37 protein-coding genes and 1 pseudogene are annotated in these 43,799 nt (G+C 59.9%); 29 read left to right on the top strand and 9 right to left on the bottom strand.

Annotation, left to right across the window (positions count from 1 at the left end; all coding sequences use genetic code 11):
• Nucleotides 1-129: 129 nt before the first annotated feature.
• The 9 genes from QO005_RS17275 to QO005_RS17315 all read left to right on the top strand — a co-directional run bounded on the left by QO005_RS17275 (nt 130) and on the right by QO005_RS17315 (nt 9,170).
• Nucleotides 130-1,248 carry a branched-chain amino acid ABC transporter substrate-binding protein gene (locus QO005_RS17275; RefSeq protein ID WP_307159311.1) on the top strand — a complete coding sequence of 373 codons (1,119 nt, stop codon included), beginning with the start codon at nt 130-132 and terminating at the stop codon, nt 1,246-1,248.
• Nucleotides 1,249-1,605: 357 nt separating this feature from the next.
• On the top strand, nt 1,606-2,352 hold the full coding sequence (gene minC, locus QO005_RS17280; RefSeq protein WP_370878096.1) for a septum site-determining protein MinC: 747 nt from the start codon (nt 1,606-1,608) through the stop codon (nt 2,350-2,352).
• Between the two features lie 182 nt (nt 2,353-2,534).
• Nucleotides 2,535-3,350 carry a septum site-determining protein MinD gene (gene minD / locus QO005_RS17285; protein WP_307159313.1) on the top strand — a complete coding sequence of 272 codons (816 nt, stop codon included), beginning with the start codon at nt 2,535-2,537 and terminating at the stop codon, nt 3,348-3,350.
• Nucleotides 3,347-3,607 (top strand): cell division topological specificity factor MinE, encoded by a 261-nt coding sequence (gene minE, locus QO005_RS17290; RefSeq protein WP_307159314.1) that lies wholly within the window; start codon nt 3,347-3,349, stop codon nt 3,605-3,607. Before minD ends, minE begins: the two co-directional genes overlap by 4 nt.
• Before the next feature lie 273 nt (nt 3,608-3,880).
• Entirely contained in the window at nt 3,881-4,147 is a 267-nt protein-coding gene (locus tag QO005_RS17295; protein WP_307159315.1) for a PepSY domain-containing protein, read from the top strand.
• Between the two features lie 3 nt (nt 4,148-4,150).
• Entirely contained in the window at nt 4,151-4,717 is a 567-nt protein-coding gene (locus tag QO005_RS17300) for a cytochrome b/b6 domain-containing protein (protein ID WP_307159316.1), read from the top strand.
• Nucleotides 4,714-5,391 carry a response regulator gene (locus tag QO005_RS17305; RefSeq protein ID WP_307159317.1) on the top strand — a complete coding sequence of 226 codons (678 nt, stop codon included), beginning with the start codon at nt 4,714-4,716 and terminating at the stop codon, nt 5,389-5,391. Before QO005_RS17300 ends, QO005_RS17305 begins: the two co-directional genes overlap by 4 nt.
• Nucleotides 5,388-6,848, top strand: a complete 1,461-nt coding sequence (locus QO005_RS17310) for an ATP-binding protein (RefSeq protein ID WP_307159318.1) — start codon at nt 5,388-5,390, stop codon at nt 6,846-6,848. Before QO005_RS17305 ends, QO005_RS17310 begins: the two co-directional genes overlap by 4 nt.
• 327 nt (nt 6,849-7,175) lie before the next feature.
• Nucleotides 7,176-9,170: a methyl-accepting chemotaxis protein gene (locus QO005_RS17315; protein ID WP_307159319.1), complete on the top strand. Its 1,995-nt coding sequence runs from the start codon at nt 7,176-7,178 to the stop codon at nt 9,168-9,170.
• A 107-nt stretch (nt 9,171-9,277) separates the two neighbouring features.
• Here the strand turns inward: QO005_RS17315 and QO005_RS17320 are convergent, their stop codons facing one another.
• Nucleotides 9,278-10,201: a response regulator gene (locus tag QO005_RS17320; RefSeq protein WP_307159320.1), complete on the bottom strand. Its 924-nt coding sequence runs from the start codon at nt 10,199-10,201 to the stop codon at nt 9,278-9,280.
• On the bottom strand, nt 10,194-13,583 hold the full coding sequence (locus QO005_RS17325) for a hybrid sensor histidine kinase/response regulator (protein WP_307159321.1): 3,390 nt from the start codon (nt 13,581-13,583) through the stop codon (nt 10,194-10,196). The genes QO005_RS17320 and QO005_RS17325 overlap by 8 nt, the downstream gene beginning before the upstream one ends.
• 332 nt (nt 13,584-13,915) lie before the next feature.
• Between QO005_RS17325 and olsC the strand changes: the two genes are divergently transcribed.
• Complete coding sequence (gene olsC, locus QO005_RS17330; RefSeq protein ID WP_307159322.1) at nt 13,916-14,740, top strand: ornithine lipid ester-linked acyl 2-hydroxylase OlsC; 825 nt, start codon at nt 13,916-13,918, stop codon at nt 14,738-14,740.
• Between the two features lie 167 nt (nt 14,741-14,907).
• On the opposite strand, the gene QO005_RS17335 is transcribed toward olsC, so the two are convergent.
• Together QO005_RS17335 and QO005_RS17340 are read right to left on the bottom strand one after the other, a co-directional pair.
• Nucleotides 14,908-17,466 carry an HWE histidine kinase domain-containing protein gene (locus QO005_RS17335; RefSeq protein WP_307159323.1) on the bottom strand — a complete coding sequence of 853 codons (2,559 nt, stop codon included), beginning with the start codon at nt 17,464-17,466 and terminating at the stop codon, nt 14,908-14,910.
• Entirely contained in the window at nt 17,439-18,014 is a 576-nt protein-coding gene (locus tag QO005_RS17340; RefSeq protein WP_307159324.1) for a biliverdin-producing heme oxygenase, read from the bottom strand. Before QO005_RS17340 ends, QO005_RS17335 begins: the two co-directional genes overlap by 28 nt.
• 195 nt (nt 18,015-18,209) lie before the next feature.
• Between QO005_RS17340 and urtA the strand changes: the two genes are divergently transcribed.
• The 5 genes from urtA (at nt 18,210) to urtE (ending at nt 23,955) form a co-directional block, all read left to right on the top strand.
• On the top strand, nt 18,210-19,499 hold the full coding sequence (gene urtA, locus QO005_RS17345; protein ID WP_307159326.1) for an urea ABC transporter substrate-binding protein: 1,290 nt from the start codon (nt 18,210-18,212) through the stop codon (nt 19,497-19,499).
• A 272-nt stretch (nt 19,500-19,771) separates the two neighbouring features.
• Entirely contained in the window at nt 19,772-21,355 is a 1,584-nt protein-coding gene (gene urtB / locus QO005_RS17350) for an urea ABC transporter permease subunit UrtB (RefSeq protein ID WP_370878097.1), read from the top strand.
• Entirely contained in the window at nt 21,352-22,497 is a 1,146-nt protein-coding gene (gene urtC / locus QO005_RS17355) for an urea ABC transporter permease subunit UrtC (RefSeq protein WP_370878094.1), read from the top strand. Before urtB ends, urtC begins: the two co-directional genes overlap by 4 nt.
• Before the next feature lie 4 nt (nt 22,498-22,501).
• Nucleotides 22,502-23,257, top strand: coding sequence for an urea ABC transporter ATP-binding protein UrtD (gene urtD / locus QO005_RS17360; RefSeq protein WP_307159328.1), 756 nt, complete (start codon nt 22,502-22,504; stop codon nt 23,255-23,257).
• 2 nt (nt 23,258-23,259) lie between these two features.
• Entirely contained in the window at nt 23,260-23,955 is a 696-nt protein-coding gene (gene urtE, locus QO005_RS17365; protein ID WP_307159329.1) for an urea ABC transporter ATP-binding subunit UrtE, read from the top strand.
• An 11-nt stretch (nt 23,956-23,966) separates the two neighbouring features.
• On the opposite strand, the pseudogene QO005_RS24235 reads toward urtE, so the two are convergent.
• Nucleotides 23,967-24,083: pseudogene (locus QO005_RS24235) on the bottom strand (invasion associated locus B family protein); the annotation flags it as partial.
• Between the two features lie 197 nt (nt 24,084-24,280).
• On the opposite strand from QO005_RS24235, the gene QO005_RS17370 reads away from it, so the two are divergent.
• The 9 genes from QO005_RS17370 to QO005_RS17410 all read left to right on the top strand — a co-directional run bounded on the left by QO005_RS17370 (nt 24,281) and on the right by QO005_RS17410 (nt 32,451).
• Complete coding sequence (locus QO005_RS17370; RefSeq protein WP_307159330.1) at nt 24,281-25,453, top strand: CE1 family esterase; 1,173 nt, start codon at nt 24,281-24,283, stop codon at nt 25,451-25,453.
• Between the two features lie 261 nt (nt 25,454-25,714).
• Entirely contained in the window at nt 25,715-26,545 is an 831-nt protein-coding gene (locus QO005_RS17375) for an urease accessory protein UreD (protein ID WP_307159331.1), read from the top strand.
• Nucleotides 26,546-26,727: 182 nt separating this feature from the next.
• Complete coding sequence (locus QO005_RS17380; RefSeq protein WP_027488627.1) at nt 26,728-27,030, top strand: urease subunit gamma; 303 nt, start codon at nt 26,728-26,730, stop codon at nt 27,028-27,030.
• A gap of 11 nt (nt 27,031-27,041) precedes the next feature.
• Nucleotides 27,042-27,536 (top strand): hypothetical protein, encoded by a 495-nt coding sequence (locus QO005_RS17385; protein WP_307159332.1) that lies wholly within the window; start codon nt 27,042-27,044, stop codon nt 27,534-27,536.
• Nucleotides 27,537-27,563: 27 nt separating this feature from the next.
• Entirely contained in the window at nt 27,564-27,869 is a 306-nt protein-coding gene (locus tag QO005_RS17390) for an urease subunit beta (protein ID WP_307159333.1), read from the top strand.
• Nucleotides 27,866-28,288 carry a lysozyme inhibitor LprI family protein gene (locus QO005_RS17395; protein WP_307159334.1) on the top strand — a complete coding sequence of 141 codons (423 nt, stop codon included), beginning with the start codon at nt 27,866-27,868 and terminating at the stop codon, nt 28,286-28,288. Before QO005_RS17390 ends, QO005_RS17395 begins: the two co-directional genes overlap by 4 nt.
• A 22-nt stretch (nt 28,289-28,310) precedes the next feature.
• Nucleotides 28,311-28,940, top strand: coding sequence for a Urease operon accessory protein (locus tag QO005_RS17400; RefSeq protein ID WP_307159348.1), 630 nt, complete (start codon nt 28,311-28,313; stop codon nt 28,938-28,940).
• A 3-nt stretch (nt 28,941-28,943) separates the two neighbouring features.
• Complete coding sequence (ureC, locus tag QO005_RS17405; RefSeq protein WP_307159335.1) at nt 28,944-30,656, top strand: urease subunit alpha; 1,713 nt, start codon at nt 28,944-28,946, stop codon at nt 30,654-30,656.
• 406 nt (nt 30,657-31,062) lie between these two features.
• A complete protein-coding gene (locus QO005_RS17410) occupies nt 31,063-32,451 on the top strand; it encodes a carbohydrate porin (RefSeq protein ID WP_307159336.1) in 1,389 nt (462 codons plus the stop codon).
• A gap of 277 nt (nt 32,452-32,728) precedes the next feature.
• On the opposite strand, the gene QO005_RS17415 is transcribed toward QO005_RS17410, so the two are convergent.
• A complete protein-coding gene (locus QO005_RS17415; RefSeq protein WP_307159337.1) occupies nt 32,729-33,973 on the bottom strand; it encodes a glycosyltransferase family 4 protein in 1,245 nt (414 codons plus the stop codon).
• Nucleotides 33,974-34,607: 634 nt separating this feature from the next.
• Here QO005_RS17415 and QO005_RS17420 point away from each other — a divergent pair.
• The 4 genes from QO005_RS17420 to ureG all read left to right on the top strand — a co-directional run bounded on the left by QO005_RS17420 (nt 34,608) and on the right by ureG (nt 37,319).
• Nucleotides 34,608-35,420: a GGDEF domain-containing protein gene (locus QO005_RS17420; RefSeq protein WP_307159338.1), complete on the top strand. Its 813-nt coding sequence runs from the start codon at nt 34,608-34,610 to the stop codon at nt 35,418-35,420.
• An 87-nt stretch (nt 35,421-35,507) separates the two neighbouring features.
• A complete protein-coding gene (ureE, locus tag QO005_RS17425; RefSeq protein WP_307159339.1) occupies nt 35,508-35,954 on the top strand; it encodes an urease accessory protein UreE in 447 nt (148 codons plus the stop codon).
• Nucleotides 35,955-35,966: 12 nt separating this feature from the next.
• Nucleotides 35,967-36,629, top strand: a complete 663-nt coding sequence (locus QO005_RS17430) for an urease accessory protein UreF (protein WP_307159340.1) — start codon at nt 35,967-35,969, stop codon at nt 36,627-36,629.
• A gap of 78 nt (nt 36,630-36,707) precedes the next feature.
• Nucleotides 36,708-37,319, top strand: a complete 612-nt coding sequence (gene ureG / locus QO005_RS17435) for an urease accessory protein UreG (RefSeq protein ID WP_307159341.1) — start codon at nt 36,708-36,710, stop codon at nt 37,317-37,319.
• Nucleotides 37,320-37,488: 169 nt separating this feature from the next.
• Here ureG and QO005_RS17440 read toward each other — a convergent pair whose 3' ends face one another.
• The 3 genes from QO005_RS17440 to QO005_RS17450 form a co-directional block, all read right to left on the bottom strand.
• Complete coding sequence (locus tag QO005_RS17440; RefSeq protein ID WP_307159342.1) at nt 37,489-38,112, bottom strand: Crp/Fnr family transcriptional regulator; 624 nt, start codon at nt 38,110-38,112, stop codon at nt 37,489-37,491.
• A 374-nt stretch (nt 38,113-38,486) separates the two neighbouring features.
• The gene (locus tag QO005_RS17445; RefSeq protein WP_307159343.1) at nt 38,487-41,774 is read right to left on the bottom strand and encodes an efflux RND transporter permease subunit; all 3,288 of its coding nucleotides are present in this window, start codon (nt 41,772-41,774) and stop codon (nt 38,487-38,489) included.
• A gap of 12 nt (nt 41,775-41,786) precedes the next feature.
• A complete protein-coding gene (locus tag QO005_RS17450) occupies nt 41,787-42,968 on the bottom strand; it encodes an efflux RND transporter periplasmic adaptor subunit (protein WP_307159344.1) in 1,182 nt (393 codons plus the stop codon).
• 244 nt (nt 42,969-43,212) lie between these two features.
• On the opposite strand from QO005_RS17450, the gene QO005_RS17455 reads away from it, so the two are divergent.
• A complete protein-coding gene (locus tag QO005_RS17455) occupies nt 43,213-43,626 on the top strand; it encodes a cupin domain-containing protein (RefSeq protein ID WP_307159345.1) in 414 nt (137 codons plus the stop codon).
• Nucleotides 43,627-43,799: the final 173 nt, after the last annotated feature.

The following is a 43,799-nucleotide window of genomic DNA, read 5'->3' on the forward strand; positions in this document are numbered from 1 at the left end:
ATAGACCTGCCGGTCGCTGATGCGCCGGCAATCTTGACCGCCAAGAGTGGAACAGTTTTCCCGCGCAGTCACGGTGGGTATTGCGCAGGGCCTTCAAACGGACCCGCCTCAACAATTGGGAGTAACAGAATGAAGAAGTCGCTTCTTTCAGCCGTAGCCTTGACGGCCATGGCTGCCTTCAGCGGCACGGCCTGGGCTGACATCCTTGTCGGCGTCGGCGGCCCGCTGACCGGACCGAACGCCGCTTTCGGCGCTCAGCTCCAGAAGGGCGTTGAACAGGCTGCGGCAGACATCAATGCTGCTGGCGGCATCAATGGGGAAAAGATCAAGATCGTTCTCGGCGACGACGTGTCCGATGCCAAGCAGGGCGTATCCGTTGCCAACAAGTTTGCCGCCGATGGCGTCAAGTTCGTTGTCGGTCACTTCAACTCGGGCGTGTCCATTCCGGCCTCCGACGTTTATGCCGAAAACGGTATTCTGCAGATCACGCCGGCTTCCACCAACCCGAAGTTCACCGAGCGTGACAAGTGGAACACCTTCCGTACCTGCGGTCGTGACGACCAGCAGGGTGCCGTGGCCGGCCAGTACATCGCCGACCATCTAAAGGACAAGAAGGTTGCCGTCGTTCACGACAAGACCCCCTATGGTCAGGGCCTTGCCGACGAAACCAAGAAGGCAATGAACAAGCTCGGCGTCAAGGAAGTCCTCTATGAAGGCATCACGCCCGGCGAAAAGGATTACTCCGCCCTCATCGCCAAGATGAAGGAAGCCGGTGTCGGCGTGGTTTACTATGGCGGTCTGCACACTGAAGCCGGTCTGATCATGCGTCAGATGGCCGACCAGGGCCTGAAGGCAACGCTGATGTCCGGCGACGGCATCACCTCCAACGAACTGGCCTCGATTGCCGGCGATGCCGTCAATGGCACGCTGATGACCTTCCCGCCGGATCCGCGTAACAACCCGAACGCCAAGGATGTGGTGAAGAAGTTCCGCGACGCCGGCTTCGAGCCGGAAGCCTACACGCTGTACTCCTACGCTGCTCTCCAGATCATTGCCGACGCCGCCAAGGCTGCCGCCACCAATGATCCGGAAAAGGTTGCCGAAACCATGAAGGCCAAGGGTCCGTTCAAGACCGTGATCGGCGACATCGGCTTCGATTCCAAGGGCGACATCACCCGTCCGGACTACGTCATGTACACCTGGAAGAAGGGTGAAGACGGCAAGTACTCCTACTTCGAAAACAAGTAAGGTTTTTGCCTGAGATTCTGAGAGCCCGGCAGTGATGCCGGGCTTTTTTGTTTTCGGATGCAGCCTGCAAACGTTAACGTCTGCCGATTGTGATGGTCTGTCGGAAAATCCGTAACCGATTGTTATTCAACACTATCATGCAGAATTTATCGATGAACTCTCCTGGTAACAAATTTTAACATTTCCTTAGGAAAGCATCCGGCGTTAACCATTTGTTAACCAAATCAGCCGTAATTCAGCGTAAACGATTTGTTTACCAATGTCGCCGCCCGGTGCCTCCCAAGAGCCGGTCAGGCGGCGCAACGAACAGGGATAAAGGCGTCTTCCCGCATCCTGCGGGCAAGGTGCTTTGAAGAAATCGCAGTGCTGACACCAGACGCTCGTTCCATAAGGATTAAAGGCCGCTCTTTCCTGGCGGTCGTGCTCGCTCCGGACCTGCCGCTCGATGGCTGGCTGGCGCGGCTGGATGATCTTGCCTCCCGCTCGGCCGGATTTTTCCTGGGCCGTCCGGTGGTGCTGGACGTAACCGACCTTGCCGTCAGCAAGGAGGAATTGAAGGGCCTGATCGCTTCCCTTGCCGAGCGCAAGGTATCGATCATGGGTCTCGAAGGCGCCCGTTTTGCCCAGGTGGAAGCGGGCATGCCGCCGGTGCTGAAAGGTGGCCGCCCGGTTTCCGATATCGAGGTTACCAAATCCGAGCCTTCTTTCGAGCAGCCCGCCGACAAGCCTGCCGAGACAACGCCCGTGGCGCTGGAGCAGCCGCGTGCGGCATTGCAATCCCTCATCATCGAGGAGCCGGTGCGTTCCGGCCAGTCGGTGATTTTCACGGAAGGCGATGTCACCGTCATCGGTTCGGTCGCCTCGGGCGCGGAAATCATCGCCGGTGGTTCCATCCATGTCTATGGCAGCCTGCGGGGCCGGGCCATGGCGGGATCGGTCGGCAATGCGCAGGCGCGGATTTTCTGCCGCAAGCTGGAGGCCGAACTGATCGCCATCGACGGCATCTACAAGATGGCCGAGGACCTGCCCGCCGATCTGATCGGTCAGCCCGTACAGCTCTGGCTGGAAGAGGAAACCATTCACGCCCGCAAACTGGGTGGATGAAACTGAGTGTTCCGAGGAAAACTGCGGTGCGGTTTTCTGTTCGGAACACGCAAACAGCTTAACAGCCTGCCCGGAGGCCTTTGGCGGTTTCGGGCAAGCTTGATCTGCGAATTTGATATTTCGATTTCGCCCCATGAGGGGTGTCAAAACAGGTATCGGCAAGCCGAACACAGGAGATGAAGATGGGGAAGGTAATCGTCGTCACGTCAGGCAAGGGCGGTGTGGGCAAGACCACATCGACCGCGGCGTTGGGCGCTGCCCTGGCACAGCGCAACGAGAAGGTCGTCGTTGTCGATTTCGATGTCGGCCTGCGCAATCTCGATCTCGTCATGGGCGCCGAGCGCCGCGTGGTCTATGACCTCATCAACGTCATTCAGGGCGATGCCAAGCTGCCGCAGGCGCTGATCCGCGACAAGCGCATCGATACCCTCTTCCTTCTGCCCGCCTCCCAGACCCGCGATAAGGACAATCTGACGGAAGAGGGCGTGGAATGGGTGATCAACGAGTTGAAGAAGCACTTCGACTGGGTGATCTGCGATAGCCCCGCCGGCATCGAGCGCGGTGCGACGCTAGCCATGCGCCATGCCGATATCGCCGTGGTCGTCACCAATCCGGAAGTATCCTCCGTGCGCGATTCCGATCGCATCATCGGCCTTCTCGATTCCAAGACCCTCAAGGCCGAGCGCGGCGAACGCATCGAAAAGCACCTGCTGCTGACGCGCTACGACGCCATCCGCGCCCAGCGCGGCGACATGCTGAAGGTGGATGACGTTCTGGAAATCCTCTCCATCCCGCTGCTCGGCATTATTCCGGAAAGCATGGATGTGCTCAAGGCTTCGAATGTCGGCGCGCCGGTCACGCTGGCCGAGCCGAAATCCGCTCCCGCCCAGGCCTATTTCGAAGCCGTACGCCGTCTGGCCGGTGAAAACCTGCCGGTCTCCATTCCGGAAGAAAAGCGCGGCCTCCTGGGCAAAATCTTTGCACGGAGGGCCGCATGAGTCTGTTCAACCTCTTTCGCAAGCAGCAGTCCGCGCCGCTGGCGCGGGAGCGGCTGCAGGTGTTGCTCGCCCATGAGCGCGCCTATCTGGGTCATGATCTGGTTGGCGTGCTGCGGGAGGAAATCCTTGCAGTGATTGCCAAGCATGTCGAAATCGACAGCGACAAGGTCCGCATCAAGATCGACCGCGACGAGCATGTGTCGCTTCTCGAAATCGACGTGGAAATTCCCCGGGAAACAGGCCTCAAGGCGGCCTGATACGGAATATCCTTTCAGAAACAACGGGCGCGGAAAGTTTTAGCTTTCCGCGCTTTTCTGTCGTTGCAGCACGATACAGCGCCGTGCGTTTTATCAAACGTACGGCGCTGTAAGACTTTAAATTTGCTGCATAATTTTCACCTTAAATCGATTCCGATTTAAGGAATTATGCAGTAGCCAGCGAAACCATCCTCACCGACAGCAAACCGACAGCTTCGCCGGTCTATCCCTTCTGCGTCGCCCGAAAACGGGCCTCTTAAAAGGGTCAAGTCCATGACGTTCAAACTGATTGCTGCTGCTGCCGTTCTTTCCGCCCTGCCGGTTCTGGCCCATGCCAGCCCGAGCTGCACCACCGAGCCCAAGGCCAAGTGGATGTCTGAGGATGCCATGAAGGCCAAGATCGATGCGGCGGGCTACAAGGTGAAGACGTTCGAAGTCACCGGCAACTGCTACGAGATCTACGGTCACGACAAGGACGGCAAGCGCGTTGAAATCTACTTCAACCCCGTCACCGGCGACATCGTCAAGAAGGGCGATTGAGCCATGACCGAGATCCGGTTTGGCACGGGGGGCAATTTGCCCTCCGACAGCGCCCCGGCCACGGTAAAGGTCTGGGATCCGGTGGTGCGGCTGTTTCACTGGACGGTGGTTACGGCCTGCATTCTCAATCTGTTCATTCTGGAGGAAGGCCGTTACTGGCACCGCGTCACCGGCTATGTCGCGGCGGCTGCGCTTGTCATTCGTATCCTCTGGGGCTTTGTCGGCACGCGTCATGCCCGCTTCCGCGATTTCTTTCCAACGCCTGGACGTCTCAAGCGCCAGATCGGCGGGCTGATCGCGGGTAACGAACCGCGCTATCTCGGGCATAACCCCCTGGCCTCGGTGATGATGCTCTGCCTCATGGCGCTTCTGGCCGCCACTGCCGTTACCGGCTGGATGACGATGCTCGATGCTTTCTGGGGTGAAAAATGGCTGGAGGAATTGCATGGAACCATTGCCAACAGCATTATGGTGCTTGCACTGATCCACGCGGCGGCTGCGGTGATTGAAAGCCTGCGGCACAAGGAAAATCTGATCTGGTCCATGGTTACGGGTCGAAAGAAGGCATGAGACTTCTGTTGATCGAAGACAGCGCCCGGCTTCGCGATCTCCTCAGCGAGGCCGTGCGCGATGCCGGCTGGCGGATCGATGCCGTGGCAACGGCGGAGGAGGGGCGGCTGGCGCTGGCGGCGGCGGCCTATGATCTGTTGATGCTGGATCTCGGTCTTCCCGACGAGGATGGGATCGATCTCCTGAGCGCGCTGCGCACCGGCGGTTTGCAGATCCCGGTGCTGATCCTCACCGCCCGTGGCGCCATTGACGAGCGGATCGCCGGGCTGGATGCCGGTGCCGATGATTATCTTGCCAAACCCTTCCACAATGGCGAACTGATCGCCCGCATTCGCGCCCTGCTGCGCCGCGCCCCGGTCACGGCCATGCCGGTGCTGCAATTCGGTGCGCTGGATTTTCATGTGGCACTCAGCCGTGTGACCTGCGGCGAGGGCGAGATTGCGCTGGCGCCCTCGGAAAAGCGCCTGTTGGAACTCCTGATGCGCAATGGCGACCGGGTGGTGCCGAAGGCGAAGATCGAGCACGCTTTTTCCGAATTTGGCGATGAGCGCAGCAGCAATGCGGTGGAACTGGCCGTGTCGCGGCTGCGCAAGAAGCTGGATGGCCATGCCACCGGCGTGGTTATCGAAACCGTGCGTGGCGTTGGCTATCTGCTCCGGGAGGCGCGGGCATGATCCGCTCTCGTCCCACGCTTGGCGGGCTTTTGGTGCGGCGCATCGCCGTGTTCACCGTGGTCGCCATGGCCTTGCAACTGGCCGTGGTCTGCTCGGATTATTACTGGAATGTCGGCGAACTGTCGCGGCTGTTCGTGGAGCAGGAAACCGAACGGCTGATGGAGGGGCTGAACACCGCCGCCACCCCGGATTTCACCCTGCCGGAGGCGATGCATAGCCGCTATGCCGGGGCGACGACCGGCTATATCGCCCGTATCCGTACGCCCGCTGGGCAGATTCTGTTCGAATCCTGCGATGATGCCTGTGAAAGCCGCTTTCTGCCAGTCGATCTCAATCCGCCGGATTTCTGGCTGCGGTCGCTGAAGCCGGGCAAGCCGCTGTTTCTCACCGGCGGTCGGGCCTTTTTCGTGGGAGACCAGCGCTATCTCGTGGAGGTGGCGACGCTCGGCGATCCGGAGAATGTCGTCAACAGCGTTTTCTGGAACGAGGTGTTGGAACATCTGGTGCAGCCGATGAGCCTGCTTCTGGTGCTGGTGGTCGGCGCCATGCTGATTGCCATGCGAGTGGCGCTGAAGCCGGTGCGGCTTGCGGCGGAAGCGGCGGAGAGGATCGACCCGCTCGATTCCCGCTCGCATCTGCAAGTCCAGGATATGCCCCGCGAGATTGCCCACCTGACCGAGGCGATCAACCGCGCCTTCGAGCGCGTGGGCGAATTGATGAAATCCCAGAAACTGCTAACCACCGGCATTGCCCATGAGGTGCGCACGCCACTGGCCGCCATCAAGCTGGAACTTGGCCGCATCGATCATCCGCGCGCCCGCAAGGCAGAAGCCGATCTCGATGAGCTGGCGCATTTCGTCTCGCAACTCACCGCGCTTGCCCGCCTCGACAGCTTCGATCATGCCATGTTCGAAGCGGTCGATCTGGCCGCCCTTGCCGCGGACGTGGTGGGCCAGCTTGCGCCGCTCGTCTATGAAAATCGCCACACGCTGGAACTGGAGGCCGAGGAGGCCGTGCCCTTCAGCGGCGTTCCGGCTCTGATCAAGGATGCGCTGCGCAACCTCATCGAAAACGCCCTTCGCCATACGCCGGACGGCACTTCGATCATCGTACGCGTGCGGCCGGGCAGGCTGGAGGTCGAGGACCGGGTGATGTCCGCGCATCCGGAAGCCACCTTTGCAAACTCCGACTACGACCATCGGATCATGGGGGAGGGTGCAGGCTGGGATCACGCCGCCTTTTCCGTGAAACCCGGCAACGGCCTCGGCATCGGCCTGAAGATCGTCGAGCGCATCGCCAGCCTGCATGGTGGAAAAGCGCTCTGCCAGCCTACGGCTGGTGGTCACATCTTTTCGCTGGCCTTTGAAGCAACCGAGACCGCATCCTCTGTCATCTGTAAGCGCATTCCAGAAGGCGTTATATCAAGGCTCGAAGATGCTGACGCATCCTCGCCTTGAAGGAATTTCGAATATCTCAAATGCGTTAAGGGCTTGAGATATTCGAAAAGGTAATACGAAGAGTCATTTTCAATGACTCTTCGTATTACCTCAAATCAGGCCTGATCAGCCGGTTGTCTTGCTTTGATTTGCAACGAACATGATCATTTTGTCATGAAACTGTCATAAATAATATAAGTCCGCATTTTTCTTAATGTCTTTTTAAATTTGCGCCCGCACCATCCAGGCAACTCTTCGCCAAAACCGCTCCGATATTTCTATCGGGATCCCGATTGTGCGAGTTTTTTGTTGCAACTCATCTTCATTGATCAAGCAAGGCAAATCCTGATGGCGTTCGGCCCCTCTCGTATCAGCAGCAAGCTTTCCGTCATGTCCGGTCTGGGCATTGCGCTCGTTCTCATCACTTCGGTTGCCGGCTGGCAGTTGAATCAGGCCGTGGACAGGGCGACGACCTATGGACGGGTGCAATCGGATATTGCGCGCAATATGGTGGATATGAAGGCCTCGCTGCGCGGCATGGAAATTGGCGTGGGTGAGCTTCGTCTGGCCACCAGCGAAAAGGAGCGGCAGGCAGCGCGGGATTATTTCCAGCAGAGACGCGCCTCCGCCGAGAAATATCTGAAGCTTGCAAGCGCCGATATGCAATTGCCGGCCAACCAGGAAAGAGCCAGACGCCTCGCCGAACTGGTGACGAATTACGTGGCCCTTACCGCTGCGCTCGATAGCGCCTTGAGCGCGGGGCAGACGGATGTCAGCGCCAGTCTGCCGCCGCTTGCCAAGATCAGCTCCGACCTTGCAGGGCTGGTCGATGAAACCGTGCTGGCCATCAAGCAGCGGGTGGAGCAAGCCAATGCAGACCGGCGGAACTTGCAGGACATGGCTTCGACCATCAGTATCTGTCTTTCCGCCCTGCTGGTGCTGTTGATGATCGGTTCTGCGATTTTCGGGCGCCGCGCCATTGCCACGCCCATCGAACAGATTACCGGCTGCATGGGTGATCTCGCCAAAGGCGACCTCTCCCGCACCATTCCCTATGCGGATAATCGCGATGAAATCGGCGACATGGCCCGGGCCGTGCTGGTGTTCAAGCAGAACGCCGAAAAGGTGCGCGATCTCAATGCCCAGGAAGCGGCGTTGCAGCAGCAGAATGCGGATCTGCAGAGCAATATTTCCACCGTTGTCTCCGCCGCCGTGGCGGGCGACTTTTCTGCCCGTATCAACAAACGCTATGAAAACGAGGATCTGAACCGCTTTGCCGCCAGCGTCAACCAGTTGGTGACCTCCGTGGATGCCGGTGTGGCGGAAACCAACCGCGTCGTGGCGGCCCTGGCGCAAGGTGATCTGACCGAAGCCATGCAGGGCGAATTCAAGGGAGTCTTCCTCAATCTGCAGAAAAACATGAACGCCACGATGGAAAGCCTGCGCCGCGTCATGACAGAGGTGCGCTCGGCCATCGACATGATCAACAGCGGGGCTGGCGAATTGCGCCATGCCTCTTCGGATCTCTCCAAGCGCACGGAGCAGCAGGCGGCCTCGCTGGAAGAAACGGCGGCGGCGCTGGAAGAGATTACCTCCGCCGTCAAAAGCTCCACCGACCGTTCGGCGGAAGCGGCCCATATGGTCTCGGAAGTGCGCAAAAGCACCGAACAGTCCCGTGAGGTTGTCAACAGCACGGTGTCGGCCATGGAACGCATCGAGCAGGCGTCGAACGAAATCGGCAACATCATCAACGTGATCGATGAAATTGCCTTCCAGACCAACCTTCTGGCGCTGAATGCCGGTGTCGAGGCTGCGCGTGCCGGTGAGGCCGGCAAGGGCTTTGCGGTCGTTGCGCAGGAGGTGCGGGAACTGGCGCAGCGTTCTGCAACGGCAGCCAAGGACATCAAGACGCTGATTACCCGCTCGCGCAGCGAAGTGGCAGGCGGCGTGACGCTGGTGACGGAGACGGGGCAGGTGATCAGTACCATTGGCAACCATGTCGTAAAACTCAACGAGCATGTGCAGTCCATCGCCCTTGCCGCCAAGGAGCAGTCCACGGGCCTGAGCGAGGTCAACACCGCCGTCAACGAAATGGACCAGACCACCCAGCAGAACGCGGCCATGGTGGAGCAATCCACCGCTGCCACCAGCAAGCTGGCCGATGAGGCGACCAACCTCGCCAATCTCGTCGCCCGCTTCAAGCTCAAGCCCGAGAACGGCATGGCGGCACCCGCGTCCGCCCGCTCTTCGGCCCCGGCCCCTGTTCGCGAGGCGCGCCGCCCGCAGCCTGCCAGCCGTGGCAATGCCGCGCTTGCCATGCGCAATGAATGGGAAGAGTTTTGAGAGAGCGGCCTGTCTGCATCCAGGGAAGTGATTTCTACTTCTCCTGGAATTGCGTAAAAACAAAAGCTTAGAGTGCGTCCGGTGAACCTGTGTTCACCGGACGCGCTCTAACCGCCATGCATGACCTGCGCTGCCTTGACGGCAGCGGAGGCGCGGTTTTCCACGCCGAGCTTCACATAGATCTGTTCAAGATGCTTGTTGACCGTGCGGGCTGACAGGCCGAGAATCTCGGCTATGTCGCGGTTGGATTTGCCGTGCGCAATCCATAGCAGCACCTCCGCTTCGCGGGAGGTGAGGCCGAAAACATCGCGCAGGGCTTCATCCTGGCGGCGGTTGTCGGCGGCGGTCAGGCGGAAGAGATATTCATCCGGGCCGATGGTGCCGAGAAAGGTCAGCGTCAGGCTGGCCGGGCCGGTTGGCGGATAGGGGAAGGTCGGTTCACGGCTGCTGGCCTGTGCAGAGCGATGGGCCATCCAGGCGGCGATCGTGGCGGTCACGGCGGCAAGCCCGTCTTCCGCGCCGGTGGCGGTGGTAATCAGCCGCGTGGCCTGCGGCGTCGACCAGTGGATCGTGCCATCGCCCTTCACCGCCATCAGGTGGCGGCCTGCGGCATCCAGCGCCACGCGTGCGCTCTGGGCGGAGCGGGCATTGGCAAGATGCACGCGGATACGGGCGCGAAGTTCATCGATATTGATCGGCTTGGTGAGGTAATCGACACCTCCGGCGCCCAGCGCATTCACCACATGTTCGGTTTCCGTCAGCCCGGTCATGAAGATCACCGGCACCTGCGCCACGGCGCTGTTGGCCTTTAGCTTTCGGCAGGTCTCGAAACCATCCATGCCGGGCATGATGGCGTCCAGCAGGATGAGATCCGGGCTGATGCGCTCGGCAATGCCAAGGGCGGCCTGACCGGAGGTGGCGATCAGCACGGAAAAGCCGGATTGCTCCAGCGCATCGGTGAGAAAGCCCAGCGTTTCCGGGCTGTCATCCACCAGCAGCACGATGTCGCGGGGCGAAGGCGTGTCAGCCACGGGCATCCTCTTTCTCTGTTCGGAACCGTTCCAGCGTCTTGATCAGCCCCGCCATATCGAAGGCCTGCAGGAAGGGTTTGAGGTGATCGGCAAAGGGCTGATGCTCCGGCATGCGCGCCAGATCCTGCAATTTGGCGTCAATGCCGCGCACATAGCCGATTTCCGCCAGCCGCAGCAATTCCTCGATATGCTCGGCCCCCGGGCTTTGCACCGGCTCGGAGGGTTTCGGTTTTGGCGCCGGTTGCGCGGTATCGGCATAGACCCATTGCAGTTTCAGGTGCAGCGCCAGCTTGTCACGCAGCTTCTGCACATTCACCGGCTTGGTGATCGCATCATTATGGCCGCTCGATCCGGGCTCCCGCACGCTGCTGTCGCCGATATTGGCAGACAGCATCAGGATCGGCGCGTTCTGGCCGAGATCGCGCAGCTTTTCCACCAACTGCCAGCCATTCATGCCGGGCATGGAGATGTCCACCAGAAACAGATCGGGCTGCACGCCTTCGATGAGCGTCAGGCAATCCGGGCCGCTATTGGCGGTGAGCACGATGAAATCGAGCGGTGAAAGCGCCTCGCGCATCAGGTCGCGGTGATCTTCATTGTCGTCCACCACCACGATGGTCCGGCGCGGGCCGGTATAAGAGACAATCTTGCGCTCCGGCTGCGGCGCGGTCGATGGCCGCTCGACGGCGGAGAGCAGCAGCCGCACCCGGAAGGTCGTGCCCTTGTCCTTTTCGCTGTCCACGGCAATCTCGCCGCCCAGCGTATTGGTGAGCAGGCGGGTAATGGTCAGCCCCAGCCCCAGCCCCGGCATGGGGCGGATATTGTCGGCCTCGCCGCGTTGGAAGGGCTCGAAAATCCGCGACAGATCCTTTTCGGCAATGCCGCGTCCGGTATCGGCAATGGTGAAGGTGGCTACCTGGCTGCGATAGGCGATATCGAAGCGCACATGGCCGCTATCGGTAAACTTGATGGCGTTGGAGAGCAGGTTGACGAGAATTTGCCTGAGCCGCTTCTCATCCGCCCGCACATAGCGCGGCAGGTTGCGGGCGCGCTCATGGGTGAAGATCAGCCCTTTGGCCTCTGCCTGCGGCGCGATCATGTCGACGATCTGGTCGAGGAAATCGCTGAGGTTCAACTCGTTGGAAAAGACCTGCAACTTTCCCGCCTCGATCTTCGAAATATCGAGCAACCCGTCGATCAGGCCGGAGAGGTGATCCGCCGAACGGCGAATGACCTTGATGGCCGATTGCCGAGGGGCAGGGATGGTTTCATCCTGCTCCAGCAATTGCGCATAACCCAGAACGGCATTGAGCGGCGTGCGCAGTTCGTGGGAAAGGCCCACGACGTAGCGGCTTTTCGCCCGGTTGGCGGCTTCTGCCGTTTCCTTGGCGGCTTGCAGGGCGGCATCGGTTTTCTGGTGGGCAGCGATTTCCTTGAGCAGCAGGCTGTTCTGGCGAAAGGATTCCTCCTCCGCCACCACCCGGCTGTCATGGGCCAGCACGTAGAACCAGGAGGCAATACCGGCAATCACCGCAAAGACGAAGAAGACGATGAGAATGGTGCGGTTCACCACCAGCGCCGTTTCCGGCGAGGCGGCGGAGACCTGATGGGCAATCAGCGCCAGAATGGTGCCGATCAGCGAAATGGCGATGACGGCGGTGATGGAGTAACGGCCAAGACGGCTGGCGAGTTTTTCGATCACGCTGTCCGGCAGCACCTGCCGCGCCACGAAACCGGCCTGGGCGTTGAGCTTTGCCTGCGGCTTGCACATGTCATGGCAGCGGCTGTCCAGCGAACAGCAGAGCGAACAGATCGGCGCGGCATAGGCGGGGCACCATGCCATGTCCTCCGGCTCGAAGGGGTGTTCGCAGATCGAGCAGGTGATGCTGGTGGCGTTTTTCCAGCTCGCCCGGGGCTTGCGGGCGAGATAGAATTTCCCATCCGTCGCCCAGGCAATCAGCGGGGAAATCAGGAAGGCGATCAGGGTGATGAAGGTGGCAAGCGAGGCCGCAAGCCCCCCGAACAGGCCGAAATGCGCCGCCAGTGCAATGCCCGCCGAAAGCACCAGCGTGCCGCAGCCGACGGGGTTGATGTCATAGAGATGGGCGCGCTTGAACTCGATGCCGGGCGGGGCCAATCCCAGCTTGCGGTTGACGAAGAGATCGGCGGAAATGGTGCACAGCCATGCCATGGCGATGATGGAGAAAATGGCAAGCGTGGCTTCCAGCAACCGGTAGATGCCAAGCTCCATCAACAAAAGCGCGATGGAGACGTTGAACACCAGCCACACCACCCGGCCCGGATGGCTGTGGGTGAGGCGGGAGAAGAAATTCGACCAGGCGAGCGACCCGGCATAGGCATTCATCACATTGATCTTCAGCTGCGAGATCACCACGAAGCCCGCCATCAGCAGCAGGGCTGCCGTGTGGTTTGGCAGGATATAGCCGAAGGCGGTGAGATACATATGGGCCGGATCGGCAGCCTCCGTGGCGGGCACCCCGGTAGAGAGCGTCAGCACCGCCAGAAACGATCCCGCCAGCAGCTTCGGCACGCCCAGCACCACCCAGCCCGCGCCCGCCAGAAAGACCGCGATGCGGTGATTGAGCTTCAGCTTCACCTTCGGTGGCAGGAAGCGCAGAAAGTCCACCTGCTCGCCGATCTGCGGCATCAAGGCCAGGATAATCGCTGAAGCCGCGCCGAATTCCGCCAGCCGGAACGGGGCGGCTTCCCCGGCGAAGGCGTTGTCGTGGCCAATGCCCGCAAAGCTTCGCCACAGCTCGAATTTCTGCCAGTCCATCAGCGCGATGAACAGGAAGGGCGCGATGTTCAGCACGATCCAGATGGGCTGGGTGAGCAGCTGGAAGCGGGAAATCAGCTGAATGCCATAGGTGACGAGCGGAATGACCACGATCGCCGAAATGATATAGCCGAAGGAGGCCGGGATGCCGAAGGCAAGCTCCAGCGCGCCGGTCATGATCGAGGCCTCGATGGCAAAGAGCATGAAGGTGAAGCTGGCATAGATCAGCGAGGTGATGGTGGAGCCGATATAGCCGAACCCCGCGCCGCGCGTCAGAAGATCGATGTCCACCCCCTCGCGGATGGCATAGCGGCTGATCGGCACGCCGACGAGCAGCATGACAAGCGCCGCCACCAGGATGGCATAGAAGGCATTGGTGCTGCCATAGGAAATGGTGATGGTGCCGCCGATCGCCTCCAGCGCCAGAAAGGAAATCGCGCCGATGGCGGTTTGCGAAATGCGGCTGGAGGAAAAGCGCCGGGCGCTTTTGGCGGTAAAGCGCAGGGCGTAATCTTCCAGCGTCTGGTCTGCCACCCAGCGGTTATACTGGCGACGTATGGGAATGATGCGCTGGCGGGCGGCCATGAAGCCTCTAACTGGATTGGAGCCCTGGAACCGGATTGGAACCTTTATTTTTCAGGGAAAGCTAGGGTTTTGCAAGCAGAGGGCGGGTCATGGCGGCTAAAAAACGGTGAAACATGAATTTCGATCTCGGCATGTCTTGATTTTGTCGAAATCCACACTTCATCACTTGTGTTAGACGAAGTGTCATTGAAAATGGCAGTTCGTCTTCCATTTTCGAATATCTGAAGCGCCTGATGCATTTGAGATATTCGAAATCTCTTCAAGGCGAGGAGGGTCACGCATCTTCGAGCCTTGTCGTAAAAAGCGTATTCTCCTCCAATAATGGTGCTGCCATGGACACGCCTACTTCCACTCTCTCCTCCAAACCCGAAACCCAGGCCTTTGGCACCGAAGGCATCGCGCCGATGGAGCGGGCAAGCCGCATCACCCGCTTTTTCATGGGCATTGTCGCCTGGGCGGAAAAGCTGAACTTCAAACATGCAAAACTCGGCAATCCGCCGGTTTATGACAATGCCACCTTTCCCTGGGCGGCGGAGGTTGAAAAGGCCTATCCCGCCATCCGCGCCGAACTGGACAAGATCCTGCTGCGCAAGGATGAACTGCCGAGCTTCCAGGACATTTCCACGGATGTGAAAACCATTTCCTCCGATAACAACTGGAAAACCTTCTTCCTGCTCGGCTTCGGGGTGAAATCGGAGGCCAATATCCGTGCCTGCCCGGAAACCTGGAAGGCCATGCAGAAGATTCCGGGCCTGACCACGGTGATGTTCTCGATCTTCGAGCCGGGCAAGCATCTGCCGCCGCATCGCGGCCCCTATAACGGCGTGCTGCGCCTGCATCTTGGCATGATCGTGCCGGAGCCGCGCGACAAGCTCGCCATCCGCGTCAAGGACCAGATCTGCCACTGGGACGAGGGCAAGGTGCTGATTTTCGACGATGCCTATGAGCATGAGGCCTGGAACCACACCGACAAGACCCGCGTGGTGCTGTTCGTGGATTTCGTCAAGCCGCTGAAGTTCCCGGCACGGCTCGTCAACTGGTGCCTGATGAACCTTGCCATCTTCACCCCCTTCATCCGCGAGGGGCTGGATAACCACAATGAGTGGGAAAAGAAGTTCTACGCCGAAGCGGAAAAACTGCGCAATCAGAAGCCCTGATTGCCAGAGCATTTCCTGGAAAAGTGGAAACCGGTTTTCCGTCCGGAAATGCGTAAATACAAGTAGTTAGAGAGTTTCCGTGTTGCGATGAAACAGGGAAACTCTCTAACAGCAAACGCCCCGGAGGCCACCGAGCCTCCGAGCCGATTACGGAGGTCGGTTACCCCTCAGCTCTCGCTGGTTTCCCTGTCGCGCAGCCGGGTGATGATGGCGTTCAGCAGCGAATCGCCATCATAGGGCTTGGCGATCACCGGCACGTTCGTAAACGCTTCGGGAATGATGGCGCGTTCGGCATAGCCGGTGGCGAAGATGAAGGGCACGCCCCGGCGGGCCAGTTCTTCCGCCACGGGCACGGAGGTGTGGTTGCCGAGATTGATGTCCAGCACCGCAAGCCCCGGAAGCTGGCTTCGGATTTCCGTCAGCGCCTCCGGTGCCGAGCCTGCGGTCGTCACTTCGGTGAAGCCGGCATCGCCCAGCATCATTTCCGCATCCATGGCAATCAGCATCTGGTCTTCCACCAGAAGGATGCGGGTATTTTTGTCCAGAGGTGCCATGCTGGCCCTTTCCCTGTGTGGTGAGGCGGCGGCTTGCGGCTCGCTGCGCTCCAGAAAGCCGTAGAGGAAACGTCCCGGCAGCAGCAGGTGTGCCTTCAACCCGTCCGGCTCATAGCGTACCACGCTCTTGCCGCCCAGATCATAGGGAATGCTGCGATCGATCAATGCGGAGCCGAAGCCCTTGGCACGGGGCTGATGAACGGTCGGGCCGCCGCTTTCCACCCAGTGCAACTCGCAATCACCGCCTTCCGTCCAGCGCCAGGAGATGGCGAGATGGCCAGTGGGGCGCGACAGCGCGCCATATTTGGCGGCGTTGGTGGAAAGCTCGTGCGTCACGAGTGCCGTGACCGCATAGGCGCGGCTATCCAGCAGTACGGGCGGGCCGTCCAGCTGAATGGCGGTCACGCTTTCCTTGTAAGGGGTGAGTTCCGCTTGCAGCAATTCGCGCAATTGCCCGCCGCCGCTGCCACGGATCACCTGATCATGGGCATGCGACAGCGCCTGGATGCGCCCGCGCAGCGAGCCGACATAGTCTGTCAGCGCCTGTTCGGGCCGGGTGGGCGCGCCGACCAGCGATTTGATCACCGCCAGAATGTTCTTCACCCGGTGGTTCAGCTCCTCGTTCAGAACGCGCTGGCGAATATCGGCCTTGTTGCGCTCCTCCTGCATCAGCTCATTATGGCGCAGCACGATTTCCACCGTGGCGGAGCGCACGGCCTCGGCAATGTCACGGTCGCTGTCGCTCCAGGCCTCGGCCTGTTTATGCACGGTTTCCTTCCAGATGGCGAAGCTCTTGCGCGGAGTCAGGCGGTCGCCCATCGGCCCTATTTCATAGGATTTTTCGGGATTTCCCGCCCAGTTCAGGGTTTGCAGCCGCTCCTTGCGGAAAAACAGCAGGTAGTCGCGCGGGATCTGCGAGAGCGGCACCGCCATGACGCCGGATACGTCCTCATAATAGCTGTCGGCTGCGGGAAATTGCAGCGCCAGCGCATGCGTCGCCCAGATATGCCCATCGGCCACCCCGCTGATGAAGCGCATCAACGGCTCCACCTCGGCGCGCGGCGGCCCGGCGCCTGCGGCGGTCCAGGTGTCGTTCATCCACAATCCCACGCCGTCGCAGGCAAACAGCGACTGGAAATCGGCAAGCGATTCCGAAAACAGATCCTCGACATTGGCATAGTGAGAGGCAATCTGCAGAAACCGGTCCAGCGATTTGCGGGCGTCATTGGCCAGATCCAGCTTGCGCTTCTGCTTGAGCGCCAGAAGATGCAGCGAAAAGAATTCGCCGAAGATCTCCGCTGCGATCCGTTCCGACATGGTCAGCGTTTTCGGCGAATAGTTGTGGCAGGCAATCAGCCCCCACAGCCCGCCATTGACCAGGATCGAAATCGACATGGACGCGCCCACGCCCATATTGCGCAGATATTCGAGGTGGATCGGCGAAACGCTGCGCAGATGCGCGAAGGAGAGATCCAGCGGTTCGCCGGAGGGGTCCAGTTCCGGCACCAGCGGCACGCGCTGGCCGCGCGCATCGGAAATCACCCGGATCGGGTTTTGCGTGTAGAGCCGGCGCGCCTGCTGGGGAATGTCGCTGGCGGGAAAATACTGGCCGAGAAAGCTTTCGAGATCGGCGCGCTTGGCCTCGCTCACCACCTTGCCGGAGCCGTCGCTTTCGAACTGATAGATCATCACCCGGTCATAGCCCAGCACAGCCCTGACCAGCCGCGCGGAGGCCTTGATCAGTTTGTCGACGTCCGACATGTCCTTGATGCGGCCAATCATCTCGCGGGCAAGCTGCAAGGGCTGGGTGCGTCCGCGCGAGGGCTCGAACTCAACGATGGCCGTGCCATATTGCCGGTGCACCGCGACATCGAAGAACTGCCCGCTCGGCAGGCGGATATGGGCAATCACTGCCGGACGCGAGGCATCGGGCGCCGCAGCCAGCGCGTTGCGCAGATCGTGCGCCACGTCATCGCCCAGCAACTCGTTGATCCGGCGGTTGATCAGCTTCCCTTCAAGATGCAGAAGCTCGGCCGTATTGGCGGAGTGGCGCAGCACCGTCACCAGTTCCGCGTCGCAGGCCAGCAGACAGCCATGGGGCTGGATGCTGCCGGGAATGTGAATAGGCTCTCGGTCGCAATTCGTCAGATCGACGGCTGGGGCAGACGGCATTCCATGCTACTTTCATAGGCGCTGTAGGCGAAATTGAAGGTTCGAACTGCCCAGTCGGACACGGCCTTTCTGTCAACCGTCCGCACCCCCTCCAGAATGTTCAGAAACGCGTGCCAGTTTGAAAAGTTCCCGCTTTGAGAAAAAAGATGGCGCGCCCCATAGGCCTCGGAAAGACCGAGAGCCGCCGCCCGTTTCGCCAGCAGGCGCGCCCCAAGGGAAGAGCCTTCCAGCACGTAGAGCACGCCCAGCCAGTCCTCCAGCCTCTCGGGCGAGGGGGCATCGGCATCGGCCAGGGGGGGCGGCATATGGAGGTCGGCCAGATCGCCGGCAATATCCGGGCCGATCAGTCCCGGCCGCCATTGCCCAAGGGCTTCGGGAAGGGGGCTTGCGGCAAGGGCTGCTTCCAAAGGCAGCCGAAAGCGTGCGGATCCTTCGAGATAGGCCTGGTAATCCTCAAGGCAGGAAAATGGCCCCACGAGCCTGTCCAGCGCGCTGTGGGCCTCAGAGGTCTCGTTCCGCAGGAACTGCCTCATCGGGGCAATAGTCATGGGATCCTTTCTGTTTCACCAAATTATAATAGATGAAATTGACAATAGGCAATAATCAAAAGCGCAAACGGGTGGGGGATCGCACCTGCCCTATACGTTAATTGACGTATACGATTTTGCGCTGCGGCATTCGATACTCCTCTTCAGCAACGGTGTGGCTCACCGGTTTGCCCAACCAAAAGAGGGGTTCAAACAATGAAACTCAAAGCCAGTCTGGCGGGCGCGCTTCTGGGCGCCATGCTGTCCACCACTGCTTTCCATAGCGTCGCGGCTGCCGATGACACGATCAAGATCGGCATCCTGCATTCGCTCTCGGGCACCATGGCGATTTCGGAAACGACGCTGAAGGACGCCATGCTGATGCTCATCGACGAGCAGAACAAGAAGGGCGGCGTCCTTGGCAAGAAGCTGGAGCCTGTGGTGGTCGATCCGGCCTCCAACTGGCCGCTCTTTGCCGAAAAGGCCCGTGAGCTGATTTCCAAGGACAAGGTCGCAGCCGTGTTCGGCTGCTGGACTTCGGTGTCGCGCAAGTCGGTCCTGCCGGTCTTCAAGGAACTGGATTCCATTCTCTTCTACCCCGTGCAGTTCGAGGGTGAAGAAAGCGAGCGCAACGTCTTCTATACGGGGGCCGCGCCCAACCAGCAGGCCATTCCCGCCGTCGATTACCTGATGCAGAACGAAGGCGTGCAGCGCTTCGTGCTGGAAGGCACGGACTATGTCTATCCGCGCACGACCAACAAGATTCTTGAAGCCTATCTTCTGTCGAAGGGCGTCAAGAAAGAAGACATCATGGTCAACTACACGCCGTTCGGTTTCTCCGACTGGCAGACGGAAGTGGCCGCGATCAAGAAATTCGGTTCCGCCGGCAAGAAGACCGCCGTGGTTTCCACCGTCAACGGCGATGCCAACGTGCCCTTCTACAAGGAACTCGGCAACCAGGGCGTCAAGGCGCAGGATATTCCGGTCGTCGCCTTCTCCGTGGGTGAAGAGGAACTGGCCGGTATCGACACCAAGCCACTGGTTGGCCATCTCGCCGCCTGGAACTATTTCGAAAGCGTCGACACCCCCGTCAATGCCGAGTTCATCAAGACCTGGCACGCTTTCATCAAAAACGACAAGCGCGTGACCAACGACCCGATGGAAGCCGCCTATATCGGTTTCAACATGTGGGTGAAGGCCGTCGAAAAGGCTGGCACCACCGATCAGGACAAGGTGATCGACGCGCTGGTCGGCGTGTCCGTGCCGAACCTCACTGGCGGTTATGCCACCATGATGCCGAACCACTACATCACCAAGCCGGTGCTGATCGGCGAAATCCAGGAAAACGGCCAGTTTGAAGTCGTCTCCCAGACGCCGGAAGTGGTGGGCGACGAATGGTCCGACTTCCTGCCGGACAGCAAGGACCTGATCTCCGATTGGCGCATGCCGATGAACTGCGGCAACTTCAACGTCGCCACCGGCAAGTGCGGCGGCAAGGGTTCGTAATACCAAGGCTCGAAGATGCTTACGCATCCTCGCCTTGAAGAGATTTCGAATATCTCAAATGCATCAGGTGCTTGAGATATTCGAAAAGGGAATACGAAGAGTCATTTTCAATAACTCTTCGTATAACCGTCCATCTATTGTTTACTCCCCCGACCAACTTGCTGCGGGCAGGGCTTCTGCCCGCAGTCTTTTCCGCTTTGGGATGGGGATGAACGCGCTCGCATGATCTTGAAAGGGCAAAGATGTTTTCTCGATCGATCCAGATACTGGTGATGGTGCTGGCCCTGATGCTTGGCCTTCTGCCGGCAAGCGCCGAGGGTGATCCGGCAGCCCTCATCAAGGCGTTGGGCACGGCGAATTTTGCCGAGGCGGAGAAGATCGTCGGCGAGCTGGGCAAGACGGGCGATGCTCGCGTCGTGCCGGCGCTGGAGGCCTTCAGCGCGGGGGATCTCTATGTGCGCAAAGCCGATGGCGGCGTTTTCATCGGCAAATCCGCGGGCGCAAACCTCACCTTGATTGATCCGCTGACCGGCGAAAAGGCCGGTGAAGAGGCCAAGGGCGCCCTTACCAAGATCAAGGTCAACAACACGCTGCGCCGCGCCATTACGGCGGCGGAAGGCGGCTTGACGCTGATGAGCCCGGACAGGGCAAAGCGTCTGGAAGCTGCCGCCAGCATTTTGAAGGCACCCAGCGCCGACAATCTGGAGCTTCTGGAAACCGCCCTTGCGTCCGAAAAGGATGGCGAGGTGAAAAAGCTTTTGCAGCAGGCCCGCGCCGTCTCCATTCTCGGTTCCGACCGCCCGCTGGATGCCAAGCTGCAAGCCGTCGAGGCCGTGGAAGGGCTCGGCGGTCAGGATGCGCTGGCCGTGCTGCAGCCGCTGCGTGCCAGCGCCGATCCGGCCCTTGCCAGCGCCATCGACAAGGCGATTGGCCGGATCGAGACCAAGTTGAGTCTGTGGGAAGCGGTGCAGAACATCGTCTATGGCCTGTCGCTGGGCTCGGTTCTGCTGCTGGCGGCCATTGGCCTTGCCATCACCTTCGGCGTCATGGGCATTATCAACATGGCGCATGGCGAAATGGTCATGCTCGGCGCTTATTCCACCTTCGTGGTGCAGCAGGTGATCCGGGCACATGCGCCGGGCCTGTTCGAATGGTCGCTGGCCATTGCGCTGCCGGTTGCCTTCGTGGTCACGGGCGCGGTGGGGTTTGCCATCGAGCGCTCCGTCATCCGCTTTCTCTATGGCCGTCCGCTGGAAACGCTGCTCGCCACCTGGGGCATTTCGCTGATGCTGCAACAGCTCGTGCGCTCCATTTTCGGCCCGACCAATCAGGAAGTGGGCAATCCCGGCTGGATGTCCGGCTCCTTCGATCTCGGCGGGCTGGCCATCACCTGGAACCGGCTGTGGATTCTCGCCTTTTCGCTCTCCGTCTTCGTGGCGCTGCTGATGCTGTTGAAGCGCTCTTCCTTTGGCCTGCAAATGCGTGCCGTCACCCAGAACCGCCGCATGGCCTCATCCATGGGTATTCGCACGCCCTGGGTGGATGCCTTCACCTTCGCGCTCGGTTCCGGCATTGCCGGCATGGCGGGGGTGGCGCTGTCGCAGATCGATAACGTCTCGCCCAATCTCGGCCAGAGCTACATCATCGACAGCTTCATGGTGGTGGTGTTCGGCGGTGTGGGCAATCTCTGGGGCACGCTGGTCGGGGCGTTTTCGCTCGGCATTCTCAACAAGTTCCTGGAGCCCTATGCGGGTGCAGTGCTGGGCAAGATCCTCGTGCTGGTGCTGATCATTCTCTTCATTCAAAAACGACCGCGCGGTCTCTTCGCGCTCAAGGGAAGGGCGGTGGACGCATGATAACGGCGTTTCTTCTTCGCGCACTCGATCGCAAGATCGTCATGGCCATCGCCATTCTGGTGGCGCTTGCCGTGGTGGTGCCGGTGCTGTCGCTGGCCTTGCCTGAGACGAGCCCGCTGCACATGCCGACCTATCTGGTGGCGCTTCTCGGCAAATATCTCACCTATGCCATGCTGGCGCTGGCGCTTGATCTCGTCTGGGGCTTCTGCGGCATTCTCTCGCTGGGGCACGGGGCTTTCTTCGCGCTCGGCGGCTATGCCATGGGCATGTATCTCATGCGCCAGATCGGCCCCCGCGGGGTCTATGGCGATCCGATCCTGCCGGATTTCATGGTCTTCCTGAACTGGAAGGAACTGCCGTGGTTCTGGCATGGCTTCGACATGTTCTGGTTTGCCGCCCTCATGGTGCTGGTGGCACCCGGCCTTCTGGCCTTCGTCTTCGGCTGGTTTGCCTTCCGCTCCCGCGTCAACGGCGTTTATCTCTCGATCATCACCCAGGCCATGACCTATGCACTGCTGCTGGCCTTCTTCCGCAACGATATGGGCTTTGGCGGCAATAACGGCCTCACCGATTTCAAGGATATTCTCGGCTTCAACGTACAGGCCGATGGCACGCGCGCAGCCCTCTTTGCCATCACCGCGCTGATGCTGGCGCTGTCGCTCTTGCTGGCTTCGGCCATCGTCAGATCGAAATACGGCAAGGTGCTGGTCGGCATTCGCGATGCCGAAAGCCGCACGCGCTTTCTCGGCTACCGGGTGGAGCATATGAAGCTCTTCACCTTCGTGGTCTCGGCCATGATGGCGGGCGTGGCGGGTGCGCTTTACGTGCCGCAGGTCGGCATTATCAATCCGGGCGAATTCGCGCCTGCCAATTCCATCGAAGTCGTCATCTGGACGGCGGTGGGCGGACGCGCGACGCTGATCGGCCCGATCATCGGCGCGGTGCTGGTCAATGGCGGCAAGACGCTGTTTACCGGCCTTTTCCCGGAATTCTGGCTGTTTGCGCTGGGCGGGCTGTTCGTGGCCGTCACGCTTTTCCTGCCCAAGGGTATTGTCGGCACCATCGCGCAGGCGATGCGCTCGCGAAGCGAGCATCGGGCCGCCGCCGACCTGTCCGAAGCAAAACCACAGGCCGCGGAGTAAGCCCATGTCGGACAAGACCACCAACAGCCTGCTCTATCTGAATGGCGTTTCCGTCTCCTTCGACGGCTTCAAGGCGCTGAATTCCTTGTCCTTCACGGTCGAACCCGGCGAGCTTCGCGCCATTATCGGCCCGAACGGCGCAGGCAAGACGACGATGATGGACATCATCACCGGCAAGACAAGACCTGACAGTGGCGAGGTTTTCTTCGATGGCGGCAAGATCGACCTGACGAAGAAGGACGAGGCGGAAATCGCCCAGCTCGGCATTGGCCGCAAGTTTCAGAAGCCGACGGTGTTTGAAAGCCACACCGTCTGGGACAATCTGGAACTGGCGCTGAACCGTCCGCGCGGTGTTTTCTCCACCTTGTTCTACCGGCTGACAGCAGAGGACCGCGACCGCATCGAGACCATTCTCGACACCGTGCGGCTGACCGCCCGCAAGAACGATCTCGCCGCCAACCTCTCCCACGGCCAGAAACAGTGGCTGGAAATCGGCATGCTGCTGGCGCAGGAGCCGAAGCTGCTTTTGGTGGACGAGCCGGTGGCGGGCATGACCGATGCCGAAACGGCGGAAACCGCCATTCTGCTGCGCGAAATTGCCAAGACGCGTTCCGTGGTGGTGGTGGAGCACGACATGGGCTTCATCCGCGATCTCGGCGTGAAAGTCACCTGCCTTGCGGAAGGCTCCGTGCTGGCGGAAGGATCGATCGATTTCGTCTCTTCCGACCAGAAGGTCATCGAGAATTATCTGGGGCGGTAATCATGCTGAATGTCGAAAACGTCAATCTTCACTACGGTGCCGCCCAGGCTCTGCGGGGCGTGAGCATCACCGCGCCGATGGGCAAAATCACCTGTGTTCTGGGCCGCAATGGCGTGGGCAAATCCTCGCTGCTCAGGGCCATCACCGGCCAGCATCCGGTCTCTGGCGGAGAAATCCGCTTCGAGGACAAGGTGCTGAATGGCATGGCGCCCTTCAACCGGGCGCGTCATGGCGTGGGCTATGTGCCGCAGGGACGCGAGATTTTCCCGCTGCTGACGGTGAAGGAAAACCTCGAAACCGGCTACGCGCCGCTTTCCCGCAAGGAGCGCAGCATTCCCGATGACGTCTTCAGCCTGTTTCCGGTGCTGGCAACGATGATTTCCCGGCGCGGCGGCGATCTTTCCGGCGGTCAGCAGCAGCAGCTTGCCATTGGCCGCGCCATGGTGACGCGCCCGAAAATTCTGGTGCTGGACGAGCCGACTGAGGGCATCCAGCCCTCGATCATCAAGGATATTGGCCGCGCCATCCGCTATCTGCGCGACAGCACCGGCATGGCCATACTGCTGGTGGAGCAATATCTGGATTTCTGCCGCGAGCTTGCCGATCACGTCTACATCATGGATCGCGGCGAAATCGTCCATGAGGGACCGGCGGAGGTGCTGGATACCGAGGAGGCAAGGCGGCATTTGACCGTGTGATCGCAGGAGTTTTTTAGAGCGCTTTTCGATCTGATTGAATCAGATCGGCGCTCTAACATTTTATTTTTGAAGCATAATCTTATTCGTCCTCGTTTCACTCCGGTCGGATTATGCTCTAACCCCCTCACGGATTGTGAAAGACGCAAGCCAGCCTTGATACTTTATTTACATCTTGCCGTTGCTAATGTGGGATCATGTGGTATTTTCCCGCAACTGCGAAGATCAGCCATAAAACCGCTTCAGGCGGATAAGGCTTCGCGACGGTTGGGGTAGCGACATAAAGAGTGCTGCCGGTTTGAAACTGCTTTTGGCGACGGACCATCGAATGACAGTGAATGCAATTTCCAGCCGGCTTGCGCTGGCAGCGTTTTCGCGTGCATGCCTGACATCCATCCTCACCTGCCTGCTGCTGGCGCTCGGCCTTTCGTCCGCGCGCGCTGAAGGCTCCGGCTGCGGTGTGACCGCGCGCGCCGGTTTTCAGGACCTCACCTTCCAGTCCGGCGGCATGGAGCGCACGGCGGTGGTGTTCATTCCGCCGAACTACACGGCCAAGACAAAGGTTCCAGTGGTTTTCGACCTGCATGGCTCCAACAGTTTTCCGCGCGATCAGATGGGTCGCAGCCAATGGCCGGATGTGGCCAAGGAAAACGGCTTCATCGTCGTGGCCCCGCAAGGGGGGCTCTCCGGCAAGCTCGAAGGCACGCATGCCTGGAACGTGCCGGGCGTGACCAATGTCGATGGCCCGGATGATGCGACCTATCTCAGCGATACGATTGCGCTGGTGAAGGCAAAGTTCTGCGTGGATTCGAGCCGCATCTATGCTTCCGGTTATTCCGGTGGCGGGCGCATGCTGTCGCAATATATCTGCAACGGCAACGCCGATTTTTCGGCAGCCGGCTTCGTCATGAGCCTGCGCGCCGGTTATCCCCGGCAGGAGGCTGGCAAGTGGCTTCCCGATCCGCAAAGCTGCCATCCGGCAAAGCCGGTATCGATCATCGCCTTCTGGGGCCTGAAGGACAATACCAATCCTTACGTTGGCGGCGGCAAGCCCTATTGGCAATATGGCGGTGAAACCGCGCTCAATCGCTGGGCGGAGCTCGATGGTTGCGAGAAGGATACGCGCCTCACCAAGGGCACGGCTGTCTCTTCCATGGAGTTTTCGCGTTGCAAGGGCGGGGCGCGCATTCTCTCCTACACCATTGCCGACCAGACCCATGACTGGCCGTCCACCAATGTCGGCTTCTCCCTTGTCTCGGCCAATGCCAAGGAGCCGCAGCAGCAGGTCTTTGCCGCCAAGCGCATGTGGGCCTTCTTCGAACAGCGCGATGGCAATCTTGTCGCCAATGCCGTTGCCAGGAGCAATGATTGCGCCACGGCGCCCAAGGCCAAGGATGGCTCGGCGATTGCCGCCACCACGGCAGCCTGTGAAGCCTCTACGGCCAAGGCAAAGCCGCAGCCTGCCAAGGCGGAAGAGTCGATTTCCGCGCGCGCGCTCTGATCCTCCTGAATCCTATCTTGAAGACCGGCACCCTACAGCGCCGTGCACCATATATGGCGCACGGCGCTGTAGGGTTTTACAGCTGCTGCATAATTTTATCCTTAAATCGATTCCGATTTAAGGAATTAGGCAGTCGTGCCGGTCTTTTTTGTTTCGCGTTCCTTTCTGCTTGAAAGAGCTCGATTTTCGTGGAAAATCGTCGCTATGAAATTGCCGGGTCAGAAGGGCGCAAAGCCCCGTTCACGGTAGACGGGGAACGCAGTGCAAAACGCCATCGACATCAAGCCGCAGCGAGCGCGTGGGCGCGGACGGCTGAAGACAAAACCTCTGGATGGCCGAACGCGCCTTGCGACCTTCTATCAGGAAGGCTGCGCCAAAATCCGCATTCCCGAAAGCTTCGATGGCCGCATGGAGGCGGTTCTGATCAATTCCTCCGGCGGACTGACCGGCGGTGACCGCCTGGGCTGGGCTTTCGAAGCGGGGCCGGATACGCATCTGACGCTGACCACCCAGGCCTGCGAGAAAATCTACAAGGCTGCCGCCGATACGGCGGAGGTCACCACCACCATCACGGTGGGCGCGGGGGCGGTGCTGCACTGGCTGCCGCAGGAATCCATTCTTTTCGATCAGGCCTCGCTGACGCGCCGGCTGGATGTCGATCTCGCCGAAAATGCCGAGTTTTTGGCCGTCGAGGCGATCCTTCTTGGCCGCACGGCGCGCGGTGAAAGCGTCATCAATGGCATGGTGCGGGATCGCTGGCGCATTCGCCGCGAGGGCAGGCTGATCCATGCCGAAGATCTGGCGCTGCCGGGGCAGGAGGTTGGCCCGGTGGCGGAACTGGCCGCCGCACCGGCCGTGTTGAAAGGTCATGCGGCCTTTGCCACCCTGATTTATGTTGGTGCCAAGGCAGAAGCCTGGCTCGAGCCGCTGCGGCGGCTTACCGGTCAAGGCGATGTCGGAATCAGCCAGTGGAACGGCAAGCTGGTGGCCCGGCTTGCCGCAGCCGACGGCTTTGCGCTGCGCAAGCTGCTGGTGCCGATGCTCTCGGTGCTGCGCGACGGTGGCGCGGTGCCGAAGGTCTGGCATATCTGAGGTATTAGAGCGACGATCTGATTAAATCAGATCGTCGCTCTAACATTTTATTTTTGAAGCATAATCTTGTCGATCCTCGTTTCACTCCGGTCGGATTATGCTCTAAAGAAACGAGATCGAGATGTGACGATGCGGAGCGATGAAAGCCGAGCTTTCCCTCCGCCGGATGAAATGGAGCGATTATGAATCTCAGCCCAAGAGAGAAGGACAAGCTGCTGATTTCCATGGCAGCCATGGTGGCGCGCCGCCGTCTGGAGCGCGGCGTGAAGCTGAACTATCCGGAAGCCATTGCGCTGATTACCGATTTCGTTGTGGAAGGCGCGCGCGATGGCCGCGCCGTGGCCGAGCTGATGGAGGCGGGCGCGCATGTGATCACCCGCGCTCAGGTCATGGAAGGCGTGGCCGAAATGATCCATGACGTGCAGGTGGAGGCAACCTTCCCCGACGGCACCAAGCTGGTGACCGTGCACGAACCGATCCGGTGAGGTAGCCGCCGATGATCGAAGGTGATACGCCGCAATCCAAAGGGTTGTCCGCTCGAGCTGACGTTAAGACACGTTACCTTTATCTTCAGGAAGAAATGAAAACCGCCAGAATGCGTATTGATGAAGAAATACGCACGATGAACCAGTTTGAAATATTAAGTATAATTGCTATAGGTCTTATTTACTGGTTTTTAGTTGGAGGCCAGGTCAAAAATACGTTTGTTGTTGGGGTTGTTAGCTTTTTCCCGGTTTTAATTTCTATATATGGGATATTTAGATATAGGGCTCATGCTGAAATTATTCAGATAAATGAGAAATACATTAAATTTCATATTGAGAGAACAATATTTGGGAAAAGTAGCCTTAAAGGTATAGTCAAGTATTATGATAGAAAAAAGACGGGAAATTTGAAAATTGCTAGATACGTATTTTGGATTTTAATTAGCATAATTGCGATATGCATTTTTACGATTTCGGTGGTTTCTCCAGAGAAGATAATGTCTTGATCTGTTGTAGCGAGAGGTAAGTGAAACATGATCCCCGGTGAACTCATTGCCGCTGAAGGCGAGATCGAACTGAATGCCGGTCTGGACACCGTGACCATCAAGGTGGCCAATACCGGCGACCGCCCGGTGCAGGTGGGCAGCCACTATCATTTCTTCGAGACCAATGCCGGTCTGGAATTCGAGCGGGAAAAGGCGCGCGGCATGCGGCTTGATATTCCCGCTGGCACTGCGGTGCGGTTCGAGCCGGGCCAGGCGCGGGAGGTGACGCTCATTCCGCTCTCCGGCAAGCGGGAGGTTTACGGCTTCCGCCAGCAGGTGATGGGAAAGCTATGAAAGGCGCCTTTCTTGCTGCCGGGCTTCTTCTCTTAAGCCTTGCCGGAGCGGCGCAGGCGCAGCAGCCGAAATTCAACTGCACCGATCCGCAGACCCAGCAGGACATGAACTTCTGCGCCGGTGAGGATTACGGTCGGGCGGACAAGGATTTGAACCGCGTCTACAAGCGCGCCATCGCCTGGGCGCAGGAGCAGGATGCCTATTGGAAAGACACCGACGAGGAAAAGGTGGGCGCGGTCGAAGCCTTGAAAAAGGCGCAGCGCGCCTGGATCGATTATCGCGACGGCCATTGCGATGCTTACGGTTTTCAGGCCCGGGGCGGCTCGATGGAGCCGCAACTGGTGGCAAGCTGCATGACCGATCTGACCAAGGCGCGGACGCGCGAGTTGCAGGCGCTCTACAAGGAAACGGGACGGTAAGGTGGGACATTCACGACGGATCATGATTGTCGGCAATGGCGATGTCGCGGCGGATGCAGCACCCGTCATCGACGCCTGCGATATGGTCATCCGCTTCAATGGTTGCCGCAATTTCGGACCCGCGGGCCGCCGCACCGACGTGATTGCGCTCTGCAATACTGGTCGCCCCGCCAAGGCCATGCTGGGCGATGCCGAATGGCGCGAGAGCGAGGCGGTGAAGGCGGCGCATGCCCTGTGGATGGTGCGCGATCCCGCCAAGTTTGAAAGCCTGCGGGAGGGCATTCTTGCCAATCACCCGGAACTCGACGATTTCTGCGATGACTATACCGATGGCTTCGCGGCCTTTTGCGCGGCTGAGGGCAAGCAGCATGTGGTGATCGATGGTGGCGTGCATGAAAAGGCCGATGCGGACTTGCGCGCCCACGATCCCGACCTGCGCGTCGTGCCGAGCAGCGGCATGATCGTTATCACCCATCTTCTGACCGAGCCTGCCTATCGGCAGGATGACATCGTGCTCACCGGCTTTTCCCATGAAGGCTGGGATGGCCACCCCTTTGCCGCCGAGAAGCGGCTGATCGATGCCTATATTGCCGAAGGCCGCCTGTCGCGCCTCGGGCCGCCCCATTCCTCCACCTCCCACGGAGATATCTGAACCATGCCTTATAAAATGTCCCGCGCTGCCTATGCCAGCATGTTCGGCCCCACCACCGGCGACAAGCTCCGGCTTGCCGATACGGAACTCTTCATCGAGGTGGAGAAGGATTACACCTCCTATGGTGACGAGGTGAAATTCGGTGGCGGCAAGGTAATCCGCGACGGCATGGGCCAGAGTCAGGTGACGCGCGCTGACGGCGCGGTGGATACCGTCATCACCAATGCGTTGATCCTCGACCACTGGGGCATCGTCAAGGCCGATATCGGCCTGAAGGATGGCCGCATCGTCGCCATCGGCAAGGCGGGCAATCCCGATACGCAGCCGGGCGTGGATATCATCGTCGGCCCGGGTACGGAGGCCATTGCCGGGGAAGGCAAGATCGTCACCGCCGGCGGCATGGATGCCCATATCCACTTCATCTGCCCGCAGCAGATCGAAGAGGCGCTGATGAGCGGGCTGACCTGCATGCTGGGCGGCGGCACCGGCCCGGCGCATGGCACGCTGGCCACCACCTGCACGCCCGGCCCCTGGCACATTGCCCGGATGATCGAGGCGGCGGACGCCTTTCCGATGAACCTCGCCTTTGCGGGCAAGGGCAATGCCTCGCTGCCCGGCGCGCTGGAGGAAATGGTGCTGGGCGGAGCCACTTCGCTGAAGCTGCATGAGGACTGGGGCACCACGCCCGGCGCCATCGATTGCTGCCTGTCGGTGGCCGATCAGTATGACGTGCAGGTGATGATCCACACCGATACGCTGAATGAAAGCGGCTTCGTGGAAGACACGATCAAGGCCATCAATGGCCGTACCATCCACGCCTTCCACACCGAGGGGGCGGGCGGCGGTCACGCGCCGGACATCATCAAGATTTGCGGCCAGCCGAATGTCATTCCGTCTTCCACCAATCCGACGCGGCCCTATACGGTCAATACGCTGGCGGAGCATCTGGACATGCTGATGGTCTGCCATCACCTGTCGCCGTCCATCCCCGAAGACATTGCCTTCGCCGAAAGCCGTATCCGCAAGGAAACCATCGCGGCGGAAGATATTCTGCACGATATCGGCGCGTTTTCGATCATTTCCTCCGACAGCCAGGCCATGGGCCGCGTCGGTGAAGTGGCGATCCGCACCTGGCAGACGGCAGACAAGATGAAGCGCCAGCGTGGCCGTCTGCCCCAGGAAACCGGCGAAAACGACAATGTCCGGGTAAAGCGCTACATCGCCAAATACACGATCAATCCGGCCATTGCCCACGGCCTCTCCCATGAAATCGGTTCGGTGGAGGTTGGCAAGCGCGCCGATCTCGTCATCTGGAATCCGGCCTTCTTCGGCGTCAAGCCGGATATGGTGCTGCTGGGCGGTGTGATTGCCGCAGCCCCCATGGGCGATCCCAATGCCTCGATCCCCACGCCGCAGCCGGTGCATTACCGTCCGATGTTCGGCGCCTATGGCAAGGCGCGCACCAATTCCTCCGTCACTTTCGTGTCGCAGGCGGCCATCGATGGCGGGCTTGCCAACCGGCTCGGCGTGTCCAAGCAATTGCTGGCGGTGAAGAACACCCGTGGCGGCATTTCCAAGCGCTCGATGATCCATAACGATCTGATGCCGCATATCGAAGTGGATCCGGAAACCTATGAAGTGCGCGCCGATGGCGAATTGCTGACCTGCGAACCGGCGACGGTCCTGCCAATGGCGCAGCGCTATTTTCTGTTCTAAAACAAGCTATTCCGGCAAAATCGCTCTGCGGTTTTGCCGGAACCCTGTTCTTTCGGGCGCTTCTGGAGCATTTCCGCTCGCAACGCAGTGCGCACTTACCTGGACATGCTCTCCAGTGGAAGCCTGCGATCTACTATCGCCCTCTCCGATATATCCTATCGAAAATTCCAGTTATACATTCCATCACTCTTGTATAATCCTTAGAAATTGAGGGTGAATCGGAAAAATCCTTGTATTTTCGGCGTTTTTGCGTGGTGAATCCAGCTTTGTGCAAGCAAATGGATGCACCGTTTCTTCGGTTATGCGTAAAAACCTAGTCTTGGTGGTTTTGTCCGTCCTTGGGACGGTGCCGCCAAGTCCATCGCCGCAGACGGGGATTTTTCTGCTTTTCGGAGAGGATTGAATTTTGACTTCCTATGGAATTATGGAGTGGAGAGTGGGGGCGCTCTCGGCACTCGGCCTTTTTTCGTGTCTTTCGACAGCTTTTGCGGGCGATAGCCCCGCCATCAAGCCGCAGGATGCCGGGAGCGGATCGGGATTTATCGACTTTCTCAATGGCGATACCGGTCCAGGCCCGCTTGCGCCCTATAGCAAGAAGCTGAAGGATATCGGCATCAGCTTCGATCTCAACGCCTTCGATCTCTATCTGACCAATCCGAGCATGGGCCAGAAGACCGGCCAGTACGAGAACGTGACGATCTTCGATGCGGGTGTCGATCTTGATCTCGACAAACTGGTCGAATTGCCGGGATCGATCGTTCGATTCCATTATCTGTACATACCCTGGACCTATAATAGCGGCACATTCGGCACCTATGCTGGCGATTCCTTCATCGGTCATGCCGGTCCCTATATTCCGGATGAATGGCATCTGCGGCAGTTCATCTGGGAGCAAAAGCTGTTCGATGATCGCCTGGAAGGCTCTTTCGGTATCGATCAGGCGGCCAACTATTTCGCCAAGGCGCTGTGTAACCAGCCTTTCCTGTGCCAATTGGGCAGCACGCAGGATGGGATGGGCATGAACCCGCCGCCCTATGCCAACTGGAGCGCGCGCGCTGCTTACCACTTTACGCCGGAATGGACGGCGCAGGTGGGCTTCTGGCGCAGCAACACCGCCTTTCCCTTCACCAATGGCTGGGAGGGCTGGAACGGCAAGGTCACGCTGCCGAACGGTGTGACCCTGGAAGAGCCGAACAACAATCTCTACCTCGCCAATCTCGTCTATCAGACCTCGCCGAAGACTGATCTCTATCCGAAATATTACGAGGCGATGTTCTATTATAATGACGGTCGGCAGGACTCCGCAAAGACGGTGGATGCCCATGATGGCACCAGCGGCATCTATCTCGGTGGCCGCCAGACTATCTGGCGGGCCAGCGATGACCCGGCGGCGACATCATTGTCCGTCTATGCCAGCCTCTATACCAGCTTCGATGAGGACAACAGCTACGGTCTGCAGAATGAAGGCAATGCAGGCCTGACCCTGAACGGGCCGTTTTCCAGCCGTCCTTATGACAGCTACTCGGTCAAGTTCCTCTGGAACCGCGTCACCTCCAATGCCCAGAGCTACCTGAAGGCCAGCAATCTCGGCAGTTACACCGTGGGCCGCGATGAGATGGGTGTGGGCATCGACGCGAATTTCGTGCTGGCGGGCGATGTCATCTTCCAGCCCTGGGTCACCTATGTCTGGAACGTCAACACCTTGCAGAACCCGTCTTACTCCGGCAATCCGAAAAGCGGTATTGCGGCAGGGTTCTCCATGGTCTTCCTGCTCGGCAAGACGATGGGGCTTTAGAGCATGTCGCGCAAAAGTGTGCAGCGGTTTTGCGAGAACGACATGCGTTAAAACAAGAACTAAAGCACGTTGCATGGGGCTGATAAGCCGCAACGGGCTTTAGAGCGCTTCATTCTTTCACGGACCACAGTATACGACGCAGAAGCTTGCAAAGCTTCGCAACCCCTCATCCCCCTGCCGGGGACTTCCCCCGATGGGGAGAAGAGACCAAAACGCTACAGCGCCGAGCGTTTGATAAAACGCTCGGCGCTGTAAGCACTTCTCTCAGGAAAATGCTTTAAAACGGCTTGTGTTGAAGACGGAAGGCATTATGGCCTGCCTTGTAGCGGCTTAATGCCTCCACATAGTAATCGTCCCAGAAATCATTGGCGTCGCTGGCGGAGAAGGTCGTTCTCGCCGTCATATAGGCCGCCTTGCGCAGGGCCTGATAGCCATTGCGGTCGGCCATGATGGCCGTGATTTCGGCAAGGCTCTCTTCCGCCAGCCGTTCGATTTCCCGCGCATGCACCTCGGCAAATTCCGTGGTGCTGCGGTCATCGGCAATATGCTTCCATTCGCCGATCTCATTGGTTTCCATGCCCAGCATCAGGCCGTTCTGCCGATGCTTGATGAATTCCGGCAGCGCCCCCTGACGGGTGGCGATCACCGGAACGTAATTGGCCATGGATTCAATGGCGCTGAAGCCGAAGGTATCGCAGAAGGTCGTCAGCAGCGAAAAATGCGCCTTGCGCAGGATTTTCAGCACCTGGGCATTGGGAATGTTCTGGTGGTGGCGCACATTCGGCAGGCTCAGCAATTGCCGGTACCGGTCGAAATAGCCGGGCAAGAGCGGGTCGGTCCAGGAGACTGCGCCCATTTCCATGCTGGAAACGATCGAGACCTCCACCGGCAGATTGCGCTCCAGCGCCAGTTCCGCCAGCCGCAGCCCAACGCAGCCGCCCTTGCGGCCGAAATGATTGCCGACAAATACCACCCGGATCGGGCCACGGTCAGCGCTGTCATAGCCGTCATCCCGCTCTTCGATCACCATATTCGGATAGCGCACGAAGAGCTTGCGCCGCAGCGTTTCATAATCGGCGCTGTTGCGGTGGGTCTTGAGGAAAATCCGTCGGGCATGCTCGGAAATCGCGCCAATGCCCAGACACCGGTCATTGGCCAGCCGATTGGTCATGAAGCGATAGAAACGGCTGTTCTCAATGCCGAAGCCGCGCGGCATGTGCGATTCGAAGGAAATGATGAAAGGCGTGGTGCCCAGCGGAATCCGGTTGAAGGCATGCACGAGATCGAAGCGCTTCAGCGGGAAGGGGGAAAACATCGTAATGCCTTCGAGCTTCGGCGAGATGTAGTTCATCGGAATGAAATTGCGGTTTTCAATGGCATGCCGGCTTTCACGCGGCGAATTGAAACGCCAGGGGTAACGCGTTGGCGCCAGCACCGAAAGGCGAGGCTCTTTACGCTTGCCGGCAAAGGTCTCCGCAGTCGTTCTAGCCAGCCGGCTCGTGTCTTTCGTACTCATCGCCATGTCAGACATCTCCAGCGCTTTCCGGGATCATCATGAACCGCGTTCAGCGTGCCCGGTAACGGGCAGATGGTCTTGGTTAAGAACGCGTTAAAGTGCAATAATGCGCCCATTAAAATATACGGATTACTGTTTTTCAATCACGTAATTCGGTTTTCTCTGGGTGCAATCTCTTTTCACCTTTGTTCCATCGAGTGCTGGATTTTTTTGCCAGCAATTTCGGGCAATTATGAGGAATGGGGAATTTAACCTTACGACGCGAAAGTGAGGTGGTTACTCTATTTTCTACTGCGATTGCGCGCTTTGCGTGTGATAATCTGGGCTATACTATCTCAATGCTGCCTTTATCGGCTGGCTCCACTCTTTTGTCACGCGAACGTGAAGAGGCTTCGCAATGGCCGGGTCAAACTGCGTGTCTGCCTCTTGCATCATGCGCTGTGACCGGTCCAGGGCGTTATCGCGATGATGAGTTGGCTTTTTCATGGGTTTCGAGGGAAGCCAGCTGACATTGTGCCTTTTCCACGATCCTCCTGCAAAAAAAGAGCGACCCGAAGATCTGTTGCATTTTAACGATCGGTTTAGGGAAGCGCCAAGAAAAGCCACCTATCCAGAACATCGCAAACGCAGGGGGCGACAGGTGATTCGATTGAGGGAGTGGCTTTCGCTGCGCCGGGGCTTTGACGATCTTTCCCGTGAGGGAAATGTGTTCGGCTTCGTGCTGAGGCTGATGTTTTTGTCCATCTCGCTGTCCTTGCTGTTTCAGTTCGTTGCCATTCCTCTCTGTCGCTTCTTCGGCCTCCTGACCGCGTCTTTCGCGGACTCGCTGAAGGTCGGCGTTGCCATGTCCTGGCTGGTTTCCTCTTTCGTCGCGACAGTCACCGGCCTGCCCATCGGTCTCGAATTGCGCCGCCTCGCCAGAGCCAAGGCGAAATATCAGTATCTGAGCCGGGTGGATGAATTGTCCGGCCTGCTCAACCGGCGCGCCTTTACCGAGGTGCTGGAGGAAACCTCGGCGGAGGCGAGCCTGGTGATCATCGATCTCGACCGTTTCAAGCTGATCAATGACAATCACGGCCATTGCGCCGGTGATTTCGTCATCCGCGCCGTTTCCGATGTGCTGGCGGAGACGACTGCCGCAGGAGATGTTTGCGCCCGGCTTGGGGGAGAGGAGTTCGGCCTGATCCTGCGCGGCAAAAGCCGTGGCGAGCGGCTGGCCCTGGTCGAGACCGCGCGGCTGCGTGTTGCAGCCCTTCCCCTGCAATTCGATGGGCAGTGGATCGATCTGACGATTTCCGCCGGGGTGGCCGAAATTACGCCGGAACGGCGCAAGGAAGCCATCTATGCCGCCGCCGACCGGGCGCTCTACAGGGCCAAGGCTGAGGGGCGTAACCGGGTCATTCACGAGGATGACGCCGAGGAGGCGGTTATCGCTGTTCAGGCGGCATCCTGATCCTTGCCTGCCCGGCATGGCCGGTTTTCCATATTGCGGACTGCCCTCCTTTTGTGCAATGTCGGCCATCGCCATATTGGAGTGCACATGCTGCGCGTCACCTCCGTTCTTCCCGCCGGGGAGGCCTCCGACCCGCCTTCCCATATCGTTGTTTTACCTCATGATTTGCGCCACTTGCGCCGCAAGCTCCTGCATCTCGACAATGGCGACATGGTCATGCTGGATCTCGCCCAGGCCGTGTTGCTGGCTGATGGCGATAAGCTGGTGATGGAGAATGGCGATCTGATCGAGGTGAAGGCTGCGGATGAGAAGCTCTATGCCATCGAAGCCAAGGGCCCTTTGCATCTTCTCGAACTTGCCTGGCATCTCGGCAACCGGCATCTTCCCGCCCAGATCGAGGCGGACCGCATCCTGATCGGCCGTGACCCGGTGATCCGCGCCATGCTGCAGGGACTGGGTGCGCAGGTGCAGGAGGTGACGGAACCCTTCCAGCCGGTGCGCGGGGCCTATCACGGCCACGGCCATGCGCACTGAACGCGGCCCGTCATGACGATCTCGTCCAATCGCGCGCTTTTAAGGTTGATGGCCTGGCTGTCTCCGGCCTTTCCCGTGGGCGGTTTTGCCTGGTCCGGCGGGCTGGAGCGGGCCGTGCAGGATGGATGGGTGCGAGATGCCGCCGGTCTTGGCCGCTGGGCTTCGCTTTTGATCGCCCACGGCAGTGTGTGGAACGATGCCGTGCTGCTGGCGGCGGCCCATCGGGCAAACGCGGAGATGCTGGCCTCTGTTGCGGAACTGGCGGAGGCGCTGGCCGGCTCACGCGAGCGGCATCAGGAAACCATGGCGCTGGGCACCGCCTTCTGCGAGGCTGCCGGGGCATGGCATGCGGGTGAGGGGGATGTTTTGCCGCGCAGGCTTGCCTATCCCGTGGCGGTGGGTGCGGTTGCGGCGCGCCATGGCGTGGACTGTTCGGCAGCGCTGGCGGCCTATCTGCACGCGGCCCTGTCGCAGCTTGTCTCCGCAGCCATCCGGCTTGGTGTCTGCGGGCAGAAACAGGGCGTGGCGCTGCTGGCGGAACTGGAAGAGCAGGTGGAGGCGACCGCCCACCGCGCCGCGCAGGCTTCGCTCGAGGATCTCGGCAGCGCCACCATCATGGCCGACATGGCGTCTGCCCGACATGAAACGCAGGAGGTGCGGCTGTTCCGGTCCTGATGGGCGCGACCCGGCTTGACCGCAATATCCGAAAAGACAAACGGCAATGAAAGACTCTGCTGAGAAAGGGTGAACAGGATGAAATCGGCACATGGACCGCTGCGCGTCGGTATCGGTGGCCCGGTGGGTTCCGGCAAGACGGCGCTGACGGAAAAGCTCTGCAAGGCCATGCGGGAGCATTACTCCGTCGCTGTCGTCACCAATGATATTTATACGCGGGAAGATGCCGATGCGTTGATCCGCATGCAGGCGCTCACCTCCGACCGGATTGTCGGGGTGGAAACCGGCGGCTGTCCGCACACCGCCATTCGTGAGGATGCCTCGATCAATCTGCAGGCCATCGCCGATCTCAATGAGCGCATTCCCGATCTCGACGTGATCTTCATCGAATCCGGTGGCGACAATCTCGCGGCCACCTTTTCACCGGATCTCGCCGATCTGACCATCTATGTGATTTCCGTCTGCCAGGGTGAGGAAATTCCCCGCAAGGGCGGCCCCGGCATCACCAAATCCGATCTGCTGATCATCAACAAGAAAGATCTTGCACCGCATGTGGGCGTGGATATCGCCGTGATGGAGAGCGATGCAAACCGCATGCGCGCCGGTCATCCGCATGTCTTCACAGATTTGAAGCGTGGCGAAGGCGTGGCCGATGTGGTGGATTTCCTGAAGAGCCACGGCGGATTGTGAATGCAACAAGGCCCGGCAATCACGGATCGCCGGGCCTTGCTTGAAGAGGTGGCGCTGTAACGATTAGAGCACGTCCGGTGAACACGGGTTCACCGGACGTGCTCTAAGCTTTTGTTTTTACGCATTTCCGGACGGAAAACCGCAACTACACTTTTCTCGGGACAATGCTCTAGATCTGCTTCAGCGCATTGACGTCGTTGATCTGGATCATCCGCCCGCGCACCGTCACACCGGCACGGCGCAGCGAGGAGAAGGCGCGCGACAGCGCTTCCGGGGCCAGTCCCAGCTTGCCGGCCAGCAGGCTTTTCTGGAAAGGCAGGCGAATGGAAACCGTGCCCATGCAATCCTGGCAATTGTCCAGCAGATATTGGGCCACCCGCTGCGGCGCGGTCTGCAGCCGGTCATTGGCGATGCAGTCCATCGTGCTGCGCAGATAGCTGGACAGGCACTGGATGATGGCGCGGGCTATGTCGCGCTCCTGCTCGGCCAGCAGCCGGACCTTTTGCAGGTCAAAGCGGGCAATGGTCACGTTTTCGGCGGCCTGCGCGTTGTAGTGATAGCTCTCCCCCATGGCCAGCAGGGATTCGGCGAAGGTATCGCCCGAGCCGCAGATGCGGATATCGGCTTCGCGGCCATCCCGGTTCAGCCGGTAAAGGCGGACATAGCCGGAGAGAACGCAGTAAAAATATTCCGCCTGCTCGCCTTCGCGAAAGAGAATGTCCTTGGTCTCGAAATTCAGGACTGTCGCCAGTTCCATCATCCGGGCAAGCGATCCCGGTCCCAAAGCGGACATCAGCGGGGACCTTACCAGAATGTTTCGATCGCGCGTGTTCAAATTCAGTACCTTGTTCACGGCTTGCCAGCTCCTTGTACCTCTCAAACAGGCGATACCCGACGGGGGCAGGCCTCTCGCTTTCGGTAAAGAAGGCGTGCCCTGCGCGCCCGTCGGGGTGCCCCTCCCGGAGGACATTCAGTTGCGAATGTCACGATCCGGTTCCGCCGCCCCTTGGATGGGGTCAAATTACGGTGAGCCGGGGAGCTTGTGTTTGATTTCGATCAATCAAAACACAAACGGCGCCACTTTTTTCAAGTGACGCCGTTGTTGTTATGGGGCGATATGCCGCTTACAGCGCCGTGCGCCATATTTGGCGCACGGCGCTGTAATATCTATTCTGCCGCCGCATTGTGCGTATGGGGCGGGCGAATGCCGTCGAGCGCGGCCACCCGGGTCTGCAAGTTGTCGATGCGCTCGGCATTGCCGCGGGAAAGCGCGGTCAGTGTGGGCAGATCCAGGCTTTCCGGTTCCTCCTCCTTGCGGCCGACGAAGCGGCCGAAGAGCCGCGCCAGCAGCACCGAGAGATCGTCCATAATCAGGAAGAAGGCCGGAACCACGATCAGGCTCATCACCGTGGAGACGATGATGCCGCCGATCACGGCAATGGCCATGGGCGAGCGGAAGGAGCCGCCTTCACCGACGCCGAGCGCCGACGGCAGCATGCCCGCCGACATGGCAATCGAGGTCATGATGATCGGCCGGGCGCGCTTGCGGCCCGCCTCGATCATCGCTTCCACCCGCTCCATGCCGTGACGGCGCATCTCGATGGCGAAATCCACCAGCAGGATGGCGTTCTTGGTGACGATGCCCATCAGCATCAGAATACCGATCAGCACCGGCATGGAGAGCGCATTCTTGGTGAGGATCAGCCCCACCGCCACGCCGCCAATTGCCAGCGGCAGCGAGAAGAGAATGGTGAAGGGCTGGATCACGTCCTTGAATAGCAGGATCAGCACCGTCAGCACCAGCATCAGGCCAAGGATCATCGCATTGACGAAGCTTTCCTGCATTTCGTTCTGCACCTTGGTATCGCCGCTTTCGGCCAGCGACACCGAGGCGGGCAGCTTGGCCTCGGCCACTGCCTGCTTGAAGGCCGCCGTTGCCGTATCCAGCGCGCCGCCCTGCGGCAGGTCCGCGCCGATGGAAACCACGCGGTTGCGGTTGTTGCGCTTGATGGAACTGACACCCTCCGTATAGTCGATATCGGCAATGGTGGAGAGCGGCACGGTTGCGCCTGCCGCCGTCTGGATTTTCAGGGCGCGGATGGCCGCGAGATCACGGCGCATGTCCAGCGACAGCTGTACCCGGATCGGGATCAGCCGGTCATCCAGCGAAATCTTCGGCAATTGCGCGTCAATATCGCCAATGGTTGCAACGCGAATGGTCTGGGATACCTGCTGCGGGGTAATGCCGAGCCGCGCCATTTCATCCCGCTTCGGGCGGATTTGCAGTTCCGGGCGCGGCAGGGAACCGTCGGAACTGACATTGGCCAGTTGCGGCATCGTCGAAAGCTTCGCGACCAGCAGGCTCGCCGCATCGTTCAGGGCATCCTCGTCCTTGGAGAGGAAGTTGAAGGCCAGATCGCGTTCGCCCCGGTCGTTGAGCTTTTGCACGCGAATATCGGGAATGTCGCGCAGCCGCTGGAACACATCCGCCTCGATGGCCCATTGCGGACGGGTGCGGCCTTCCACCGGAAGTTTCGGTAGATGCGGCCCCAGCAGCGGGATCGCGTTGACGGTGGAATTGACCAGTGTCTTCACCAGCGAATGCTCGATCTTCACCAGGTTGAGCGTCACCGTGGCGCGGCGCAGCTCCAGTTCGCCCTTGGCAGACGCCCCGCCGAGCACGAAGACGCTTTCCACCCCATCCAGATCCCTCACGGATTGATAGATGGCCTTGGTGCGCTTTTCGGTCTCGGCCAATGTCGCATTGGGCGGCAGTTCGACATTCAGGATGATGCGGCCTGCGTCATCCGGCGGCAGGAAGCTGCCCGGCACCTGCGCCAGAAGCGCCATGGAGCCGATGAGGAAGGCAAAGGCCCCGACGAGGGTCAGATAGCGCGCCGAGCGTCGCCGCGTGGTGGCGGCCACCAGCCGGTTATAGACCCGCATGAAGCCGCCTTCATGCTCGTGATCTTCCTCGCCGTCTTCCGGGCGCATCAGATAGGCCGCCATCAGCGGCGTGATGAGGCGCGCCACCACCAGCGAGAAGAACACCGAGAAGGCCACCGTCAGCCCGAACTGGATGAAATACTGCCCGGCAATGCCCGGCATGAAGGAGACCGGCACGAAAACGGCGATGATGGTGAAGGTGGTGGCAATCACCGCCAGCCCGATCTCGTCCGCCGCTTCGATGGCGGCGCGGTAGGGCGTCTTGCCCATCTTGATATGGCGGGCAATGTTTTCGATCTCGACAATCGCGTCATCCACCAGAATGCCGGTGGCCAGCGTCAGCGCCAGAAAGCTGACGAGGTTCAGCGAAAAGCCGATCATGTCCATGATCCAGAAGGTCGGAATGGCCGAGAGCGGCAGGGCGATGGCAGAAATGATCGTGGCGCGCCAGTTGCGCAGGAAGAGGAAGACGACGATGACCGCCAGCACTGCCCCTTCCAGCAGCGTATCGATGGCGGCCTCGTAATTGCCGTGGGTGAAATAGACCGAATCGCTGATCAGCTCGATGCCGACGCCCGGATTGGCGGCGCGCACCTTGTTCAGGCTTTCCGCCACCGTTTCGGCCACGGAAACCTCCGAGGCCCCCTTTGCGCGGAACACCGCGAAGGTCACCACCGGCTCGCCGTTGAACAGCGCGAAGGATTTCTGCTCCTCATAGGTGTCGTAGATGCGTCCGAGATCCGAAAGCTTGACGAAGCGGCCATTGCTGAGCGCAATCGTGGCATTGGCCAGCACGCGCGGGTCGCGCGTATCGCCCAGCACGCGGATGGCCTGTTCGGCCCCGGCAATCTGGCCGCGGCCCGAGCCGATATCGACATTGGTGCCGCGCAATTGCTTGGAGACATCGGCGGCAGTGATGCCGAAGGAGTTCAGCCGGTCCGGATCGAGCTCGACCCGCACCTCGCGGTCGGCGCCGCCATAGCGGTCGATGCGCCCCACGCCGCGCTGGCCTTGCAGGGCACGCTTGACGGTATCGTCCACGAACCAGGAGAGTTCTTCCAGCGACATATTCGGCGCGGTGACGGCATAGGTCTGGATGGCCTGGCCTTCCACATCCACCTTGGCGACGATCGGCTCATCGACATCGGCGGGCAGGTCGCCCCTGATCTTGTCGATGGCGTCCTTCACATCCTGCACGGCCTGTTCGGTGGGCACTTCCAGCCGGAACACCACCGAGGTCACGGAGGTGCCGTCGGTGACGGTGGACTGGATTTCATCCACGCCGTTGATCGAGGCCACCGCATCCTCGATTTCCTTCGTCACCTGCATTTCCAGTTCAGACGGCGAGGCGCCGCTCTGGGTGACGGTGATGGAGGCAATCGGCACGTCGATATTGGGAAAACGGGTGATCGGCAGCTTGTTGAAGGACTGGATGCCCAGCACCATCAACAGAAAGAAGCCGAGCAGCGGCGCAACCGGATTGCGGATCGACCAGGCGGAAAAGTTCATCGTCATCGTCCGTCAGTTGGAGGCCGTCACATCTTCACGCACGGGTCTGATCCGGTCGCCATCGCGCACGAAGGCCCCGGCCTTCGCCACCACCATGTCTCCGGCCTGAAGCCCTTCCGCGATTTCCAGAAAACCGTTTTCCTCGATCCCGGTTTTGACGGTTACCTGATGCACCACGCCGTCGCGCACCACGCGCACGCTCGCTCCGTGCTTGCCGGTATTCACCGCCGAGAGCGGCAGCGCCAGCCCATCGACGGCGGAAACGGCAATCGAGGCGCTGCCATACATGCCCTGGCGCGCCACGCCGTCATCATCCAGCTCCACATGCACGGCTCCCAGCCGTGTCGTCTGGTCGATGGCGGGCGAGATCAGCCGGATATGGCCTGTCAGCGGTTCGAGACGGCCCGGAATGGTGACGTCCGCGCGCTGGCCGGTCTTCATTTTCGCAATATCGGTTTCCGAAACATCCGCCACCAGTTCCAGCTGGCCTTCGCGGATCAGCGTGAACAGCGGCTGGCCTGCGCCCGTGGCAATAGCGCCGATGCGGGCGTTGCGCGCCGTTACCACGCCGCCATAGGGAGCCTTCACCTCGGTGCGCGCCAGCTTCAGGTCGATATCGTCGATCTGGCTGTCCACCGCCTTCAGTTCCGCTTCGGCAATGGCAATGGCCTGCCGGGCGGTTTCCACCCGGTTGCGGGCATTGATGGCGGAGGTTTCCTGCTGCTGCAATTGCGAGGTGGAGATGGTGCCGCCGGTGACCAGCGCCTGACCGCGCTTCAACTGCCGCTCGGCTTCAAGGGCGCTCGCTTCAGCATCCGTCAGCTGAATGCGCCCCTGGGTGAGCGAGGCTTCGGCGCGGGCCTTGTTGGCCAGAAGCTGCGCCTTCTGCAGTTTCAGGCTGTCACCATTCAGCGTCGCCAGCACCTGGCCTGCCGTCACATGATCGCCAACATCGGCCAGCAGCGATTGCACCTGCAGCCCGTCCACTTCCGGCGCAACGTAAAGCTCCTCCACGGCCCGGATGGTGCCGGTGGCCAGCACCCGCTCGGTCAGATGGCGCTTCATGGTTTCAGTCACCACAATGGCCGGCAGCCGGGCTTCCGTTGCGGCAGGGGCGGGGTCTGCGGCTTGGCCCCTCTCAAGCGAAAGGCTGAAAAGCAGGCCGGTTGCTGCCAGAAAAACGAATGTGCGCACGCTCTCTACCCCTCCGAAACGTCCAGGATCGGTTATTCTACGACAAGCACCGGCCAGCGGTTTTATCGCCCGCGATCATCACCGGCTGTCCGCGCATTTCCCGATGCTGGACAACCTCACCCACAATGGCGCACAAGATGGGCGTCGCTCATGCATCTTACAATAGCAAATTTCTTAAGGGATGGGTGAAATTGCCCCAATCTTCCGCTAGGCTTATAATAAGCCAAGCCGCGGAGGAGCCGTCATGGATCATCTCGAAAAGCCCACCTGCAAGCTGGTCCGCCCGACGGATACCTATGACGGCAAGCAGGGTTTCAGTTATTTTGCCGGCATTGCCGCCGAAACCGTGGGCGCCAAGGGCATCTGCATGCATCTCCTTACCATTCCGCCCGGCGGGCGCGCCAAGGCGCATATGCATGAGGCGCATGAAACGGCGATCTATCTGATTTCCGGCGAGGCCCATACCTGGTTTGGCGACAGGCTGGAAAACCATGTGGTGCATCGGGCGGGCGAGCTTTTCTACATTCCGGCAGGGGTGCCGCATCTGCCGGCCAATCTTTCCAGCGAGCCCTGCGTGGCGGTGATTGCGCGTACCGATCCGAACGAGCAGGAGAGCGTGGTTCTCCTGCCCGAACTTGAAGACCTCGTGCGGTTTTAGAGCGCTTTTCGATCTGATTGAATCAGATCGGCGCTCTAACTCTTTGTTTTTACGCATTTCCGGACGGGAAACCGGATTCCACTTTTCCTGGAAATGCTCTAGGGTCAAAACTCAATCAGGATGGGTGTTCTGTTGAACGGGATGGGATTGAATGGCCGCGAACAAGCGCAAGG

This window comes from Allorhizobium paknamense (genome assembly GCF_030815125.1).
GTDB lineage: Bacteria > Pseudomonadota > Alphaproteobacteria > Rhizobiales > Rhizobiaceae > Allorhizobium > Allorhizobium paknamense.

What these genes read in the sequence shown, in the direction of transcription:
- QO005_RS17380 (WP_027488627.1), top strand. Translation starts at nt 26,728, where the DNA reads ATGAATCTCAGCCCAAGAGAGAAGGACAAGCTGCTGATTTCCATGGCA.
- QO005_RS17395 (WP_307159334.1), top strand. Translation starts at nt 27,866, where the DNA reads ATGAAAGGCGCCTTTCTTGCTGCCGGGCTTCTTCTCTTAAGCCTTGCC.
- QO005_RS17340 (WP_307159324.1), bottom strand. Translation starts at nt 18,014, where the DNA reads ATGACTATTGCCCCGATGAGGCAGTTCCTGCGGAACGAGACCTCTGAG.
- QO005_RS17370 (WP_307159330.1), top strand. Translation starts at nt 24,281, where the DNA reads ATGACAGTGAATGCAATTTCCAGCCGGCTTGCGCTGGCAGCGTTTTCG.
- urtB (WP_370878097.1), top strand. Translation starts at nt 19,772, where the DNA reads ATGGTGCTGGCCCTGATGCTTGGCCTTCTGCCGGCAAGCGCCGAGGGT.
- QO005_RS17325 (WP_307159321.1), bottom strand. Translation starts at nt 13,583, where the DNA reads ATGGCCGCCCGCCAGCGCATCATTCCCATACGTCGCCAGTATAACCGC.
- QO005_RS17275 (WP_307159311.1), top strand. Translation starts at nt 130, where the DNA reads ATGAAGAAGTCGCTTCTTTCAGCCGTAGCCTTGACGGCCATGGCTGCC.
- urtD (WP_307159328.1), top strand. Translation starts at nt 22,502, where the DNA reads ATGTCGGACAAGACCACCAACAGCCTGCTCTATCTGAATGGCGTTTCC.
- QO005_RS17385 (WP_307159332.1), top strand. Translation starts at nt 27,042, where the DNA reads ATGATCGAAGGTGATACGCCGCAATCCAAAGGGTTGTCCGCTCGAGCT.
- QO005_RS17335 (WP_307159323.1), bottom strand. Translation starts at nt 17,466, where the DNA reads ATGCCGTCTGCCCCAGCCGTCGATCTGACGAATTGCGACCGAGAGCCT.
- QO005_RS17415 (WP_307159337.1), bottom strand. Translation starts at nt 33,973, where the DNA reads ATGGCGATGAGTACGAAAGACACGAGCCGGCTGGCTAGAACGACTGCG.
- QO005_RS17300 (WP_307159316.1), top strand. Translation starts at nt 4,151, where the DNA reads ATGACCGAGATCCGGTTTGGCACGGGGGGCAATTTGCCCTCCGACAGC.
- QO005_RS17315 (WP_307159319.1), top strand. Translation starts at nt 7,176, where the DNA reads ATGGCGTTCGGCCCCTCTCGTATCAGCAGCAAGCTTTCCGTCATGTCC.
- minD (WP_307159313.1), top strand. Translation starts at nt 2,535, where the DNA reads ATGGGGAAGGTAATCGTCGTCACGTCAGGCAAGGGCGGTGTGGGCAAG.
- QO005_RS17305 (WP_307159317.1), top strand. Translation starts at nt 4,714, where the DNA reads ATGAGACTTCTGTTGATCGAAGACAGCGCCCGGCTTCGCGATCTCCTC.
- ureE (WP_307159339.1), top strand. Translation starts at nt 35,508, where the DNA reads ATGCTGCGCGTCACCTCCGTTCTTCCCGCCGGGGAGGCCTCCGACCCG.
- QO005_RS17455 (WP_307159345.1), top strand. Translation starts at nt 43,213, where the DNA reads ATGGATCATCTCGAAAAGCCCACCTGCAAGCTGGTCCGCCCGACGGAT.
- QO005_RS17400 (WP_307159348.1), top strand. Translation starts at nt 28,311, where the DNA reads ATGATTGTCGGCAATGGCGATGTCGCGGCGGATGCAGCACCCGTCATC.
- QO005_RS17390 (WP_307159333.1), top strand. Translation starts at nt 27,564, where the DNA reads ATGATCCCCGGTGAACTCATTGCCGCTGAAGGCGAGATCGAACTGAAT.
- QO005_RS17445 (WP_307159343.1), bottom strand. Translation starts at nt 41,774, where the DNA reads ATGAACTTTTCCGCCTGGTCGATCCGCAATCCGGTTGCGCCGCTGCTC.
- urtA (WP_307159326.1), top strand. Translation starts at nt 18,210, where the DNA reads ATGAAACTCAAAGCCAGTCTGGCGGGCGCGCTTCTGGGCGCCATGCTG.
- ureG (WP_307159341.1), top strand. Translation starts at nt 36,708, where the DNA reads ATGAAATCGGCACATGGACCGCTGCGCGTCGGTATCGGTGGCCCGGTG.
- QO005_RS17430 (WP_307159340.1), top strand. Translation starts at nt 35,967, where the DNA reads ATGACGATCTCGTCCAATCGCGCGCTTTTAAGGTTGATGGCCTGGCTG.
- urtC (WP_370878094.1), top strand. Translation starts at nt 21,352, where the DNA reads ATGATAACGGCGTTTCTTCTTCGCGCACTCGATCGCAAGATCGTCATG.
- QO005_RS17295 (WP_307159315.1), top strand. Translation starts at nt 3,881, where the DNA reads ATGACGTTCAAACTGATTGCTGCTGCTGCCGTTCTTTCCGCCCTGCCG.
- QO005_RS17440 (WP_307159342.1), bottom strand. Translation starts at nt 38,112, where the DNA reads ATGTCCGCTTTGGGACCGGGATCGCTTGCCCGGATGATGGAACTGGCG.
- urtE (WP_307159329.1), top strand. Translation starts at nt 23,260, where the DNA reads ATGCTGAATGTCGAAAACGTCAATCTTCACTACGGTGCCGCCCAGGCT.
- ureC (WP_307159335.1), top strand. Translation starts at nt 28,944, where the DNA reads ATGCCTTATAAAATGTCCCGCGCTGCCTATGCCAGCATGTTCGGCCCC.
- olsC (WP_307159322.1), top strand. Translation starts at nt 13,916, where the DNA reads ATGGACACGCCTACTTCCACTCTCTCCTCCAAACCCGAAACCCAGGCC.
- QO005_RS17310 (WP_307159318.1), top strand. Translation starts at nt 5,388, where the DNA reads ATGATCCGCTCTCGTCCCACGCTTGGCGGGCTTTTGGTGCGGCGCATC.
- minE (WP_307159314.1), top strand. Translation starts at nt 3,347, where the DNA reads ATGAGTCTGTTCAACCTCTTTCGCAAGCAGCAGTCCGCGCCGCTGGCG.